The organism is Ruegeria sp. BF7 (assembly GCF_056538605.1).
In genome coordinates this window covers 110,223-165,727 of sequence record NZ_JBQFTM010000003.1, presented here as the reverse complement: position 1 = coordinate 165,727, position 55,505 = coordinate 110,223, and the positions used below count along the sequence as shown (strand labels likewise).

Below are 55,505 nucleotides of genomic sequence, written 5' to 3'. Positions count from 1 at the left end.
GAAGTGGGCAGCCCCGATGAGCGGCGGAAGTGGCAGGAGCTTCTGGTCGAAACCGAGAAAGCCCTGGCTGCGGACGGCATCGATATCGACTGGCTGCTGGACCAGCGACTTGTCGTGGCCCAGCGCCGGGATCGTGCCGGTGCGGCCGGAAACCCTGAATTCGACGGTCAAACGGTGACGATGGCGGGGTTTGCCATTCCGGCGCCGCCCGATGCGGATGGGCACCCCATCGCTTATCTGGTGCCTCAGCCCGGTATGTGCAGCCACTTGCCGCCGCCGCCGCCCAATCAGATGATCCGGGTACGGCTGAACGGCGACTGGGAGCCCGGTTACGTCCACGAGCCGGTTCGTTTGACCGGAAAGCTGACCATCGATCCGTCAGAACAAAACACAATGGTGGTGGATGGGCTGATGCCCATGCGCGCGACGTTCCAGCTGGAGGCCGACAGTGTCGAAACCCTGGAAACACAGGGCGGCGGACTGAAGTGGACGCAGAGCTCGGCCGAACGCTTCCGTTCTGCAGGCAACAGCAAAACCGGCGCGGAGAAGGCGTCTGAGTGACGGGATCACCGGATCGCCCCCCAGGCTGCCTTGCCGATTTCCTCCTGAACAGAACCGATCGTCTTTGGGATTTGAAAAACCTTAATCTCAGGGTGCGCTGAGATTTCTTTTTAGGTGTACAAGTGACGACGATTTGAGCCTCTTCAGAGGTGCTGGATGTATTGATGACACCCATTAACCTTGCAGAGGTTGACCTCGCGGGCGGCGAACAGCGCATGCCGCTGGTGCGCTATTCCCGGCTGTACAGGGCGATTGGCCCATCTATGCGCAGGTATTCGAACGCCGAAACATCGCGATCTTCGCCGAACATCGGGTCAAGTCGAACGCGATGGAATGGCTGGTGGCCTGTGCGATAGTCTATCAGCCCGACCCGGAGCCTTCGCAATATCATGCACTTGCGATGGAAGTCATGAAACGGCAGGGTTGAACGGGCTGTAAATCGCCCTTTATCACAAAGGTGTCGGCAACCCTTTCGAGCCCCAGTGGTCTTAGATATGACGGGTGGAACGCCGCCAAAGTCCTGCCTGCGTAGAACGATCAGGAGCGCATCTATGAAGTATCGCCGTCCGGCCCTTGCCGCCATTCTCTGTGCGCTGCCTGTTGCGGCTCTGGCCGAAACCACGCAAGTCGAGCCGGGCCTGATGGTCGAGCTGAATGCGGTGGAAGAGGTCGAAAGCGCCTGCCGCCTGACCTTTCTGGTCGAAAACCAAACCACAACGTCGATAGACAGTGCCAGTTATCAGGTGGTTATATTCGATGCCGCGGGTGTTTTCGAACGGATCACTCTTTTCGGGTTTCGGGACCTGCCGGCAGAACGCCCGCGGGTGCGTCAGTTTGATATCCGAGGCATCACCTGCGAAAACCTCGGGCGTGTTCTGATCAATGGCGTAAGCAGCTGCACCGTCGGAGGTGCTGACAGCGATATCTGCGACCAGACACCAACCTTGCACAGCCGAACAGAAGTGGAGCTTTTGGGATGAGTTTTCTTGACGCCCTGCGCGAAATCCTGGCCCTTGGCGGGCCGGTTGTCGCCATCCTGATCGCCATGTCCGTGGTGACGCTTGCTGTGACGCTTTACAAGCTCTGGCAATTTGCCGCTTCGGGTGTAGGACGGCACCGTGTGTTGTCGCAGGCGCTGGCAGCGTGGGATGCCGGTGATCACCAGACCGCCCGCGCGCGTCTGGCCAAAAGCCACAGCTATCTTGCGCCGCTGGTCGAAGTTGCGATGGACGCGCCGGATGCGCCCGGCCTGGATCAACGGCTGGATGCCGAGGCCGGGCTGGCGCTGGCCGGGCTGGAACGCGGTTTCCGCTCGCTGGATACGGTGGCGCAACTGGCGCCTTTGCTGGGTCTGTTCGGTACTGTTCTGGGTATGATCGAAGCGTTTCGCAGCCTGCAATCCGCTGGGTCTTCGGTTGACCCGTCGCTGTTGGCGGGCGGCATCTGGGTGGCACTGGTGACAACGGCTGTGGGTCTGGCGGTGGCGATGCCGACCTCGATGGTGCTGTCCTGGTTCGAAAGTCGCACCGCGCGCGAACGGGTGTTCGCCGACAAAGCCCTGCGCACGGTTCTCGTACCGGGGCGGGCGATTCCGCTGGCCGAAGATGCGCAACCCATGGCGGCCACGCCCGGACATGCGTAACCCCGCACCCTTTGTCAGACGACCCATGGCGATGACACCGCTCATCGACGTGATCTTTCTGCTGCTGCTGTTCTTCATGCTGACCTCGACCTTTTCGAAATACGGTGAGATCGAGCTCAGCAACGCCACGACGGGGGGCGCATCGACGGACACGCCACAAGACCGCGCCTTTGTCCAAATAGGGGCTGAGCGACTGGTGCTGAATGGCGCACCCGTGACGCTGGAGGAATTGACGGCGCAGGTAACCACCGGGCAGGTGCTTGTCAGCCTCGATCCTGACACCACGGCGCAACGGCTGGTGGATCTTCTAGTTCTGTTGCGCGGGCGCGAGGGCCTGAGCGTGCTGGTGCTGGAATGATCCGCTATAGCCGCCCCCGCCGCAAACGCGACTCGACCATTGCGCTGATCAATGTCGTGTTTTTGATGCTGATCTTCTTTCTGATCGCGGGCACGGTGGCCACGCCGCTGGACCCCGATCTGGATCTGGTCGACACCTCTGAATTGGACGGGCGCGAGCCGCCGGACGCGTTGGTGCTGCACCAGGACGGCACGCTCAGCTTTCGCGGAGCGCCGATAGAGCCGACAACATATATGGCCGGGCGCGACCCCGGGCCGGTGCGGATCGTGCCGGATCGCGAAGCCTCGGGCGCGCGGCTGATCGAAGTGACCGGAGAGCTGCGCCGTTTGGGTGCGGCATCCGTCTTTGTCGTGACCGAGAAGGCGCTGGAATGATCCGGGGGTCGGTCGTCATCGCGGCCCTTGCCGCGCTGCTCTCTCTGTTTTTGCACCTGATGGGGCTGAGCCTGACCGCACCCAGATTGACGCAACAGTCGGCTGACGATGGTCGAAGGGATTCAGTCGAGCTGAGCAACAGTTTCGAAGACCTTGTGGACACCATCGCCGAACCGGTTGAACCCGAACCGCCCGAGGCCCCCGAGCCCGCTGTGGAGGACCCCCCGGAACCCGCGCCCGAACCTGCTGAGATTCCGACCACCGAGGTGCATGTGGCCTCGGACGACCCGCAGAAAACTTTTTCCCCCGACACTGGCACGTCCGAAATCCTGCAGCCTGTCGCGCCCGAGCCGGTCGAGGCCGAGGCTCCCGAAACTCAGGACACCGCGGATGGCGACAAATCTGCCAGCGATGATGTGGAGGAGACTCCGCCGGTCGAGGAAGCGGAGGTTGCCGAAGCGCCCGAAGGCCGCCCCGAGGCCACGGAACCGGCAGAGGAAACCCCGGCGGCACCTGAACCCACCGAGGCCGAGCAGATCGCGGCCCTGCCGGAGCCAGCAGAAAACCCCGTGCCCTCGGTTGCGCCGGCCGTGCCTTCTGAAAGTGAAACGCTTGAGGCCGATATCCCCGCCACACCGGCCGAGCCAGTGCCCGACGCTGACGAAAGCAACGAGGAACCGGAGCAGGCGCTGACGTCTTCGATCCGACCACGCCTGCCGGACCGGCTTGCGCAGCCAGACCCTCCGGCCACGCTGCGTGGGGCACGGGATTTCAGTGACCTGCGATATCCGACGCAAGAGGTTGAATCGCCCCTGACCACCTATCGGCGCCAGGGCAAGGATTTGTTCACTTCGGGCAGCAGCGGCACTCGTTCGGGTGGGCGGGGTCCCGGAAACTCGGACAGAACCAACTATGCCGGGAAAGTTCTGGTGCATCTGAACCGCGCACCGATCGTCTACACAGCGGCGCGAGGCTTTGCGCGGGTGTTTTTCGTGATCAACCCGGACGGAACCCTGGCCTATGTCGAAGTCGTGGATACCAATGGCTCACCAGATCTTGAACGGGCGGCCAAGGCGCAGGTCCAAGCGGCTTCTCCTTTTCCGAGACCACCCGGGGGCGTTAGCCGATCGCTGTCATTTGTCTATTCCAGCAAATGAGCCGCCGGTGACTTACAGTTTCTCGAAATACAGAATGACCTCACCCAGCCGTACGCCATAGCGCGAAACATAGGCGCGGTTCAGCAGCCGATCATCACTCAGCAACCACATCCAATCGTCGAAATTTACCCGCATAGTGCCGTCTTTCACCGGCAGGTCGATCTTGTATGTCCAGTTAAACGTATCCGCGCGCTCGATCCCGCTGGCGGTCCCCAACACACCCGGAGCGGTGCCGGTCCAGCTATCCTCGCCGGTTTTGGTCAGGGTCCAGATACGTTGTTCGGTCGCGCCATCGTCATAGACGAAATCTTCAACCAGCGTCAGGGTTTCCCCATCCCATGTGCCGTCGATTTGGACCATAAAGCGGCGGGGTACATTGCCTAACACATCCTGAAACTGACCATAGGCGACGGTTTTGCCCTCAAAAAACTCCTCAAGGTTCAGTTGTCGGTCGGACAGGAAGGTCTTGGGCACGCGCGGCTTTGCCGAACAGGCGGCCAGCGCGGCCAGCCCAATGACGGCAAGAGCTGCTATCAGAAACCGGCGCGAGGTCATTGCAACGTCCTCGATTCCGCCTTGGCGTCATAGCCGTTCGATCCGCTGACATGGGCGGACTTTGCCTCGGGCGCTGGGCGCATGGTGGCAACCAACTCGGCGACCTTGATACCGAACTTCCGCATCTCGGACCGGTTCACGATCACGCCGTTTTCGGTCAGATACATCCAATCGGTGACATCCAGCGTGTGCCCGCCTGCATCCTTTGGCAGGGTGATTTTGTAGGTCAGTTTGACGGTGGAACCGGAAATGGTGCCGTGGCCTTCCCCCACGATATCGTCTGCCGTGGCGATAAACGTGTTTCCGGTGCCCAGAGTCAGGTACCACTTACGGGTCATTGTCTTGCCGTTGGAATAGGTGAAATACTCGGCCAGCGTGCCGGTATTGCCATTCCATTCGCCAACCATGCGGGCGACAAAGCTGTTCGACATCTTGCCGTTGGGCCCATAGATCAGCCCTTCGGATAGGATCTCACCATTCAGGTTCTTCTTCATTTCGAAAGCAGGCCCGGTGCCCGTGTAATCCGATGGCGCTTGCGACCGGAAACTCAGAAACCGGCGCTGGGCGATGATCAGGGCGAGGATGGCGAGCAGAAGGATGGCAACGACAGTCATTTGGCTGAGACCTCCGTAGGCAGCGTCAGAACCAGCCCGAACGCGCCGAGTTTCAGGATACAGGGCAGTACGGCATAGGCGAGGGTGAGTGTCCTCAACGCTTCCGTCGAATTCGCCTGCCCGGGCGTGAACCCGCTGCGCTCCAGCAGCGGCAGAGTGAAAAAAGCCGCCAGCGCAAGGCCAAGCTTGCCCGCGAAGGACCAGATGCCGAAAGCGGCCGAGGCGTTCAGCCCCGCGCGTGTCAGCACCACCGAGAACATGGCGGGCAGCACCACCATATCCGCGCCCAACGCCGCGCCCGAGGTCAGGCAGATCAGCGCAAACCCGGTCAGGTTTCCGGTGGACAGCAGGGCGGCGCCGATGAAACCCGCTATCGATAGAGGCATGGCGATCATCAGAGTCTGTTTCGGGCCAATTCGGTTGCTGAGCTTGGCCCAGAGCGGCACGCTTGCCCCGGCGCTGAGGAAGAACAGGATCAGCAACGGCCCGGCTTTTCCGGGCAGTTGCAGCCGGTCTTCGACAAAGAACAGGAACAAAGTCGAGGTGATCGCAACCGGCAGGCTGTTGACCAGCGCCAGTAAGAGAAGCCGCAACGCGCCGGCCTGCCCGAGACCGGCAAAGGACAGGCTTTCACCGGTGATCGGCGCGCGACGCCACATTGGCAGTGTCACGGTCAGCGTCAGGATGGCGAGCAGCCCCAAAAACAGGCCGAACGCCGGATAACCTTGCGCGCTGGCCCCGAAGGCAACGAACAGGGCCGGGGCGCTTGCGGCGAGGATAACGCCGGTCAGTTGCCCACCTTCGCGCCATGCGGCCAGCGTCATCAGCTCTTTGGGGTCAGGGCGCTTGGCCAGCGTCGCGCTGCGACCATAGAGCAGGATGGTGCCAAGGCTATAGGCCGAGAACAAAAGTACCAAAATAGACACTAACAAAGAAACACTGGCCCCCTCGGGCAAGCCAAACAACAAGGGAAACCCGATCGCCAGGCCAATTGCAGCGGCGGCTGCAAACAGCACCTGGGCGTTTGGCCAACGGTCGATAGCCCAGCCAATCAGTGGGTCCTGCACCAGATCGACAAGTCGGATCACCAGCAGAAGGGTACCGACAACTCCCAACCCTATGCCCAGATTGACGACGGCAAAGCGTGGCAGGTGGATATACAGCGGGATACCCGCCGCAGCCAGCATCAGCGCATAGAGACTGACCCTCGGATACAGCATCACTGCCCGCGCAGTTTTTGCGTAAACGCAGCTGATCGGGTGTTCTCGCCCAGGAAGACAGACATGAAGCTGCGTTTGATGCCCGGATAGGTCATCGTGCAGGTCTTGCGCCCGTTCAGCCAAAACGAGACAGCGTCCGGTCCGTCTGAGACCGCTAGGTAACGATCACCCTTGTTGACGGCTTTGAAGCAGGCCTGAAGCTGATCACGCACCGGGGCCGGGCGGCCAATGCGCGCCATTTCGTCCAAGGTTGAATCGATCAACGCCTTTTGGGTCAAGTTTCTGCGGTATTTTAGCTCCAGCCCGAAATCCTCAGTCCAGTTGAACGCGGCACCGCCCGGAGTGAACAGTTGCGCGTCGTACAGCGGGAAGCCCAGGTACCGGAACGTCGCGGTGCCACGCAGCTGGGCGTCGTCCAAAGCGTTCAGCCCGGAAGACGCTTCCAACCCGACCGGGGTCAGCACGGCAAGCGACAGAAATGCCGCGCGAAGAGTATTAAATCCCGGCCGAGGCAGGGATGGCCGGACCTTTTGCAAGAATTCCATTGTCAGCTCCGAGTGTCTGCGGGGTGCCGTTCATGCGCTCGACGACATGCATCGCGCTGGCAATCCCGTCTTCGTGAAAGCCATGCCGGTTATACGCACCGGCAAACCAGGTTCGGTTCTGTCCCTGCATCTCGCGGATTTTCCCTTGTGCTCTGAGGGCGGCTTTGTCGAACACCGGATGGGCAAATTCGACCTGATCATAGATTTTATCCGCGCGAATCTCTGACGACGCGTTCAGCGTTACGAACAGTGGATCGCTGTCCGGAATGTTCTGCAAGCGGTTCATCCAATAGGTAACCCCGACATTCCCTGCTTGCGAGCGGTAGGTCCAACTGGACCAACACGCCCGACGGCGGGGCATCTGGCTTGGATCGCAATGAAGGATGGCAGTGTTGGGTAGATAACGAATAGACCCTAATGCAGCCTTTTCTGCATCGGTTGCCGCCTCACCCAGAATGGCCAGCGACTGGTCGGAATGGGTGGCGAGGATGATCTCATCAAACAGATCGGCCTGGCCCTGGCTGTGCACGGTCACACCGGTTTCATCGCGCTGGATTCGGTCGACAGGAGACGCCAGCCGGATTTCGCTGCCACGGGCGCGCAGGGCGGCGTCGATGCGGCGGACATATTCAATGCTTCCGCCTTTGACCGTGTACCACTGATGCTGTTTGACCCGACCACTGGCCAGCAGGGCGTGGTTTTTGAAAAACTGCACCAGCGAACGCGCCGGGAACTGATCCACGAACTCCACCGGGGTGGACCAGATCGCACCGCACATCGGCATCAGGTAGTTGTGGCGGAACCAATAGCCCAGGCGCAACTGGTCTACCAGCTCTCCGATTGTCGTGTCGTCATCCTGTGCGGCCTCGGGCGCCTCTTTGCTGAAGCGCAGGATGTCAGCGATCATCTTGTAATAAGCCGGGCGCGCGAGGTTGCGTTTCTGCGCCGTCAGCGTGCGCAGGTTGTTCAGCCCGTATTCGATGCGGCCATCGTCGATGGTTGCGCCAAAGCTCATCTCGGATTTCGTGACCGGCACGTTCAACTCGTCGAACAACCGCGTCAGATAGGGGTAGGTGGCATAGTTGAACACGATGAACCCGGTATCAACGGGCTGATCCCCGTTCTTGCCGGCCATCACAGTGCGCGCGTGCCCGCCCAGTCGGGGCTCGGCCTCAAACACTGTCACGTCGTTGGTTTCGGAAAGATAGTAAGCAGCCGACAGACCTGAGATTCCTGCACCTACTACTGCGATTTTCTTGCGCGCGCCGCGGGTTTCGTCGAACATGCCATCCTCTTTGTGCGACATTTTACAATAGGATACGCAGCATATACGGGGGTGGATCAATCAGTTTAGAAGTTTTTCTCAGATGCACTATGTCGTGAGGCTAAGTGAGGTGATCCAGCCGTTTTGCTCAGCCGTAGAACCTGCATTACAACAGATACGGCGAAGGCATGAGCAATTTTGACGGAAAAACCTATTGGATCGTCGGCGCCAGCGAAGGGCTGGGACGGGCGCTGGCCCAAGCTCTGAGCCGCGAGGGTGCACATCTGATCCTGTCCGCGCGCAATGCCGACCGTCTGGCCGAGATTTGCGAAGCGCTTCCCAATGCGCGGGCCGTGCCCTGTGATGTGACTGATCTGGACACCGTGCGCCGTGCGGCGGTTGAGGTCGGAAAGGTGGACGGGCTGGTCTACAATGCCGGGGCCTATGAGCCGATGCGCTCGGGCGATTGGGATACCGAGGCCGTTTTGGCGATGACCGAAGTGAACTATACCGGCGCGCTGCGGGTTCTGGGAGAAACAGTGCCGCGGTTTGTGCGCGAGGGCCGGGGGGATATCACGCTGATCGGGTCTCTGTCCGGCTATCGCGGTCTGCCGGCTGCGGTGGGATATGCTGCCAGCAAGGCGGCTTTGGTCTCGCTGGCGGAAACGATGCGGTTCGATCTGGCGGGCACCGGGGTGACGGTCAGGATCGTCAATCCGGGTTTCATCAAGACGCGCCTCACCGAGAAGAACAGTTTCAAAATGCCGATGCTGATGACCCCCGAAGACGCGGCAGGGCGGGTGGTCAAAGCAATGTCGCGCCGCCGCTTCCGCACCGATTTTCCGGCGCCGTTTTCCTGGGTGATACGGTTGCTGGATTACCTTCCGGACTGGCTGGTCTATCGTGGAAAATAGACCCTAATAAAGGCATTTCTAACCAAACTGCCCTTGGCAGAACCAGCCCGCCGACATGGTGTCGCCATGACCGTAGAACAGCCACAGCCGCTCTCCCTGTTCGGTCACAACAACCCAGTAATCCCGTACACCGCTGCGCCAGTCGGGGTCATCCAGCCACCATTCCGGCGCGATCCGTTCCGGCCCGGTGGCCTGTGCCAGTTGCCAGTCGCGCCCGCGCCAGCGAAAGGCACTGGGCACGTCCGGGGTTTCCGGGGCCATCACCGGTTCGGGCTGCCACATCTGCAAGGGGCGCGGGCGCGGTGGGGCGGGCCAGTCGCGCGCGGGTTCGGACCATGCGGCGGCCAGCGTCTGCGCGGTTTTCTCGGGGATATGCGAGGCTGCCGGGTGGCGTCGGGTGATCGCGTCCAGCCCCACTCGTGCGCCCAGCTTGCCGATCAGGTCGTCCACGGCGGTGTTACCCTCCAAACGTTCGCGGGCCACGCGGCGAGCCTCGGCATGACCAGCCACCGTGCGGGCGTGGATGGGCTCAGACTGGATCGCCTCAAGCCGCAACATGTCGATGCCATAACCTGCATCGATCTTATCGATTTTCATCTCTAACAAAGGGCGAATACGGTGTCTGTCATAGGTCGGACGGGCCAGGCCGACCTCGATGATCTCTGCCGCCTGATCGGCGCGGTGCGCCTCAAGCCGCAGGGTGCGGACGCCGCGCCCTTTCTCTTCCAGCTTGGTGCAGAGCGTTGGTAGGACCCGGTCAATGGCGGCCATCACGTCTTCAACCAGCCCGATCGGGTTGGGCAGGGTTATCCGCACTGCAAAGTGATGCGGCGGACGGGCGGGCGAGACCGGCTCGGGCGCGCTGCCCATGGCCTGATCCAGCCGCAGCACCAGCCCGCGCCCGAACCGTCGCGCCAAACTGGCACGCGGCTGGCCCAGCAGATCGCCGATCCGTCGCAGACCCAGCCGGTTCAACTGCGCGACCGCCTGATCCTCCAGCCGCAGCGCCGCGATGGGCAGAGGGCTGAGTGCGCCATAGGACTGTCCCGGGGCTGCAATCCGTGCGCCGCCGCCCAGGGCCATCACCTGTGGCGCGGCCCCACCTCTGGTCCAGTGCCGCCGTTTGCCTGCCCGGGCACGGGTGGCGCGGGCCTCTTGGCTGATGGCGTCGCCATTGCGGTCGGACGTGGCCTCTTGCCCTGCGTACCGCGCCAGTGCCCAGGCCGCGCCCAGCGTATCAGCGATGCCCATCTGCACGCTCAGGCCCATATCGGCGCAGTCAATCTCAAGAACGCTCAGCAACGCCTCTTCTCCACCGAACAGATGGGCGCAGCCAGACAGGTCGACGATCAGCCCGTCCGGCGATTCCTCGGCCACCCATGGGCTGAACTTGCCCGCCCAGCGGCGTAAGGCGGTCAGAAACGCGGCCTCGGCCGGGGCATTGCGAGGGCGCGTTACAAGGTTTGCGCACATGGCATGAGCGTCGCGCACCGGCTGACCCACGCGCAGACCCGCGGCTTGCGCATCCGCGTTCAGCGAGGTGATGACCTGCATGTTCGACTGCTCGGCCACCACTGCCAAAGGCCCATCCTGCAGGCCCCGCGCGGCGCGGACCAGCCGTTCAGCCCCCAGACGGGGGAACCACAGTGAGAGTATTCGGCGTTTGGGCATTGGCAGACATCAAAATGTTCCCATTTTGTTCTTATCGCAGAATCATGCCCTGAGTCTACGCTTACCCGCAGGTCAGGCGCTGAATGTTTCCGGCTCCGTTCACAAAAACATTAAGGCGGTCGATGCGATAATCCTGCGTGGCGATGTCATCCGGACCCAGAACGCGCGACCGTTCGGGCAGCTGGGCCTGAATGGTCGAAACCGGCTGACCAATAGAATCCGCAAAAGCTTCGCCCTGGCAAAAGGCCAGATCAACCGGTGCGGCTTCGGGGGAAAGGCGGACGTCTTCAGGCGGGGGCGGTGTCTCGGCACAGGCGGCCAGCAGGATCAGAATTGGAATAAAACGGCGCATTGGCGTTCCTCTTTGCGGCAATGTCGTTTCTGCAATATCAAAACATTAGCCAATCTGTCACCAAAGCGCAGTTGAAAACACCCTGCGATTGACGCAGGGTCGGGTCAAATAAGACAGGGAGACAACGATATGCGTACCCGTGCCGCCGTCGCCGTTCAGGCGGGCAAACCTTTGGAAGTGATGGATGTAAACCTCGAAGGCCCCAAGGCGGGTGAGGTCCTGGTGGAAATCAAGGCCACCGGCATCTGCCACACCGATGAATTCACCCTGTCGGGCGCCGACCCCGAAGGTCTGTTTCCTGCCATTCTGGGCCATGAAGGCGCGGGTGTTGTGGTCGAGGTCGGCCCGGGCGTGACCAGTCTGAAGCCGGGCGACCATGTGATCCCGCTCTACACCCCGGAATGCCGCGAGTGTGAATACTGTCTACATCCCAAAACCAACCTGTGTCAGGCGATCCGCGAAACCCAAGGCAAGGGGCTGATGCCCGACGGAACGTCCCGGTTCTCGACGCTGGATGGCGATCCGATCCTGCATTACATGGGCTGCTCGACCTTCTCGAATCACACGGTCCTGCCCGAAATTGCGCTGGCCAAGGTGCGCGAAGACGCGCCGTTCGACAAGATTTGCTATATCGGCTGCGGCGTGACCACCGGTATCGGCGCAGTTATCAACACCGCCAAGGTGGAAATCGGCAGCCGTGCTATCGTGTTCGGTCTGGGCGGTATCGGTCTGAACGTTATTCAGGGCCTGCGTCTGGCCGGGGCGGATCAGATTGTCGGAGTGGATCTCAACCCGTCAAAGGTCGAGATGGCCACCAAGTTCGGCATGACCGATTTCGTGAACCCCAAAGAAGTCGAGGGCGATCTGGTTCCATATCTGGTCAACCTGACCAAGGGCGGCGCGGATTATACCTTTGACGCCACCGGCAATGTCGGCGTGATGCGCGATGCGCTGGAATCGGCGCATAAGGGCTGGGGTGAATCGATTATCATCGGCGTGGCACCTGCAGGGGCCGAAATCTCGACCCGTCCGTTCCAGCTGGTCACCGGTCGCTCGTGGCGCGGGACTGCATTCGGCGGTGCGCGAGGCCGGACCGACGTGCCCAAGATCGTCGATTGGTACATGGACGGCAAGATCGAGATCGATCCAATGATCACCCACACCATGGGCCTGGACGACATCAACCATGGGTTTGACCTGATGCATAAGGGTGAAAGCATCCGATCGGTCGTAGTTTATTGATAGAATAGAGATAAATGCACGGGGCGGGCTTTTGCCTGCCCCTTTGGTTTCTTACATTCCTTATTGCGAATGAATTCTGAGTTGAGGAATTGAAGTGAGAATAGGAACTACGGATCGCCTTGCGGTTCTGATAGACGCAGATAACGTGCCTGCGAAACACGTTGCTGAGATTTTTGAAGAAGTTGCGACTTTAGGTGAAGCCAGCCTTAGACGGATCTACGGAGATTTCTCTATCGGTGGGCCCCAAGGGTGGGCGGCCACCTCGCTGGCCGAGTTCGCTATAGTTCCACATCAGCAATTCGCCAATACATCCAAGAAGAACTCCAGCGACATAGCACTAGTCATTGATGCGATGGATATCCTTCACAGCAATCGGTTCAGCGGGTTTGTGCTGGTATCTTCAGATAGTGACTTTACCCGGCTCGCCAGTCGCATCCGCGAGCAAGGGCTGCACGTTTATGGAATTGGGGAACGTAAGGCGCCAAAAGCGTTTGTCGCTGCCTGTAACAGGTTCATCTATATCGAAAATATCGAAAAGCCTGGAGCAGATACGCCACAATCAAAAGCGCCGGATAGCACAAAGGCGAAGCATGAGTTGAACCACGCATACCAGTTGATCCGAAACGTTGTTTTGAACACGAAGGAAGCGGATGGTTGGGCCAGCCTTTCTTTTGTCGGTAGTCAATTGGGCAAAATCTATCCGGATTTTGATGCCCGTTCGTATGGCCATAAGCGGCTCAGCGACCTGGTGCGTGCCATCGACCGTTTTGACAAAAGCGGCGCAAATGGCGATCTCAAGATCAAATGTAGGGAACCCTGACGGTCAGAGTTTACTCCCCCGGCCGAGACGCCCCGGTGTCCGACCGCGGCGACCGCACCCGCAGAACTGGGGTGTTGGCCGAAGTGGTGTTGGTCCTGCTCTCGCGCCAGACCACATAGACGCCGGATGCGATGATGACGCTTGCGCCCACCGCCACCCAAATGTCCGGGCGTTCGCCAAAGAAAACCATTCCAAAAATCGTGGCCCATATGATCTGGCTGTATTGGCTGGGGGCAATAACGCCGGCGGGTGCGGCACGATAAGCCAGAATGATCAGGTGCTGGGCGATGACCGAGAACACGCCGACCAGCGCCATCATCGCCAGATGCAACAGGGACGGGGGTTGATACACCACCGGTTGGGCCAGGCTCATCACAGCAATGGCCAGCAGCATGGGGTACAGGATCAGCACGGCCGAGCGTTCCTCATTTCCGATCTTGCGCACCAACACGGATGCGAAGGCGCTGCAGAAGGCGGCTGTGAGAGCGGCCAGATGACCCAGCGTGATATCCGTTGCGCCTGGGCGCAGAACAATCAGGACACCGATCAGGCCCACGCCGACCGCCGCCCAACGCTGGGCGCGGACGACCTCGCCCAGAATCGGGATCGACAGCACCGTGACGATCAACGGAAAAGAGAAAAGCAGTGAATAGACCTCGGCCAGCGGCAGGACCGAAAACGCATAGAAGGCGCAGACCATGGATGTTACCATCAGGGCCGAGCGCAGCAGAACCAGCCACGGGTGACGCGGCAGGAAGTTCCCGGTTGTGCGGTCGGTCAGGATTGTCACCGCCATCGGCACAAAGGAAAACAGCGTGGCGAAAAAGATGATTTGCATCACCGAGTAAGTGCCACCCAGCACCTTGATCAGCGCGTCATGGCTGGCAAAGACCGCAAAGCCCGCAAACGCATAGCCAAGGCCCCGGAGGGTGGTGTTCTGAGTGCTCATCGCTGTGGCCTCGGGTGATATGTCGGTGTGGTGGCACTATGCCGTCGCAGCGCAAAGGGGCTGTCTTGCCCCTGAGTAAACGCATTTCACCAGCCCGCATAGCCCCTAATTTATCGCTAACATCGCAAAGCTGCCATGTTGTGAGATCAACGCAGAACCGGCGGCGCGTCCTTGGGTTGGCGCGCCGATTGCACGCCCGCCTTCATTCCCACTCCGATGCGCCGAGCCAGTGCGACCCACGGGGTTGTCGTTTCCGGCGGCAGTGTCCGGGTGGCGACCTCTTCGAACAGGTCCAGCCAATGGGCGAAGAGTTCGGGTTTCACGTCGGGCCGTTCGATATGAACACGCTGCGGATTGCCGTCATAGCCGCGTTCATACAGGATGGCGTTGCGCCAGAAAGCGGCGATCTTTTCCTCATGCGCGGGCCAGTCGGTGACGTGGTTGTTGAAGACCGGTCCCAGCACGGCGTCCGCGCGCACACGAGCGTAAAAGGCGCGGACCTGTGCGTTGATCTGGTCCGGCGTGGCCGGAAAGCGTGGAGGCAGGATGGGTCTGGTCATGTAGGTACCGAATTCGACTCTGTTCTGAGCCAATATCTGGTTGAGGGGTCAAGCGACAGGCGTGGTTTTGTCGCGCGGGTCCGGCGTCAGCAGATGTCGCAGCAGGGCCACCGGATGCGCCTTCAGGCTGAGGCGGGTGGCGACGTAATCCTCGACCACCTGTTCGCCCAAGGTCATCTGCGGCAGGTAGGCTTCGGGCTCGTCCAGCGCCTCGCCCTCCAGATCTTGCGAAAACAGCGGCAGCGGTTTGGCGGTGGCAATCGCCTTGGCCTGCCATAACGCCTCGCGCCGGGTCAGGTCACAGGCGGCAAAGGCGTCGGCCTCAGCCAGCCGTTCGATCACCGAAGGGCCAAGGCCCGCACGGCGCCAGACATCGTCGACCTGATGGTAGCCGTTACCCCGCGCGGCGGTCAGCCAACTGGCGTCGTCTTCGCTCAGCCCCTTGATCTGACGAAAGCCCAGCCGCAGGGCCAGCCCGCCTTGGCCGTCGGGTTCCATCACATTGTCCCAGAAACTGGCATTGATGCAGACCGGGCGCACCTGAACCCCATGTTCGCGCGCATCGCGCACGATCTGGGCGGGCGCATAGAACCCCATCGGCTGTGAGTTCAGCAGGGCGCAGGCGAAGATGCCCGGATGGTGGCATTTGATCCAGGCGCTGGCATAGACCAGCAGCGCAAAGCTGGCCGCGTGGCTTTCGGGGAAGCCGTACGACCCGAACCCTTCGATCTGCGAGAAACAACGTTCGGCAAAGTCATCCTCATACCCGTTGCGCTTCATGCCGCGCAGGAACAGGGCGCGGAACTCGCTGACATTGCCGTGCTTCTTGAACGTCGCCAGTGACCGTCGCAACCGGTCCGCCTGTTCCGGGGTAAATCCCGCGCCGACGATGGCGATCTGCATCGCCTGTTCCTGAAACAGCGGCACGCCCAGCGTTTTGCCCAGCACCTCGCCCAGCTCGTCCGAGGGGAAGCTGACCTCCTCCTCCCCATTCCGGCGGCGGATATAGGGGTGGACCATGTCGCCCTGAATGGGGCCGGGGCGGATGATGGCGACCTCGATCACCAGATCATAGAAATTGCGCGGTCGCATCCGTGGCAGGAAGTTCATTTGCGCCCGGCTTTCCACCTGAAACACACCCACCGAGTCCGCCTTGCAGAGCATGTCATAGACCACCGGGTCCTCGGGCGGCAGAGTGGCCAGCGTATAGCTGGTCTGGTGGTGCTGACCGATCAGGTCAAACGCCTTGCGGATACAAGTCAACATCCCAAGGCTGAGCACATCAACCTTGAGAATGCCCAGACTGTCGATGTCATCCTTGTCCCAGCAGATGACCGTACGGTCCTCCATCGTGGCGTTTTCGATGGGGACGAGTTCGTCCAAGCGCCCCTCGGTAATAATGAATCCGCCGACGTGCTGAGACAGATGTCGGGGGAAGCCGTCGATCTCATAGACCAGCATTAGAGTCTGTTTCAGCCGTCGATCCTCGGGGTCGAGGCCGATTTCACGCATGCGCTGCGCTTCAAGCCCAGAGGCGGAAAAGAAGCCCCAGAGCTGCGAGGACAACGCCGAAATCGTGTCCTCGGTCAGGCCCATTGCGCGGCCAACCTCGCGAATGGCGCGCTTGCCGCGATAATGTACGACCGTGGCGCACAGGCCCGCGCGTTCGCGGCCATAGCGGTCATAGATGTGCTGGATGACTTCCTCGCGGCGTTCATGTTCGAAATCGACGTCGATATCGGGTGGTTCATCGCGCGCCTCAGAGACGAAGCGTTCGAAGACCATGGTGCCCATCTCAGGGCTGACCTCGGTGATGCCGAGGCAGAAACAGACGACAGAGTTCGCCGCCGAGCCGCGACCTTGGCAGAGGATGCCGCGCGAGCGGGCGAAATGGACGATGTCGCGGACAGTCAGGAAGTAAGGCTCGTATTTCAGCTTGCCGATCAGGGTGAGCTCATGCGCCAGCATCTTTTTTGCTTTCTCGGACGCCCCGGCGGGATAGCGCCATTTCAGCCCTTCCTGCGCCAGCCGATGCAGGCGTTCGGTCGGGGTTTCCTGCTCGCTGCCCTCGCTGGGATATTCATAGCGCAGTTCATCAAGCGAAAAGGTGAGCTGTTCGCTGAGCTCATGCGCGCGGGCAACGGCGCCCTCATGACCTTTGAAGATGCGCAACATCTCGGCCTCGGATCGCAGGCGTTGCTCGCCATTGGCCAGCGCCTCGCGGCCCAGGTCGTCGACCTTGCGGCGCAGGCGGATGGCGGTCAGGACGTCGGCCAACCTGCGGCGGCTCCCGTGATGCATCATCGGCGTGGCGCTGGCGAGGGTGAGGATGCCGAGTTGATGTGATTCCGTCTCTAATAAAGAGAAATATGCGCTATCTGCGCCATCATACCGAGGGTGCATCAGCAGATGCATCCGCCCGGCAAAGCGGCGCGTCAGCTGTTGCGCCTGTGTCCGCCACACGCTCGCGCCGCCCGGAGACCGGGTCGCTTGTGGCCAGAGCAGCAGGTGAAGGCCGTCGGAGAATTCCAGCAGGTCCGACAGGTGCAGGATGCAGTCGCCTTTCTCGGCGCGCAGGCGACCTTTGGAGAGGATGCGGCACAGGTTGCCCCAGCCCTGCCGGTTCAGGGGCAGGGCGGTGACGGCAGGCGCATCGGTGAAGATCAGCCGCGCCGCCGGGATCAGGCGGGGTACCGCGTGGATGGGGTACGAGGGCGGTTTGGGGATGTGATCGGGGCAGGGTGGGCCGATCGCGGTATTCTGCGCCTCCCACTCCAGCCGCTCGCGGACCTTGCGGGCGATCTCGCGCCCCTGGGTGTGGGCGCGGACGATCCCGGCAACCGAGTTGTCATCGGCAATCGCAATGGCGGGCAGGCCCAGAGTGACGGCACGCTCCATATACTCCTCGGGGTGCGAGGCCCCGGTGAGGAAAGTGAAGTTCGACGTAATCGACAGCTCGGCATACATGGCGATTCCCTATTATATTCACGTTTTGTTCTTTTTCGAGTCCTTTGCTGAAATTGAGGGGAAGTCCCATTCCCCAAATGGTGGCTACCGACCGAAAAACCTTCAATTGCAACGCGTGTACGCTGGCGTTCTTAGGGGCCGCTTAACCCAGACAGCGGCTGCCAGGAAAGAAGGCGAAAACTGTGCTATAATACGCCCCTCAATTTTACAGGACGATTTTGGAAGGAATTCATTATGGCCGTATCTAAGCCACAGCGAATCGTTATGCACTGGACAGCAGGGAAGTATGAAATGTCCGGTAGCGATTATGACAAGTACCACGAAGTTGTTGAGGGTGATGGAACGCGCAGGCTGTGCAAGCGCAGACCGGAAGCCAACAACAATGTGAATGACGGAGATTATGCCGCGCATGTCAGGGCCAAGAACACAGGGTCAATCGGTTTGGCAATGTGTTGTATGCAGGGTGCAAAGGAAAGGCCCTTCAAGAAAGGGAAATACCCGATGACGGAAACCCAGTTGGGTGTGTTCATCGACATGGTAGCCGAGTACGCGGAAACCTACGACATCCCGATAGATCGCCGTCACGTTCTTTCGCATGAAGAGGTTGATGTCACATTGGGTGTGCCACAGGACAAGTGGGATATCATGTGGCTGCCTCACATGGCCAAGCCCGGAGATGTCGTGGAAGTCGGCGATTTCCTGCGCGAAGGTATTTCCAGCGCTCAAAACAGAAAATTCAATGCGACCAAGCCGGTTTTCGCAAGTTTCAACGAGGATGATTTAATCGACAAGATCGTTGCGAGGATCAAGACGGAACTCGCCTGATTGCAATCCGCGCTGATGATCTCAGCAACGGGATGTGAGCGTCATAACTTGACCCTGTGCATTCCCCGGCGCGGCTGGTCCTGATCATCCGCCGGGGCGTCCTCAGCGCGGGCAGAGGTCAACGCAAGGAACACGTCCTCAAGGTCTGCTTCCTCGGTACGGACGTCGCGGATACGGATATTTGCGGTGCGAACGGATTGCAGCACCTGCTCGGCGCTGGTCTGGGCGCTGCGGTATTGCAGCACCAGACTGCCATCATCACGCAGGGTGGCTTCGACGCCCTCGGTTACGGGCAGATCGGTGATCGGGCTGTCCGGGGCGATCACCATGGTGCGGCTGTCCATGCGGCCCAGCAGGTTGGCAGTGCTGTCCTGTGCGATCTTTTCGCCATGGTTGATGATTGCGATCTCGTCACACATCTCCTGCGCTTCCTCCAGATAATGGGTGGTCAGGATGATGGTCATGCCCTGTTCGTTCAGCTTGCGCACATTGGTCCAGAGCATCTGACGCAACTCGATATCCACGCCCGCCGTGGGTTCGTCCAGCACAAGGATCCGCGGGTGATGCACCAGCGCCTTGGCTAGCAGCAATCGCCGTCGCATGCCCCCGGACAGGGTCCGGGCATAAGCCTCGGCCTTGTCGCTGAGGCCGACCAGTGCGAGAATCTCATCGCTGCGGCGCTGAGCCTTGGGAACGCCATACAGGCCAGCCTGAACCTCTAACGCGCCACGAGGAGTGAAGAACGGGTCAAGGTTCAGCTCTTGTGGCATGACGCCGATTGCAGCGCGGGACTGGCGCGGGTTCTGATCCTGATCGAAACCCCAGATTGACACCTTGCCCGCAGATTTCACCACCAGCCCGGCCAGAATATTGATCAGAGTCGACTTCCCGGCCCCGTTCGGCCCCAGCAGGCCAAACACCGAGCCACGCGGAACGGTCAGGTCAATGCCTTTCAGCGCGTGTTTCTCGGGCTGGCCTTTGCCGCCCCGATAGGTCTTGCGCAGCCCGTCGATCCTGATTGCCGCATCACGCATGTGACCCTTGCCCCCGGTTTGCTCATCGCTCATAAACGCACCTATTACATGCCCGCGAGGCCGACAACCGAAGAAGGATCGCAAGCCGTGACAATCGAAGCGCCGGAAACAAAGATCGTCGAAACCGCCCGTGTTGCCTGTGATGGCGGCGAAGGCGCATTGGGCCATCCGCGCGTCTGGTTGCAGATCCCCGAGGATACCGGCTGGGTCGAGTGCCCCTATTGCGATTGCAAATACGTGCTGGCTGGGACCGAGGCCGAAGTCTGATACAGTGACATGTTGCCTGCTGGATTGTGATCCGTCAAAGCCCGCAGGTGTTTTGTGATTCAGGACAGCGCGGAGGCTGGATGCTCTTTTCACTGCAGCTCTTGCAGCTATCCGATCAGGACCTTCTGGCAAAAGGCGGCCACAGAAACGTGTATGCCTGCCCGGGCCAGCCAGAGCTTTTGATCAAGGTGACACGGCCGCGCACGCGCCCGAATCGTTCCTTCTCCAAGCGGTTGATACGGCGCATCCTGCCGGATTCGGCCTTTCGAAACGCGCTGAAAGAGCTTGAATGCGAAATGAAGGCGGCACTTAAAAGCGGTGGTGATATCGCCCATCTGCCCTTGGCGCGGTCTTTTGGCGTGGTGCAGACGGATGTCGGGCCGGGGGTTGTGGTTGAACGGATACAATCCGAGGACGGGGAACTTGCGCATCACCTGTTGTGGATGAGCAAGCATCACTTGCTGAACGACGAGACCCTGGCCGACCTCAACAGTTTTGTGCAGAAGCTGTTCGAGTTTCAGATCGTGGGCCGGGACATTCACGAACAGAACATTGTCTACGGTGTTCGCAACGGGGCCCGGATGTTCCTCCTGATCGACGGGTACGGAGAGCGCAACCTCATCCCGCTGCGATCGCTGAGCCGCCGGTTGAACGACCGTTCGCTGAACAAGCAGATGCAACAGATCGCCGAGCGCACCGATTTGCATTGGGACAAGACGCTGCAGGTATTCAGCAAGGCCTGAACTGCGCGCGCCCCGAGACTGCGCGGCGCCGAGCGTAAGATCCGAAAGGCGCAAGTGCCCCGAACCGTTTCATAGACGGATGACGGGGCTTGGGTTAGAGTTTTACGACTATTTTTTGACAGTCAAGTTGGAGTTTATTGAGATGAGGCGTTTTTTGAGCGCAGCGTTTTGCGTGTTATTTTCGACAACAGCCTATTCGCAACAGATTGTGCAACCAACCGGGCCAGCCATCACTGATACCGGGTGCCTGGTCAAAGGTCTAAACCCGAATGGAGACGGATTTCTGGCACTGAGGACCGGGCCAGGTACGTCATACCAACAGATCGGTAGCCTCAGGAATGGTGACGCGGCCTATGTTCGTGCCTGCGACGGGAAATGGTGTTACGTTGAAAACGGTGCGATCAACAACGTCGAATCTCAATTTCGGGGCTGGATACATACCGGGTGGTGCGAGTTCTATCCCTGAGCCCGGATCAAGGCCGACTGAGGCCTGACCCGCAAGATCTCCTACTGGTATCCGCCTGCGTTCCATGGCAGGACGGACATACCTAAAAGACAGGAGCACGGGCATGAGTGGGTTTGGAAAAGGCTGTCACCTGCATCTTATCGACGGATCGGCCTTTATTTTCAGAGCTTATCATGCGCTGCCGCCTCTGACGCGGAAATCCGACGGGTTGCCGATCGGAGCCGTGTCCGGGTTCTGTAACATGCTGCAGAAATATGTCGAAGGGAATGCGGGGCCGGATGCGCCGACCCATGTGGCGGTGATCTTTGACAAAGGCTCGCACACGTTCCGAAATGATCTCTATGACCTCTACAAGGCAAACCGCGAGGCGATGCCCGAGGACCTGCGCCCGCAGATGCCGCTGACCCGCGAGGCGACGCGCGCCTTCAACATCGCCTGCAAAGAGCTTGAGGGCTATGAGGCCGACGACATTATCGCCACTCTGGCCGTGCAGGCGCGTGAGGCGGGGGGCCGGGTGACCATTGTCAGTTCCGACAAGGATTTGATGCAGCTGGTCGGCGATGGCGTGGAAATGCTGGACGCGATGAAGAACAAGCGCATTGACCGGGACGGCGTGTTCGAGAAATTCGGTGTCGGGCCGGAACGGGTGGTCGACGTGCAGGCCCTGGCCGGGGACTCGGTCGACAATGTGCCAGGGGCTCCGGGGATCGGAGTCAAGACGGCGGCCCTGCTGATCAACGAGTATGGCGACTTGGAAACGCTGCTGGATCGCGCCGAAGAGATCAAGCAACCCAAGCGGCGCCAGACCCTGATCGAAAAACGCGACCAGATCGAGCTGTCGAAGAAGCTGGTGCAGTTGGATGAGCAGACGCCGCTGGATTTCACCCTGGACGATCTGGAGGTAAAAGACCCCGAGCCAGACACCCTGCTGGGTTTTCTGGCCGAGATGGAGTTCCGCACCCTGACCAAGCGCATCGCTGACAAGCTTGGGGCCGAGGCTCCGGTGATTGCTGATGCACCCGCCCCTGTTGCCGAGGTCGAAGAGGCCGAAGCGCTGCCATTCGATGCGTCGAAATACGAATGTGTCCGCGATGCTGGCGCGCTGCAGAAATGGATCGATCAGACCTATGAGCGCGGCTGGGTGGCCGTGGACACTGAAACCACTGGCCTGAACGAGATGATCGCCGATCTGGTGGGGATTTCGTTGTGTGTTGAGGCCGGGGAAGCCTGTTACATCCCGCTGACCCACCGCGATGGAGCGGTGGATGACCTGTTCGGCTCGGATGCGCTGGCCGAGGGGCAGATGCCGCTGGATGAGGCTCTAACCTTGCTGAAACCGATGCTTGAGGACCCGTCGATCCTGAAGATCGGGCAGAACATGAAATACGATGCCAAGATCTTTAAGCGATATGGCGTTGATGTGGCCCCGATCGATGACACGATGCTGATGTCCTACGCCATGCATGGCGGTGAGCACGGGCACGGCATGGATACGTTGTCCGAACGTTATCTGAGCCACACGCCGATCCCGATCAAACCGCTGCTGGGCTCGGGCAAGTCGGCCATCACCTTTGACAAGGTGCCGATTGATGAGGCGACCGCATATGCCGCCGAAGATGCGGATATCACCCTGCGCCTGTGGAAACTGTTCAAGCCGCAACTTCATCAGGTGCAGGTGACGACGGTGTATGAAACACTTGAACGCCCCTTGGTGCCGGTTCTGGCCGAGATGGAGATGCACGGCATCAAAGTCGACCGCGATGTACTCAACCGGATGTCGAACGCCTTTGCGCAGAAAATGGCCGGATTAGAGGTTGAAATTCACGAACTGGCCGGTGAGAGTTTCAACGTCGGCTCGCCTGCACAGCTGGGTGAGATCCTTTTCGACAAGATGGGGCTGGAGGGCGGCAAGAAGGGCAAGACCGGGAAATACTCGACCGGCGCGGATATTCTGGAAGATCTCGCGACCGAGCACGAGTTGCCGCGCCGGGTGTTGGATTGGCGGCAGCTGTCCAAACTGAAATCGACCTACACCGACGCTCTGCAGACCCATATCAACCCGGATACGGGCCGGGTGCATACGTCTTATTCGATTACGGGGGCGAACACGGGGCGTCTGGCCTCGACCGATCCGAACCTGCAGAACATTCCGGTGCGCACCGAAGAGGGCCGCCGCATTCGCGAGGCCTTCATTGCCGAGCCGGGTAATGTGCTGGTCAGTCTCGACTACAGCCAGATCGAGCTGCGTATTCTGGCGCATATCGCCGATATTCCGGCGCTGAAACAGGCTTTTGCGGATGGACTGGACATTCACGCAATGACCGCGTCCGAGATGTTCGATGTGCCGCTGGACGAGATGACGCCGGATATCCGGCGTCAGGCCAAGGCAATCAATTTTGGCGTGATCTACGGCATCTCGGGCTTCGGTCTGGCGCGCAACCTGCGTATTCCACGGGCCGAGGCACAAGGCTTCATCGACCGATATTTCGAACGCTTCCCAGGCATCCGGAAATACATGGATGACACTGTCGCCTTCGCCAAAGAGCATGGCTATGTGCAGACCCTGTTCGGGCGGAAAATCCACACGCCCGAGATCAATGCCAAGGGGCCCCATGCTGGCTTCTCGCGCCGGGCGGCTATCAATGCTCCGATCCAGGGCACAGCGGCGGACGTGATCCGGCGCGCGATGGTGCGGATGCCGGACGCGATCAACGGGCTTCCGGCGAAGATGCTGCTGCAGGTGCATGACGAATTGCTGTTCGAAGTGGCCGAAGGCGCGGTGGATCAGGTGATTGACGTAGCGCGCGACGTCATGGAAGGCGCGTCTGATCCCGCGGTGAAGCTAGATGTGAAGCTGAGCGTCGATGCCGGGAAGGGCGCGAACTGGGCTGAGGCGCACTAGGGGGCGCTGCTCATCAGGCCCGACGGGCCCTCTTCGCAGCGGGTCAGTCCTGTGGACTGACCATGCGGTTCACCAGCCGTTGTACTGAAGGGCCAAACAGCAGGATGACGGTGAAGGCGATGGGCCAGCTGAAGGCCCAGGACGCCATCCAGTCGCTGACGGTGTTGGGGCCAAGTCCAATGGCTTTCACGGTCGCGATGCCGGTCACGATGCAGGACATCAGGCCGGACATGATCAGGCTGAACAAGGCGCGGGAATAGCGGGCAGAAATCATTTAGGACATCCTGAGGGTCGTGATGTTCCTGATGTGCTGTATTTTCCGTCAAAAGGCCAGAGCTAGACCTGCATCCAGCCAAGACTGTCGGGGGTTCGGGGTGTTGAGGGTGTGTATTCGGCACTTACCCAGCCGGAATAGCCCGCGGCATCCATAGCGGTAAACAGACGGCCAAAATCCGTTGGCCCGCGCCCCGGTTCACATCGGTCCGGGGCAGCTCCGATCTGGGCATGGACGACCCGAGGGTGAAAGCGATCCCAAATCGCCTGCGCATCGCCGTGGATCATATGGGCGTGGAAACTGTCAAATTGCAGCCCGACATTCGGGCGGTTTACGGAGTCCAGCACCTGCGCTGCCAGATCGTAGTCGTTCAGGAAATAGCCGGGCTGCGTCACCGGATTCAGTGGCTCGATCGAGAATTGCTGCTGCGGGGCGAAATCGGCGGCCCATTGCAGGTTGCGCACGAAGCTTTCCTGCGCATCCGGCCCGGATGCATAGCCCGCCATGATGTGGATCAGCCCCGGCTTCAGCGCATCGGCATAGCGCAGCACGCGGCGGATATCAGACTGGAACCGCGCCTCGCCGCCCGGAACGGCGGCATAGCCGGGCTCGCCGCCAGTGTAGTTGGGCGGCGGGGCATTGATCAGCACCAGTTCGAGCCCATTGGCCAGCAGGGCGCGGCGGGTTTCCTTGGCGGCCAGTTCGTAGGGAAACAGGATTTCGACCGCATTGAACCCGGCCTCGGCTGCCGCCTGAAAGCGCTCAAGATAGGGAAGCTCGGCAAAGAGCAGGGAAATATTGGCGGCAAATCTGGGCATGGGCGGTCTCGGGTTGTTGCTGTCCAGAACTTAGCCGGGGGGTGATTTGGGCGAAAGAGGATCAAAAACGACAGATTGTCGAAAATCGACCAGAACGCCCAGCGCAAATCAGAGACGTTCCGAATTATACGGCGAATCATTTCAACGACGCCGTGCCAATAGAAGGTAAGAACCCCATGGCAATGAGTCCTGACCCCGTGCGCGGGAACACTCTCCCTGTGTCTGCTGGAGGCAATTCCGTTCTGTCCGGCAATGGTTTGGCCGTTGCCTCGATGTTGACATGGGCAGCAGGGTTCCCGGCGGCAGAGGTGCTGCTGCAGAGCTGGCCTCCGATCGCGTTGTTTGCCGCACGGCTGGCGCTGGCGGTGGCGGTCATGCTGCCGATCTGGTTCATTATCGACGGGTCGGACCGTGTCTTGCGGGCGCGCTGGGGACATGCGTTATTTGTTGGCGGAATGCTGGGCGCGGGCATGTTCCTGATCATTCTGGCGCAAAAGATGACCGATCCGGTGACCGTGGCCATCATTGCCTCGTGCGCGCCGCTGTTTGCGACGCTCATCGAGCTGGCGACGGGAACACGGCGGTTGAAGTGGAGCTTTGCCTTCGGCGTGATCGTTTCGATTGTTGGCGGTCTGATCGCTACCAGTGCAGTGGCACCGGCGCAATTGGGGTTAGGAGCGGCCTGTGCCATCGTGTCCACCGGGTTGTTCTGTTGGGCCTGTATGGCGACCGCGCGGGACTTTCCCGAACTCAGTCAGACAGGGCGCAGCACCATTACCTTTGCGGGTGGACTGGTGGTTGCGTTGCTGCTGTTTTTCGGGGCCGGTCAATTGGGGCTGGAGGTCATGCCGAGCGCTCCGATTGACGTCCAGCAGATCGGTATGTTGGGGATCTACGCGCTCGTGGCGATGGGCGTGAGCCAGGTTCTGTTCATCTCATCGGTCGGACGGTTGGGGGTGGCGCTGGCCTCGTTCCATATCAACATCGCGCCGTTTTACGTGATGGTGATCATGCTGGTGCTGGGCGAAGATTGGAACTGGACCCGCGCGCTGGGCGCCGGGATCGTTGCGGTGGCGGTTGTGCTGGCGCAGGATCGCAAGGTTGCAAACCCCGCTTAATCCGGCAGGTCATCGGACTTGATGAGGGGATAAAACTGCCCGCCGGACCGCACGCCGAACCAATCGCCACTGTGTTCGGCGATGTCCACGAGACGATAGAAACTCTTGCGGTCGATCCGCGCCTCCAGGTTTGCGCGAACCAATATGTAGGGTGAAGGCTCATCTGTTTCAGGGTCGATGACAATACGGATTGGATGATCCGGTCCGGCCACCGCCGTGTCACCGACATGGGTGGAAAAGCGCAGGTTTTGGGCCTCACCTTCGCCCTCGATGTCGAAATCAACGGCCACAAAGGGGGCATCCTCGACCGTGATTCCCACCTTTTCAACCGGAGTCACCAGATAGTATTTCCCATCTTCTTTCTTAAGAATTGAAGAAAAAAGCTTCACAAGCTCGAACCGGTTGATGGGCGAGCCTAGATAACTCCAAGTACCATCTTTTGCGATCCGGATGTCCAGATCGCCGCAAAACGGAGGATTCCACAGGTGAACGGGGGGCAATCCCCTAGTTTTGGCCGCTTTGACTGATGCGGCAAGGCCATCAGGTGAAGGTGTCACAGGTTTTTGTCCGCTCATTGCTTTTGCCATTTCCTCTCAGCGCGATACACTTCAATCATAATAGTCCACGGAAGGGAAAGTCATGACCGAACCTGCCGACCTCGTGTCCGAGATCGAAGCGCTGGAAAACAAGTTGCAAGAGGCCAAGTCCTCGATCACCCGACGCTTTATCGGGCAGGAAAGGGTCGTGGATCTGACCCTGGCCGCATTACTTTGTGGTGGTCACGCTTTGTTGATCGGTCTGCCGGGTCTGGGCAAGACGCGGCTGGTCGAAACCCTGTCAACTGTGATGGGGCTGCACGGAAATCGCATTCAGTTCACGCCCGACCTGATGCCTGCCGATATTCTGGGGTCCGAGGTTTTGGACACCGCCGAAGACGGCAGTCGCCATTTCCGGTTCATCTCCGGCCCGATCTTCTGTCAACTGCTGATGGCGGACGAGATCAACCGTGCCAGCCCCCGTACCCAGTCGGCGCTTCTGCAGGCGATGCAGGAACGCACCGTGACCGTAGCGGGTGAAGATCGCTCGCTGGGTGAACCTTTCCACGTGCTGGCCACGCAGAACCCGATCGAACAGGAGGGCACCTATCCGCTGCCCGAGGCGCAGCTGGACCGGTTTCTGGTGCAAATCGATGTGGACTACCCGGATCGCCAGACCGAACGCGATATCCTGTTGGCGACCACGGGCGTCGAAGAGGAAGAAGCGCACGAGATTTTCACCAAAGAGGAACTGTTGGCCGCACAGGTGTTGTTGCGCCGGATGCCGGTGGGAGAGTCGGTTGTGGAGCTGATCCTTGATCTGGTCCGCGCCTTCCGCCCCGAAGAGGCGGGCGCGTCCGAACGTGTGGCCGAGACTGTTGCCTGGGGCCCTGGCCCCCGTGCGGCGCAGGCGCTGATGATGACGGTGCGAGCGCGGGCAATGTTGCAGGGGCGACTGGCCCCGAATGCCGAGGATGTGCTGGACATGGCGCGTCCGGTGCTCAGCCACCGGATGGCGCTCAACTTCGCGGCGCGCGCGCGCGGTGACAGCCTGGCCGATCTGATCGATTCTACCGCTACCGGGCTGATCCGCACCGAGGCCGCGGCGTGAATGCCGCGCTGACCCTTCGCGAAAGATCCGAGGCCGAGGCGTCCCGGCTGCCGCCCCTGTTGGCGCGGGCTGAACATCTGGCCGGAACGGTGTTGCTGGGCGACCACGGGCGTAGACGTTCGGGGCTTGGTGATGATTTCTGGCAATACCGCCCGGCACAGATCGGTGACAGCCGCCGGATGATCGATCACAGGCGTTCGGCCCGCGGGGATCAGCAATTTGTGCGCGAACGGGAATGGCAGATTGCGCAATCAGTGATGCTGTGGGTCGATCAGGGCGCGTCGATGCGGTTTGCCTCTGATAAGTCACTGCCCACCAAGGCTGACCGCGCGCGGCTACTGGGCCTGTCCACGGCCATCCTGCTGGTGCGTGGCGGCGAGCGGGTCGGCCTGACCGGCACCACCCTGCCGCCCCGGCGCGGCAATGCGCAGGTCATCCGACTGGCGCAGGCCTGGTCCGAGGATTCCGACACCGACTATACCCCACCCGAACACCGCGCCATGATCCCGCATGCCCGCGCCGTGTTCATATCCGATTTCCTCGGCCCCTTGGATGAAGTCGAACTGGCCCTGACCAAAGCCGCCGACCGGGGTGTCCGGGGCGTGCTGCTGCAGGTTCTCGATCCGGGCGAAGAGACCTTTCCCTATCGTGGCCGGACGATCTTTGAAAGCGTTGGCGGTTCGGTTCGGCATGAAACCCTCAAGGCCGGAGACCTGCGCGTCCGCTATCTGGAGCGCCTCGCCAAACGCAAGGATGCGCTGACGCAGCTATGCCGCGCAACCGGTTGGCAGCTGGGACTGCACCATACCGGCGACAGCGCGCAAGCGGCATTGTTGTGGCTCTATCGGGCCTTGGACGGGGGCACGCGATGACGGTTCTGGCGGGCATCGGCTTTACCGCCCCATGGGTGCTGTTGGGTTTACTGACCCTGCCGATCCTGTGGCTGATCCTGCGCGCCGTGCCGCCCGCACCGATCCGCCGCCTTTTCCCGGCGGTGACGCTGCTGCTGGGGCTTAAGGATGACGAAAGCGTTTCGGACCGCACCCCGTGGTGGCTGATGCTGCTGCGGATGCTGGCGGCGGCGGCGATCATCATCGGGCTGGCCGGACCGGTCCTGAACCCCTCGCGGGATGAAACCGGGACGGGGCCTTTGCTGCTGGTGCTGGACGCCAGCTGGGCGGGGGCAACGCGGTGGTCGTCAACGCTGGATCAGGTTGACGTGCAACTGACCGAGGCCGGGCGGTCGGGGCGTACCGTAGCCATCCTGCGCCTGACCGAACCCGAAACGCCGGTGTTTCAGGCGGCTGAGGCATGGCGCGGGCGTCTGCCGGGCCTGACACCGACCCCGTGGCAACCCACCGAAACACAGATCGATCAGGCTCTGGCCGTGCTGGATCAGCTGGACGTAGGGTTTGATACCCATTGGTTCAGCGACCGTGTGGCTTATGAGGGCCACGGCCGGATTTTGGCGGCGTTGCAGGAGCGGGGCGCGGTGACCGTGTATCAATCCGCAGCACCGGTGGTTGCGATATTGCCTGCCGCTTATCAGGATGGAGTGATTCAACTGACCGCACAACGTGCGGCGCCGGGGCCGGCCGACCGTATTACCGTTCTGGCGCAGGGCCGTGATCCGGCGGGTGCGATGCGTGTTCTGCAGTCGGCCGAGATGGAATTCCCCGGCGGAGAAACACTGGCGCGGGTGGATCTGGCCCTGCCATCCGAACTGCGTGCCCGGATCACCCGGTTCGAGATCCAAGGCCAGCGTTCGGCCGGAGCGGTGACGCTGACTGATGACAGCTTGCGTCGGCGCGAGGTCGCCCTGATCGCCGGAGCCCTGAACCGCGAGGGGCTGGAGCTTCTCTCGCCATTGCATTACCTGACGCAGGTTCTGAAACCCACGGCGGATTTCGTCGAAGGCGGGTTGCTCGAGGTGCTGCCCGCCAACCCGGATGTGATCGTTCTGGCCGATGTGGCGAAACTGTCCGATGGTGAACAGGCCGCCCTGGTCGAATGGGTGGAACAGGGCGGGTTGCTGCTGCGCTTTGCCGGGCCGCGCATGGCCGCCAGCGATATGGGCCGAGACGCCGAGGATACCTTGCTGCCTGTCCGCCTGCGCAGCGGTGGCCGCTCGGTCGGCGGCGCGATGAGTTGGGGCGAGGCCAAGGGGCTGGCACCTTTCCCGGAAAACTCGCCTTTCTACGGTTTGCAGGTGCCCGACGATGTCACGGTCACCACGCAGGTCATGGCACAACCAGACCCTAATCTGGCGGATCGTGTCATTGCGTCGCTGTCGGACGGCACGCCTCTGGTCACACGCAAGGCGCTGGGTCTGGGTCAGGTGGTGCTGTTCCACGTGACCGCAGATGCGGAATGGTCCAGCCTGCCGCTGTCTGGCCTGTTCGTTGAAATGTTGGATCGTCTGGCCGTGGCTTCGGCGGCCAAATCCCGGCAGGAGGCCCAACTGCAGGGCACCACGTGGGAGCCGATACAAGTCATGGACGGGTTCGGCACCTTGTCGGATGCAGGTAACCTTGCCGGGGTGGAAGGGACCGAATTGCTCGCGGGCGCAATCGGCCCGGATTTGCAGCCCGGCTTGTACGAAAGCGGCAAACAGAAGCTGGCGTTGAATGTCCTGTCAGAGGATGCGGTGCTGAACCCGCTGACCTGGCCCTCGGATGTGCCGATCAAGGGGCAGGAGGTGACCAATGAGACACCCATCGGGGGTATGCTGCTTAGCCTTGCGCTGCTGCTGCTGACCGTGGACGTGATTGCCTCGCTGGCCTTGTCGGGCCGCCTTGGTCTGGCCAAAGCGGCGGCTGTTGCTCTGGGAGCGGTACTTCTGGTGCCCGAGGCGCAGGCGCAGACGCCGGAAGAGACCGAGTTTGCCCTGAACGCTACGCAGGAACTGGTGCTGGCCCATGTGCGGACGGGCAATGCGCAGGTCGACGACGTGGCACGCGCAGGGATGCGAGGCCTGTCGCAAACGCTTTTCTATCGTACTTCGGTGGAGCCAATCGAACCCATCGGGGTCGATCTGGAACGCGATGAGCTGGCGTTTTTCCCGCTGCTTTACTGGCCGATTACACCGGACCAGCCGCAGCCCTCTGTCGAGGCCTATGCCAAACTCAATGCCTATCTGCGCTCGGGCGGTATGATTCTGTTCGACACGCGGGATGCGGATGTGGCGCGGTTCGGCGCCGCCAGCCCCAATGGGCGCAAGCTGCAACAACTGGCCGGACCGTTGAATATTCCTTCTCTAGAACCCATCCCGCGCGACCATGTGCTAACCCGCGCATTCTATCTGCTGCAAGATTTTCCGGGACGTTATGCAGGCACCGACGTGTGGGTCGAAGCTGCGCCGATGGGTGCGGAACAGATCGAAGGGATGCCCTTCCGCAACCTCAATGACAACGTGACCCCGGTGGTGATCGGCGGCAACGACTGGGCCTCGGCCTGGGCGGTGGACCGCAACGGGCAGGCTCTGCTGCCGGTGGGGCGCGGCTATGCTGGCGAGCGTCAGCGCGAGCTGGCCAATCGCTTTGGCGTCAATCTGGTGATGCATGTGCTGACCGGGAACTACAAATCCGATCAGGTCCACGTGCCTGCGCTTTTGGACAGGTTGGGACAATGACCGGAACCGTCATATTCGATCCGCTGATCCCTTGGCCAGTTCTGGTCACCGTTGCCGCGATTGCGATCGCTGGCGTTCTGTTGGCACTGTGGCGCGGCCTGTCCGGCTGGGCCTTGCGCGGGCTGGCGGCGTTGATTGTTATCGCAGCGCTGGCGGGGCCGGTTTATCAGGTCGAAGACCGCGCACCGCTGACCGACATCGTGCTGATGATCGAGGATGAAAGCGCCAGCCAGACGCTCTCGGACCGGGCCGAGCAGACGGCGCAGGCAGCCGAGGATCTGGCTGCCGAGATCGACTCCCGCGACAACACCGAATTGCGCCGGATCAAGTTGGGTGACGGCAACGGCGACGAAGGTACGCAGGTCATGGCCGCGCTGAACGAGGCGCTGGCCGAGGAGCCGCGCGCCCGGATCGCGGGTATTCTGGTGGTGTCAGACGGCATCGTGCATGACGTCGATCAGGCGCCTGAGTTGCCCGCGCCGCTGCACTTGCTGCAAACCGGGCGCGACAGCGACTGGGACCGCCGCCTGATCGTTCGCAACGCACCTGCCTTTGCCATCATCGGCGAACCTGTGACCCTGACCCTGCGTGTCGAGGACAGCGGGGCCGCGCCTGCGGGTGCAGTGACCGCGCCGCTTGAGCTGTCGGTCGACGGGGCCGAGCCCGAGCAGTTGAATATCCCCATCGGCATTGATGTCGAACTGCCCATCACGCTGCCCCATGGCGGCCGCAACGTCATCCAGTTCACCGTGCCGCAGGCCGAGGGGGAACTGACCGACCGCAACAACACCGCGCTGATCCAGATGAACGGCGTGCGCGACCGGCTGCGGGTGCTGCTGGTCTCGGGTGAGCCGCATCCCGGCGGGCGAACATGGCGCAACCTGCTGAAATCCGACAGCTCCGTCGATCTGGTGCATTTCACCATCCTGCGCCCGCCCGAGAAACAGGACGGTGTGCCGGTGGACGAACTCTCGCTGATCGCCTTCCCGACGCGTGAGCTGTTTCTGGAAAAGATCAACGATTTCGACCTGATCATCTTTGACCGCTACAAGCGCCGCGGCATCCTGCCTGCGATCTACCTGGACAATGTCACAAACTATATCAACGAAGGCGGCGCGGTGCTGATTGCCGCCGGGCCGGATTTCGCCAGCGCTGACAGTATCTTCCGCTCACCTCTGGCGCCCATCCTGCCGGCGCAGCCCACGGCGCGGGTGATCGAGGAACGCTTTGTGCCCATGGTCACTGATCTGGGGCACCGCCATCCGGTGACAACCAATCTGGGCGATTCCGAGGATTGGGGCGCATGGCTGCGTCAGATCGACGTGAACCACCGGACCGGTGAGCTGTTGATGACCGGCGTGGACGAACGCCCCTTGCTGGTGTTGGACCGTGTGGGCGAAGGGCGCGTAGCGCTGCTGGCTTCGGACCATGCCTGGCTATGGAGCCGGGGGTTCGAAGGTGGCGGGCCGCAGTTGGAATTGCTGCGTCGTCTGGCCCACTGGATGATGAAAGAGCCCGAGCTGGAGGAAGAAGCCCTGTGGGCCGAGGCCAATGGTCAGGTCATGCGCATCATCCGCCAGACGTTGGAAGACGAGGTCGGGCCAGTGACCATCACTCGCCCCAACGGTGAAACGCTTGAGGTCATACTGGACGAAGTGTCTCCGGGCCGGTTCGAGGCGCTATATTATGGGCCCGAGATAGGCCTTTACCGTCTGCAGGAGGGCGAACAGATGGCGGTAATCGGGTTGGGCCCCGCCGCGCCGAAGGAATTTGAACGCACCATTGCCACTGCAGAGATACTGGAGCCCGTGCTGGATGAGCTGCGCGGCGGTGCGATGCGGTTGGAGGACGGGTTGCCCGCGATCCGCAATGCGCGCGCCGGGCGTCCGGCCTCGGGTCGCGGTTGGATCGGCCTGACCCCGCGCAACGCCTATGAGACGCGTGACGTCACGCAGGCCGGGCTGCTGCCGCCGTGGCTGGTCCTGGTCCTGGCCGGAGGGTTCCTGCTGGCTGGCTGGCTGCGCGAGGGGCGGCGCTGATTACTCAAACACCACGCTGATTGTGGGGTTGCCGGGCAATCCGGTATAGGTGGCCGATGCCCCGCCCTTGCCCTTTGCCGGGGGCACAAGCGGCCCGAAAGACCCGACCGATATAAGATCTCCGGGCTGAAACTCGATACCTTTCGACATCAGCCACAGAGCGGCATTCGCCGGATGGCCCAGAACTGCTGCGCCGGAGGCTTGTGCCAGAACCTCTCCATCCGCAGCGCTGAGCGTGACGGCCATGTCCGCCAGCGCCTGCGTCATCGCTGCAGGGTCAGAAACCGGGATTTCAGACCCTACCACGCCCAGTTTTGGCGCAACCGCGATGGCGGTCAGGGTCACCGGGGTGATCGGTTCGCCCTCGGCCAGCGTCAGGTCAGGCAGCTCGATGAAGGGGCGGATCGCCGAGATGTTCTGCATGACCTCGGCGGGTGTGGTGGCCTGATTGATGCCCGCGTCCCCGACGACCAGAATCAGATCGGCCTCGAACACCGGACGGGCGCCCCATGTGATCGGTACCGTTGCCCCGTCCTCCAGCATCATATCGCGGAACAGGACGCCCTGAACCGGTTCGGCGGCGCCGAACCGTTCTTGTGCCGGGGCGCTGGTCAGGCCTGCCTTGTAGCCGATGACTGGACCCATATGTGGCTCTAACGCGGACACAAGTTTGATCTGGGTGCACAGCGCGTCCTCCATACTGCCACCGACGGACAGGGCAGACGTGGGCGTATTGGCCAGATAGTCCTGCACATACTGATCCACCTGAGCATCCGTGGCGCAATTACCCGCTGCTGACGATGCAAAACAGGTAAGTGCGCAAGCTGCTGCAGTAGAAAGAACAAAACGCATAGGAACCTCCGGTTTTCAAAACTCTGACATGGCGCGCGCGGATCGGGCAACTGCTTAAACACTTTTTCACGCTCTGCCCGGATGCTGGTCGCGCAATGGTCCGGGATCACCAAAGATGAGTCTTGCAAACAAACTGGCACAGGAACGGCGCGCGCGATTGGCGGCCGAACGTCTGCTGGCGATGAAACAGGCCGAGCTTTCGGCAGCCAATCGCCAACTGGGCCTGCACGCAATGGCGCTGACCAAACGCATCGACGAAACCCAGGCCGAGGTTGAAACTGTCCGGGATGAGAATGAAAAGGTCAAATCCGACCTGACAGAAGCCAACGCCAAGATCGAGGTAGCCGAGCGCCGCCTGTGGCATTCGATGCAGACCATTCAGGACGGTTTTGCCTTCTTTGACCATGAAAACCGCCTGATCGGGGCCAACGCGACATACTTCAGCCTGTTTGACGGGCTGGATGAAGTGGAGCCGGGGATATCCTATGGGCGCATTCTTGAGATACTGACCGATGAAGGGTTGATCGACACCGGCGCTGAGACGGCGGCGGATTGGCAGGCCAGAATGCTGGACCGTTGGGCGCAGCCGCAACCGGATTCGGTGGTGGTCAAGCTGTGGAATGGTGAGTATTTCAAGATGATCGACCAGCGCGGCAACGGCGGCGATGTGGTCAGCCTGGGCCTGAACATCACCGCCTCGGTCCGGCACGAGGCTGAACTGAACGCCGCGCGCAAACGGGCCGAGGCCGCAAACCGGGCCAAATCCGCCTTTCTGGCCAATATGAGCCACGAAATCAGAACGCCGATGAACGGCATTGTCGGAATGACCGAGCTGATGTCGGAAACCCCGCTGGACGAGGAGCAGCGCCAGTATCTCAACACCATCCGCAACTCGGGCGAGGCGCTGCTGGTGATCATCAACGACGTGCTGGATTACTCGAAGATCGAGGCAGATAAGCTGATCCTGCACCCCGAGCAGTTCGATTTCGAACGCTGCATTCTTGAAGTCGTGATGCTGTTGCAACCCAGCGTGCGCGACAAGGGGATGTCGCTGCTGGTCGACTATGACCTGTTCTTGCCGACCCTGTTTGTGGGCGATCCAGGCCGCGTTCGGCAGGTGCTGACCAATCTGGTGGGCAACGCGGTCAAGTTCACCTCCGAGGGGCACGTGTTGATCCGTGTGACCGGGGTGCCGAATGCAGACATGAATACCTGCGATATCCACGTGGCGATCGAAGATACCGGTATCGGTATCGAGGCCGACAAGATCGGGCACATCTTTGGTGAATTCAATCAGGTCGAAGACGCGAAAAACCGCGAATTTGAGGGCACCGGGCTGGGGCTGGCCATCACCAAACGTCTGGTCGCGCTGATGGGGGGCACGGTCTGGGTCGAAAGCGACCCGGGGCAGGGATCGTGTTTCGGCTTCCGTATCTCCTTGCCCACAGTCGAGGGGCCTCAGCCCACACCACCCGACCTTGCGGGCCGTTTGCGCCATGTGATCGTGGTCGAGGATCTGGCGGTGAACCGGGCCATTCTGTCAAAGCAGCTGGGGCGGTTGGGGTCGCGGGTCACCGTCTGCGCTTCAGGCAGTGAAGCGCTGGCCGCCGTCGATGGCAGTGTGGATCTGCTGCTGTGCGATCACGATCTGCCGGATATGGACGGGCTGGAACTGGCGGCCACGCTCAAGGACAGGGGCTGGGGCGATTTGCCGGTGGTGGTGATGTCGGCCAATCCGGGGGTCATCCACGCAAACCCGGCGCGCCATTTGATCGAGGGGGTGTTGCAGAAACCCATCCCCCGGGCCGAACTGTATTCGCGCCTGGCCATGCTGGGACGGGCCTCTGCTTTGCCGGACTTGGGGCCGGAGGTACCTAAGACCCCGCCTGCGCAGCCCGGCGAACGTCAACGGCAGATGCGCGTGCTGGCGGCAGAGGACAACCGGACCAATCAGCTGATCTTGCAAAAGATGGTCAAGGATCTGAACATCAACCTGCAATTCGCGGGCAACGGGGTCGAGGCGTTGGACAGGCATCAGGATTTCGATCCGGACCTGATATTCATGGATATCTCGATGCCCAGGATGGATGGCAAACAGGCCACGGCAGAAATCCGGCGGCGTGAGATCGCAACAGGGCGGCATGTGCCGATAGTGGCTCTGACCGCTCATGCCATGGCCGGGGATGATCAGGGTATCCTGGCGGCGGGGCTGGATCATTATCTGACCAAACCGTTGCAGAAACTGAAAATCCATCGGATGATCCTGGATCATCAGCCCGAGGAAGCCTTACCCATCATTGCCGAAGACGCAACGGCCAGCTAGCCTGATGCCATGTCAGACCGTGGATTTCACCCCCGTGCTTTGGGCGAGATTGCCATTCGTTGCGCGGATATGGGCGCAATGGTTGAGTTTTATGAAAACGTGATCGGGTTGGAACGCCTGACCGGTGACCACAACAGCGCCATCACCTTTTTTCGCATCGCCGAAGGGTTTGACGGGCACACGCAAGTGCTGGCCCTATTCCATCACATGGCCGCCCCGCGGCCCGGGCTGCACCCCACCGGTGCAGACAAGCCCACGACCGGTGCCGGATCGTCGCTGCATCACATCGCGCTCTCCCTGCCTTTCGATGAGCAAGCGGCTGTGATGCGCTGGTATGACAAGATCGGCCAGCCTTACCGCGTCGAACAGTTTGGCTGGATCGGATGGCGCGGCATTTTCACTGAAGACCCCGAGGGCAATACGGTCGAATTGGTCGCCTTTGACCCGTCGATGCTGGATCAGGCCTGATAGGGGCGTACGAAGACGGGTTTGTCGTCTTCCGACAGCTCGGGGCGGTATTCATATCCTCCGGTGTCGAAATCCAGCAGGCTCTTGGGATCGGTCAGGCGGTGTTGGATGATGTGGCGCGCCATGGCACCGCGCGCCTTCTTGGCAAAGAAGCTGACGATCTTGGGGGTGCCTGCCTTGTCTTCCATGAAGACCGGCGTGATCACCCGCAGTTTCAGTGCCTTCGCATCGACCGCGCCGAAATACTCCTGACTGGCGCAGTTCACCAGAACATCCGAGTTGACCACGGCCCCTTGCGCGTTCAGCGCCTTGCTCAGTTGATCGCGCCAGTATTCGTACAGGTTCTTGCCGCGCCGGGTTTTCAGCCTGCTGCCCATTTCAAGCCGATACGCCTGTATCGCGTCCAGCGGGCGCAGTACGCCGTATAGGCCGGACAGAATACGAAGGTGATCCTGTGCCCAGGCCATTTCATCCGCGTCCAGTGACGCCGCTTCCAACCCCTGATAGGTATCGCCCGCAAAGGCCAGCGCGGCGGGACGGGTCACATACGCTTCAGGGGTATCGGAAAAAGCGCGGTACCGGTCGCGGTTCAGGCGCGCCAAATCATCGCTCAGGTCCATCAGTTTCTTCAGATCAGCCAGCGTCAGGTTGCGGGCGGTTTTGGACAGCCGGATCGCGTCGTCCTGAAAGTCGGGCTGCGTGACCTCGACGTCCTGCTCTGCCCAGTCCAGCCGTTTGGCCGGGGAAATCACTACCAGCATATCCGCCCTCGTTTCTTGCCTGTCCCGCGGTATCTAGCTCGCCTGTTGCAACACGTCCAGAAACGCGGCGCCAAACCTTTCGTGACGGCGGTCGCCCAGAACCTGTTCCAACCCGCGTGGATCGTCGGGCCGCAACTGCGCGACCTTGGCCAGTTGCGAAGCCGAGCAGGTCAGCGGTTTGTCGATCCCGTCGGGGCCGCGCGACAGTTGCGATTGAACCTCAAGCAGCCGGTCGTAAATCTCGCCCTGATCGCGCCCGGCCAGCTTGCGGCGGGCGGGGTGCACGGCCTCGACGGCACCGGCGACCACTTCAAGGAAGGTATCGCCATAGCGTTCCAGCTTTTTCGCGCCGACGCCACCGATGCGGGCCATATCATCCAGCGTTACGGGCCGGTTTTCTGCCATTTCGATCAGGGTGCGGTCAGGGAAAATGACATAGGCCGGCACGCGCGCGCTTTCTGCCAACGCGCGGCGTTTGGCCTTGAGCGCGCTCAGCAGCGGCGCGTCTTCTTCGGACACCATCATTTTAACGGCAGGTCGGCGGGTGGCCTTTCGGATTGTGTCCTTGCGCAGGTTGATCTGGGCTTCGCCTTTCAGGATCGGCTTGGCGGCCTCGGTCATGCGCAGGGCACCGTGGCGTTCGGGGTCCGGGCGCACCAGATCGTGACCCATCATCTGCCGGAAGATCGCCTGCCATTGCGGGCGCGACCAGTCCTTGCCGATGCCCCAGGTGGACAGGCTGTCATGACGGCGCGCGCGGATCTTGTCGGTTTCATTACCCGACAGAATGTCGATCAGATGGCCTGCGCCGAACCATTCCTCGGTCCGCAGGATCGCGGACAGGGCCATGCGGACCGGGGTGGTGCCGTCGAACACTTCAGGAGGGGTGTCACACAGATCGCATTTTCCGCAGGGTTCGGCCTGTTCACCGAAATAGCCCAACAGAGTCTGACGGCGGCATTCCAACGCCTCAGCCAATCCCAGCAGAGCGTTCAGCCTTGCGTGGTCGGCCATGCGGCGTTCGGGCGGGGCGAGCCCCTCGTCGATTTGCGACCGGCGCAGGCGGATGTCATCGGGGCCGAACAGGGTGAGGGTTTCGGCGGGTCCGCCGTCGCGCCCAGCACGGCCGATTTCCTGATAGTAAGCCTCGATGGATTTGGGCAGGTCCGCGTGGGCAACCCAACGGATATCGGGTTTGTCGATGCCCATGCCGAACGCCACAGTGGCTACGACGATCAACCCGTCCTCGCGAGCGAAACGGGCCTCAACGATACGGCGGTCTTCGGGATCCATCCCACCGTGATAGTGACATGTCACGTGGCCTTCGGCGCGCAGGGCCTGGGCCAGCACCTCGGTCTTGTTGCGGGTGCCGCAATAGACGATGCCCGATTGCCCTTTGCGGGCGGCGGCGAAGTCGAGAATCTGCTTGCGTGGACCATCCTTTGCGGCAAAGGCCAGATGGATGTTTGGCCGGTCGAATCCGCGCAGAAACTTGCGTGGCGCGGTGCCGTCGAACAGCTTTTCGACGATCTCATCCTGCGTTTCCGCATCCGCCGTGGCAGTGAAGGCGGCCAGAGGCACGTTCAGCGCCCGCCGCAACTCTCCGATGCGCAGATAATCGGGGCGGAAATCGTGGCCCCATTGGCTGACGCAATGGGCCTCGTCCACAGCAATAAGGCTGACATTGATCCGACGCAGCATCCCCAAGGCTGACCCGGCGGCCAGACGTTCGGGGGCCATGTAGAGGAGTTTCAGCCGCCCGGCCTCCAACGCCTCCCACACCGCATCGGTCTCTTCGGGAGTATTGCCCGAGGTCAGCGCCCCGGCCTCAACGCCAGCTTCCTGCAACCCTCGCACCTGATCGCGCATCAAGGCGATCAGCGGTGAGATCACTACGGTCACCCCGTCGCGCAACAGGGCAGGTAACTGATAACACAGGGATTTACCACCGCCGGTCGGCATGATCGCCAGCACGTTTTCGCCTGCGGTCACGGCGTCGACAATCTCTTCCTGACCGGGGCGGAAGTCGTCGAATCCAAAGACATCTCGCAGCATAGGCGCGGCGTCGAACATGTGCGGGGTGGCCCTGTTTTAAGGTTTATCTGCTCTTAAGACAGGACAATCACACACTAAGATTCGGTGAACAAGAGGGTTCGCGTCAGCTCAGCGCCATAAACAGTTCCGGCAGGACGTAGCTGCGAAGCGAAATGATGATGACCAGAACGACCAGAGGTGTCAGGTCGATGCCGCCGAGATCGGGCATGACTCGGCGAATTGGGCGATAGATAGGCTCAAGGATGCGGTTCAAACCATACCAGATCTGAGCAACGAACTGCTGGTGCAGATTCAGAACCTGAAAGTTGATCAGCCAGCTCATAATCACCTGAATTAAGACGAACCAATAGGCGATGCTCAATATCAAGTCGATGGGGCCGAAAATAGCCATCATGTCCGAATACTCCAGTTACGTTTGACGAGACCTAAGCGCCCCCGCCTTAAAGAGCAAGCCCGCGCCAACAGAACGCTTGCGAAACGGGACAAAGGCCCGTCTTATGAACCCAACAATAATCAGGGGCGGTTATGGCAGAGATTTCCAAGCGCAAGCGCATTTGGGGCTGGTGGTTTTTTGACTGGGCAAGTCAGCCCTACCACACCCTTCTGGTCACATTTGTCTTTGGTCCCTATTTCGCCGGGGTTGCGGCGGGGTATTTCTCGGGCACAGGGCTAGAGCCGCAGGCTGCAGCGGCGCGGGCGCAGACGGTTTGGGCCAACTGCCTGACGATCACCGGGCTGATCATCGCTTTCGGGGCGCCTTTGCTGGGCGCGATGGCGGATGTGTCGGGGCGGCGCATCCCGTGGATATTCGCCTTTTCGGTGATGTATGCGGTCGGCTCGGCCGCCCTGTGGTTCACGATGCCCGATGGATCAAACATGTGGCTGATGCTGTCGGCCTTTGGGTTGGGCTTTGTGGGCGCGGAATATGCGCTGATCTTCATCAACTCGCAACTGCCCGATCTGGGTGATGACAACGAGGTCGGCGAGATCTCGGGCTCGGGCTTTGCCTTTGGTTATTTCGGCGGGTTGATCTCGCTGGCGATCATGCTGGCCCTTTTTGTCGAACAGCCCAACGGCAAGACACTGATCGGGATGAACCCGATGTTCGGGCTGGATGCCGCCTTGCAAGAGGGCACTCGGTTCGTCGGTCCTTTCACTGCCGGTTGGTTCGCCTTGTTCATGGTGCCGTATTTCCTGTGGGTGCGCGACGACCCGGACAGCAATAAGATGGGCAGCTTTGGTGAGGCGTTACGCCTGCTTGGCAAATCCATCTCGGACCTGCGCCATCGGGTCAGTCTGGCGACCTATTTGGGCTCGTCCATGTTCTATCGCGATGCGCTGAACGGACTTTACAGCTTTGGCGGCGTTTATGCGCGGCTGGTTCTGGAATGGGGCCTGATCAAGATCGGTGTGTTCGGGATCGTCAGCGTTCTGGCCTCGGCCATCTTTGCCTGGATTGGCGGCAAGATGGATAAGAAATACGGCCCTAAACCGGTCATTCTTGTGGCAATCTGGGTGTTGATCTTCGTCTGCATCACCGTCGTGTCGATGGATCGGACACAGATTTACGGCATTGCGCTGCCCGAAGGATCGGGCCTGCCGGATATGGTGTTTTTCGGCTGTGGGGTGCTGATCGGCGGTATGGGCGGTATTCTGCAATCGGCCAGCCGCTCCCTGATGGTGCGTCATACCGATCCGAAGGCCCCGGTCGAGAGCTTTGGCCTGTATGGCTTGTCGGGCCGCGCCACCGCCTTTGCCGCGCCCTTGCTGATCGGGATTGCCACAACTGCCACCGGCAGTGCACGCTTGGGGGTGTCACCGATCATTCTGTTGTTTATTCTGGGTTTATTCCTGATGCGCTGGGTCAAGCCGGAAGGGGATCAGAGCAGATGATATTACTACGTTTTTTGGCGATATTCGCCGCGATCACTTGGGCAGGAATGGCGGGGGCGCAACCCTTGGCCAAGCAATTGTTCGGGGCGCAAAAACAAAGTTCACAGCAAAAACCGGCCGCGTTCGGCAGTTATTCGCGCGGATGTGCCGCCGGGTCAGTGCAACTGCCCGAAACCGGGCCGACATGGCAGGCCATGCGCCTGTCGCGCAACCGCAACTGGGGGCACCCGCAAGCGATCGATTATGTGCAGGACCTGAGTAAGTTCGCAGCCCGGCAACCGGGGTGGAATGGTCTCTATGTCGGGGATATCAGCCAGCCACGCGGCGGGCCGATGACATCCGGCCACCGTTCTCATCAATTGGGATTGGACATCGATATCTGGATGCTGCCCGGCGACAACATGCGGCTTTCTCGCAAGGCGCGCGAGAACATCTCGTCGATTTCCCTGCGCCGCGCCAACGGGGCTTTTGTGAACGGTAACTGGACAAAGCAGCACCATGCCGTGCTGCGCGAAGCCGCCCAGGACAAGCGCGTGGCGCGGATTTTCGTATTTCCCGGTGCCAAAGTGCAGATGTGCAAAGATGAGAAAGGCAATCGAGCCTATCTGCGCAAGATCCGCCCATGGTGGGGGCATCACTACCACTTCCATGTGCGCTTGAAATGCCCCAAGGGTTCGCGCGGCTGTGTCAACCAGGACCCGCCGCCCAAGGGAGATGGCTGCGCGCAGGCCCAGGAATGGGTGAACAATATCCTCAACCCGCCGCCGCCTGATCCGAACGCTCCGCCGCCCAAGAAACGCCGGGAATATGTTCTGGCTGATTTGCCCCAGCAATGTGCAGCCGTCTTGCAATCCAACTGATTGCGGTTCTGCTGGCCGGTTCGGTCTGGGCGGTCGAGGTCAAAACGGCCACGCACCTGAACAGCTTTGCCTGGCGGCACACTGCGGACTGGTTCGGCGGGTTTTCGGCGGTCCATATTTCCGATGACGGACACCGCATGATCGCTCTTAGTGACCGGGCTACGTTGGTGTCTGCTCGGATCAAGCGTGACGCTGGCCAAATCATGGATGTCGAGATTCTGGGTCATTGGCCAGTTCTTTCCAGCAAGGGTCGACGCATGACTGGCACCGCCGGAGATTCCGAGGGATTCGCCATTGCGCCGGATGGTGGTTTCTACATCTCGTTTGAAGGCATTCATCGCGTTGCCTACTATCCTGCGCCCGGAACCAAAGCACAGGTTCTGCCGATACCAAGGGACTTTAGGGCTTTACAACCTAATGGATCGTTCGAAGCGCTGGCGATTGACACCAATGGGCAGCTTTACACCCTGACCGAAAAGAGCCGTACAGTTCGTGGCGATATCCCCGTCTATCGTTGGGATGGCCGCGGATGGTCTTTGCCATTTGTGCTGCCGCCGCGTGGTAAGTTCCTGCCTGTCGCCGCTGATTTCGGACCAGGTGGCAGGCTCTATGTTCTGGAACGTGCCGTGTCTGCGATTGGGTTTCGATCGCGCCTCAGACGATGGCAGATCACCGAGGATATGCTTCAAGCCGAAGAAATCCTGTTCGAAACCGGGACCGGAGCGCATGACAACCTCGAGGGGCTTTCGATCTGGCGGGATGATCAGGGGCGGCTGCGCGCCACGATGATCTCGGATGACAACTTTCTGGCCCTGCAACGGACAGAACTGGTGGAATACCTGCTGCCCGATTGACTCGAGGCGGACAAAGGTCTAAACGCACGGCTTGCTTCGGGATGAGCCCGAAGCCAAGTCGCCGCTACCTTGTTAAAACGGGCATCTGTACATGCAACGCAGCTTTATTCCCGGCATCATTGCCATGGCCTCTATCGTTGTGGCCTCGAACATCCTGGTCCAGTTCCTGATCTTTGACGGGCTGCTGACATGGGGTGCCTTTACATATCCGCTGGCCTTCCTCGTCACAGACATCATGAACCGCGTCTACGGCGTGGCCACCGCCCGTAAGGTGGTGTTCGCCGGGTTCATCACTGGCGTCATCTGCTCGTTGATCGGCAGCCAGATCATGCTGCAGGGAGACGGGTTTACCTATGCCGCGGTACCGCAGCGGATTGCCGTGGCCTCGGGTACTGCTTTCCTGATCGCACAGCTGACCGATGTAACCGTGTTCAACGCGATGCGCGGCGGTCGCTGGTGGCGCGCGCCGCTGGTCTCGACCCTGATCGGCTCGGCGCTGGACACCGCGCTGTTTTTCACCATCGCGTTTTCGGCCTCGGTCACGGTCTTCGGCGCCAATGCAGACGCCGCGATCAACTGGGCGTGGGAGCCCGTGCCCTTCATGCTGTCCGGCCCGATGGCGCCGCTTTGGGTGACGCTGGCATTCGCTGACTGGCTGGTGAAATTGTCGCTGGCGCTGATCGCGCTGATCCCGTTCAAAGTTATCGTTGCGCGGTTGAGCGCTCAGCCTGCATAAAAAAGTGCTTTGAGAATGGCGCATCTTGTGTCAGGCTTAAAGTTAACCGCAACAGATAGAAAAGGAGGTGATCCAGTGTCGAGAAAGAGATTGGAGAGAGGTGTCGGAACAACCGGGGGGATCGCCCGTTAGGGCAGCCCTTGGCGGAGCGTTCGCTTCGGCTGGTCGATTGATCTAACCGACCCAACCTCCTGTACTTTCGAAGGGCCGTCCCGCCGGGGCGGCCCTTTTTGTTTTTGCATGCGGGTTGTAAAGTCCGGCCTATGTTGCACATTACCGACGATATTACCCTGCAAGACTGGGAGATGACCGAGAGCTTTGTGCGATCCTCCGGTCCCGGTGGGCAGAACGTGAACAAGGTCTCGACGGCAGTAGAACTGCGATTCGAGGCGGCGCGTTCTCCGTCGTTGCCCGATCCCGTCAAATCGCGGCTGAAACGGCTGGCAGGGCGGCGCTGGACCAAGGATGGTGCGATTATCATTCAATGCGAGGAAACCCGCAGTCAGGCCCGCAACCGCGAGATTGCCCGCACCCGTTTGGCCGAGCTGATCACCCGCGCGCTGGTCAAACCCAAGAGGCGGATTGCAACCAAACCCACGTACGGCTCGGTCAAGCGGCGGCTGGCAGCGAAAAAGGCGCGCTCGGACGTGAAGGCGCTGCGCGGCAAGATCGCGGAAGATTGATCTGGTAGTTTCGCCGCGCCTTGCTAGTCTGGCCCCGCAAGGGAGAGCAAGATCATGAGGTTAGAGGGAAAAACCGCGATTGTGACCGGCGGCGCGTCGGGTTTTGGTGCCGGGATTGCGCAGAAATTCCTGTCCGAAGGCGCCCGGGTCATGATTGCAGATATCAATGGCGACGCTGCCGAGGTTCAGGCCAGGCAACTCGGCCCGAATGCGATTGCCCAGTTGGTGGATGTTGCCGATGCAGCCTCGGTGCAGGCGATGGCGGACATTGTGCGGGATCGGTTCGGGCATCTGGACATTCTGGTGAACAATGCAGGGGTCACGCACCTGCCGATGCCGCTGGAAGAGGTTACCGAGGACGACTTCGACCGCGTCTTCAATGTGAATATGAAGTCCGTCTACCTGACCGCGCGGGCCTTGGTGCCTGCGATGAAGGCGCGCGGGGTTGGGGCGATCCTGAATGTGGCTTCGACCGCCGGCCTGTCGCCGCGCCCCAACCTGAACTGGTACAACGCCTCCAAAGGCTGGATGATCACCGCAACCAAGACCATGGCTGTGGAACTGGCCCCCTCGGGCGTGCGTGTAAACGCGATCTGCCCAGTGGCCGGGGAAACACCGCTATTGACATCCTTCATGGGCGAAGACACCCCCGAGATGCGCGCCAAATTCCTGGCGACCATCCCGCTGGGCCGGTTTTCCACCCCCGAAGACATGGCCAACGCCGCCTGTTTCCTGTGCTCGGACGAGGCCAGCATGATCACCGGCGCGGCATTGGAGGTCGACGGTGGCCGCTGTATCTGAGGTACGCCCATGACCCCCGGATCCCGGAACCTGATCACCGACGTCCCTGGTCTTTTGGTCGGGAATGCCCAGGACGATGTGTTGAAATCCGGGACAACCGTCCTGACGTCAGATCAGGCCTTTGTCGCCTCGGTTCATGTCATGGGCGGCGCACCCGGGACGCGGGAAACCGATCTGCTGGCACCGGACAAGACGGTCGCACGAGTTGACGCGATAACCTTGTCCGGCGGGTCGGCCTTTGGGCTGGATGCCTGTTCCGGAGTGTCGGATGCATTGCGCGCGCAAGGCCGGGGGTATCCGGTTGGCGACACCGTGGTGCCAATCGTACCCGGTGCGATTCTGTTCGATCTGCTGAATGGCGGTGACAAGGATTGGACCGAAAACCCTTATCGTGCCCTTGGCCGGACCGCTGTTGAAACCGCCGCTGCCGACTTTGCGCTCGGCACGGCAGGCGCGGGTACCGGAGCTTTGGCCTCCAGGCACAAGGGCGGTCTGGGCTCTGCCTCGTTGGTGCTGGACAGTGGGATCACCGTTGGCGCATTGGTCGCCGCCAACCCGCTGGGCAGCGTCACCACGCCCGGCGACCGCCATTTCTGGGCTGCGCCCTTTGAATTTGGCGAGGAGTTTGGCGGATTAGGGCCAGATCCCGGCGCAGGTCTGGGCCTGCCTGCTCCCAGTCGCAAGGCACAAGCCATGGGACTGGCCGACCCAGACAAGGCGAACACGACCATCGCAATTGTGGCGACCGATGCGGCACTGTCGAAACCGCAATGCCAGCGGCTGGCGGTGGCGGCGCATGATGGTATTGCCCGGGCGATCCTGCCCGCCCACACGCCGGGCGATGGTGATCTGGTGTTCGGGGTCAGCACAGGCGCGCACCCGGTCGCGGTTGAATCGGATTTGGGGCTGATCGGCCATGCGGCCTCGGTCTGCCTTGCGCGGGCCATCGCGCGGGCGATCTACCTGGCGACCCGGGAGATCGGCGATATTTTGCCCTGTTGGTCCGCGCCACATGACATAAGTTAAGGACTGCCACTATGCCGCAGTGGCACAGTGCACTCGCGCGGCAATCTGCGCGTTGACTCTTTTCCGCACCGAAGGTCCATTCGGCGCAGCCAATTTGTATCGGAGCAAAAGCTATGAATCGCATCCTCGCTACCGCAATCGTCGGCCTGTTGGCCGTACCCGTATATGCTGAAGGTGACGCCGAAGCCGGCAAGAAAACCTTCAACAAATGCAAGTCCTGTCACCAAATCGCCAGCCCCGATGGCGAGGCAATCGTCAAAGGCGGCAAGACCGGCCCGAATCTTTACGGTATCGCAGGCCGTACCGCAGGCACGGTCGAAGGCTTCAAATATGGTGACAGCATCGTTGCGGCCGGTGAAAACGGTCTGGTTTGGGACGAAGCCACCTTTGTCGAATATGCGCAGGACCCCAAGACGTTCCTGAAAACCTATCTGGATGACACTGCCGCCAAGTCCAAGATGACCTTCAAGCTGAAGTCCGGCGGCGAAGACGTCTATGCCTATATCGTCAGCGTTTCAGGCGAATAACGCCTGACGACACGCATCGCTTAAAGTTACAAAAGGCCGCAGCCCCTGCGGCCTTTCGTGCGCTTGATAACAGGAAAGATCAGCGTCACCTTGGGTATGCGCGACCCGTCATGCCTTGCCCGCATGATCGCGCAAAGCCAAGCCGATCCGGCCTTAGTTACTTTCGAACGTTTGGCCCTTCAGACAGATCGGCAGCAGGAGACGACAGATGGGAATCATGATCCCGGCCTGGGTTGATGGCGAATTGACCCCCGTGGACAAGCTTGAGGCGCATGAAAAGGGCCTCAGACACAAGGCTGTGTCTGTCTTCGTTGTCCGCGGCACCGAGATTCTGTTGCAGCGCCGGGCGATGGGCAAATATCACACGCCGGGCCTGTGGGCGAATACCTGCTGCACCCATCCCGATTGGGGCGAGACGCCCTCGGAATGCGCAGTGCGTCGCTTGCGTGAGGAACTGGGCATCACCGGGCTTTATCCCGAGTATCGTCACCGGCTGGAATATCACGCCGATGTTGGCAACAACATGGTCGAGCATGAGGTGGTCGATGTATTCCTTGCCCATGTGCGTGGCCCGCTGGAAATCGAGCCTAATCCGGACGAAGTGATGGATATCCGCTGGATCGACTATCACGATCTGCTGGCCGAAGTGCAGCGTCATCCGACGCGGTTTACGCCGTGGCTGAAGATCTATTTGCACAACCATGCGGACACGATTTTCGGTCCCGATCTGATCATCTCGGCCAAGACCTGACGGCAACGGCTTGCAAGGGGCGCCCAAGCCGCCTAAATCAACGCGTCATGGCCAAGCAAAAGCAGAACTCAGACCCGAATTACAAAGTCATCGCCGAAAACCGGCGAGCGCGCTTCGATTACGCGATCGAGGACGATATCGAGTGCGGTATTGTGCTGGAAGGGTCCGAGGTCAAATCCCTGCGCGCCGGCGGGTCGAACATTGCCGAAAGCTATGCCTCGGTCGATGACGGTGAGCTGTGGCTGATCAACAGCTATATTGCGCCGTATGAGCAGGCGAAGGTGTTCAAGCATGAAGAACGCCGCCGCCGCAAGCTGCTGGTGTCGCGCAAGGAACTGGCCAACCTGTGGAACGCGACCCAGCGCAAGGGCATGACGCTGGTGCCGCTGGTTCTGTATTTCAATCACAAGGGCCGGGCAAAGCTAAAGATCGGCATCGCCAAGGGTAAGAAGCTGCACGACAAGCGTGAGACGCAGGCCAAACGCGACTGGTCACGTCAGAAACAGCGGCTTATGAAGGATCACAGCTGATCCTTCGCCGGTTTCAGAACGCCATCGCCGCCGAAACGGCGCGTTTCCAGCGGTCATAGGCGGCATCACGTTGCTCGGCAGATAGTTCCGGTTCAAACCGACGATCCAGCGCCCAGGTTTCTGCAAATCCCTTTTGATCCGGGTAAACGCCTGCGCGCATCCCTGCCAGCCACGCCGCGCCCAATGCAGTGGTTTCCTGCATAACGGGGCGGTCGACCTCGGCGCCGAGATAGTCCGACAAACCTTGCATTGCCCAGTCCGAAGCGCTGGCGCCGCCATCGACGCGTAGGGTCACGCCGGTTTCGGCGCCCCAGTCGCCCTGCATGGCGTGCCACAGGTCGCGGGTCTGGTAGGCGATGCTCTCTAACGTGGCCTTGGCGAATTCCGCACGACCCGAATTGCGGGTCAGGCCAAACACCGCACCCCGGCAGTCAGGCTTCCAATAAGGCGCACCGAGGCCGGTAAAGGCGGGCACCAGCACCACATGCTGGTTCGGATCGGCCTGTTGCGCCAGTTCACCGCTTTCGGGAGCCGAATCGATGATCTGCAACGCATCGCGCAGCCACTGCACGGCAGCCCCGGCCACAAAGATTGATCCTTCCAGCGCATAGGTGCGCTTGCCGTCCAACTGATAGGCAATTGTGGTCAGCAGGCGGTTTTTCGATTCAACCGGCTCGTCCCCGGTGTTCAGCAGGGCAAAACAGCCAGTGCCATAGGTGGATTTCATCATTCCCGGTTGGAAACAGGCCTGGCCGATGGTGGCGGCCTGTTGGTCCCCGGCCACGCCCAGAATAGGGATGTTGCCTCCTATTAGGGTCGTATTTCCGAAATCCGATGCGCAATCGTGCACCTCAGGCAGCATGTTCATCGGTACGTCCAACAGGTCACAGATCTCGGCGCTCCATTCACCCTTGTGAATGTCGAACAGCAGGGTGCGGGCGGCGTTGGTGGCGTCGGTGGCGTGGCTGCGCCCCTCGGTCAGGCGCCAGATCAGGAAACAGTCGATGGTGCCGAACATCAGCTCTCCGGCCTCGGCGCGATCGCGGGCGCCCGGCACATTGTCCAGCAGCCATTTCACCTTGGTGCCCGAGAAATAGGGGTCCAGCAGCAGGCCGGTCTGGGCGGTCACGTCATCCTCACACCCCGCCTGCTTGTAGCGCGCGCATATCTCGGCGGTGCGGCGGTCCTGCCAGACGATAGCGTTGTAGATCGGCGTGCCGGTGGCGCGGTCCCAGACGACGGTGGTTTCACGCTGGTTGGTGATGCCAATGCCCGCGATCTGATCGGGGGTGACGCCGGTACTCTCGATCACCTCGCGGCAGACGCGCAGGACACTTTCCCAGATTTCCTCGGCATCGTGCTCGACCCAGCCCTCCTGCGGGAAATACTGGGTAAACTCGTGCTGTGCGGTGCTTGCGCGCTGCATGTCAGCGTCGAACAAAATGGCCCGTGATGATGTGGTGCCCTGATCAATGGCGAGAATATAGGTCATCCCTCGCGCCCCTCCCGTTTGGTTTTGCGGGACTTTAGCGCAAACATCGGCGCTGGGGCCAGAGCGTTCAGACAGGAATGTTGTCAATCAGCCGGACCCCATCCGCCCAAGCCGCCGCGAACAGTCGCGCGGGACGATCGGCATGGGTCAAAGGCTCTAGCGTTTCCGCGCAGCGCAGGTTGATATACTCAACCTGTGCGAAACCTGCAGCCAGCAAATCGGTCTCGGCCCGCGCGGCCAATGCGTCAAATGCAGCACCGGCTTTCAACGACTGAACCAGACCTTGCATGATCCGGTGCTTATTGGCGGCAATCGCCAGCCCTTCGGGCGACAGAAGCAGGTTGCGCGACGACATCGCCAGACCCGAGGGCTCGCGAACGGTGGGGCAGCCGATCACCTCGACGGGAATATCCAAGTCGCGCGCCATACGGCGGACGATCATCAATTGCTGAAAGTCTTTTTCCCCGAAATAGGCTCTGTCCGCTTGCGTTTGCAGAAACAGTTTGGCGACCACGGTGGCGACGCCGTCAAAGTGACCGGGGCGGAATTCACCCTCCATCACATCGGTCAGGCCTGCGACGGACACATTGGTGGCAAAACCCCGCGGATAAATCTCTTCGGGCTCGGGTACATAGATCGCGTCGACACCGAAAGGGGCCAGTTTCTGCGCGTCTTCATTCTCGGTACGTGGGTATTTGGCCAGATCTTCAGGGTTGTTGAACTGTTTGGGGTTCACAAAGATCGTCACGATGACACGGCCAGTACCGGCCTTTGCGGCCTTGACCAGAGACAGGTGCCCCTGATGCAGAGCGCCCATAGTGGGGACAACGCCGATGGTTTCACCGTCGCGGTGCCATTCAGTTGTCAGCGCGCGCAGGTCGGCAAGGCGACGCAAGATAGGGGCAGTCATGTCTTGGGCCCTTTGGAGGGCGCCTGATCCGCGAACACATGTTCGTCGGCCGGAAAGGCGCGGGCGCGCACTTCGGCGGCGTATTCGGCGATGGCGGCCTCGGCCTGCGGGCCCAGCTCGGCATAGCGTTTGACGAATTTCGGTTTGAAGGCGGTGAAAAAGCCCACCATGTCGTCAACCACCAGAATCTGCCCGTCGCAGCCAGCAGAGGCCCCGATGCCGATGGTCGGAATCGCGACCTCTGACGTGATCCGGTCGGCCAGACCCTGCGGCACCTTCTCAAGCACAACGGAAAACGCGCCAGCCTCGGCCACGGCGCGGGCGTCGGACAGCACGGTCTGTGCCTGTTCGTCCCGGCCCTGCACCTTGTAGCCGCCCAGCGTGTTGATCGACTGCGGTGTCAGGCCGATATGCGCCATGACCGGGATGCCGCGCTTGACCAGAAAGCGGATGGTCTCGGCCATCTCAACGCCGCCCTCCAGCTTGACCGCGCCCGCGCCGGTTTCCGCCATCAGGCGCGCGGCATTGCGGAATGCGTCCGCCGGAGAGTGTTCATAACTGCCAAAGGGCATGTCGATGACCATCATCGCCTTGTCCAAGCCACGCGAAACGGCCTGGCCGTGCATCACCATCATCTCCATCGTCACGCCAAGCGTCGACTCCAGCCCGTGCAAAACCATGCCCACACTGTCACCCACCAGAACAAAGTCGCAATGCGTATCCATCAGCCGCGCCATCGGCGTGGTATAGGCGGTCAGGCTGACCAGAGGCGTGCCCCCTTTTCGGGCACGGATGTCCTCGGCGTTTGGGGCCTTTTTATGGGCGGTCGCGCTCATGCTCGCTCCTCCGGGGTTCATGTTGCAGCGCGGCATAGCAGATTGAACAAGGTTATAGAAACCCCGGTTGCGCGAACATTTCCTTGAATGACCTTAGGTTTAAAGGGACATTACCCGTAGAACGGCCCGAAAAAACGCCGGGTCACCCATTTGAAACGGGGAGATATTTTTATGACAAAGCAGACGTTTCGGACCTTTGTCTCGGCGCTGGCAGTGGGCGCCAGCCTGATTGCTGGCCAGGCTTGGGCCAAATCGGATATCACAATTGCGCTGCAGTTGGAGCCGCCGCATCTGGACCCGACCAGCGCCGCGGCACAGGCCATCGATTCGGTGGTGTACACTAATATCTTCGAAGGGCTGACCCGGTTCATGGGCGATGGCTCGGTCGTTCCCGGGCTGGCCGAAAGCTGGGAGATTTCCGAGGGCGGAACAGTTTATACCTTCAAGCTGCGCGACGGCGTGACCTTCCATGATGGCGCCGCCATGGATGCCGAGGATGTCAAGTTCAGCCTCGATCGCGCCAGTGCCGAAGACAGCGCCAACGCGCAAAAGGCGCTGTTTGCCGGAATCGAAAGCGTCGAGGTGGTCGATCCGCTGACCGTCAAGGTCACCCTGTCCGAGCCGAACGGTAATTTCCTGTTCAATATGGCTTGGGGCGATGCGGTGATCGTGTCCCCCGAAAGCATCGAGAACATCAAGACCAACCCCGTGGGGACCGGTGCCTTCACCTTTGGCAACTGGGTGCAGGGCGACAGTATCACGCTGATCCAAAACCCGGATTATTGGGGTGAACAGCCTGCATTAGAGACTGCGACGTTCAAATTCATCTCAGACCCGACCGCCGCCTTCGCCGCCATGATGGCCGAGGATGTGGACGTATTCGACAACTTCCCGGCGCCGGAAAACCTGCCTCAGTTCGAGGCTGATCCGCGCTTTCAGGTGCTGGTTGGTTCGACCGAGGGTGAAACAATCCTGTCGACCAACAACAAGCAGCCTCCTTTTGATGACATCCGGGTGCGGCAGGCGCTGGCTCATGCCATCGACCGGCAGGCGATCATTGACGGTGCGATGTTTGGATACGGCACCCCGATCGGTACTCATTTCGCACCGCACAATCCGGCTTATGTCGATATGACCGGAACCTCGGCCCATGACCCGAAAAAGGCGGCCGAACTGCTGGCTGACGCGGGATATGCAGAGGGGTTCGAGACCACGTTGCACTTGCCGCCGCCCTCTTATGCCCGCCGCGGTGGCGAAGTCATCGCCGCTCAACTGGCCGAGGTCGGCATCAAGGCCGAGATCATCAACGTGGAATGGGCGCAGTGGCTGGAATCGGTGTTCAAAGGCAAGGATTACGGCCTGACCGTCATCAGCCATACCGAGCCGATGGATATCGGTATCTATGCGCGTCCGGATTATTACTTCCAGTATGACAGCCTTGATGCTCAGACGTTGATGGAGACGCTGAACGCCACCACCGACCCGGAGGAGCGCAAGAAGCTGCTGGGTGACATGCAGCGGCTGATCTCGACTGATTTCGTCAACGGTTATCTGTTCCAACTGCCCAAGCTGGGGATCGCCAAGGCAGGTGTTCAGGGCTTGTGGGAGAACGCGCCGACCGCCGCGATCGATCTGACCCAGATCAGCTGGTCAGAATAAACCGTGCCGGGGCCGCGATCGGCCCTGGCGTTCCGATCTAGAATAAGTTTGACGATGAACCTGGTCCGTATCCTGAGTGTTGTTGCTGTTGCCTGCCTCCTTGCATCGGGTGGTAAGGTGCAGGCGCAATACGGGCTGGAAGGAGGGGTGGGACCGCTGGTCGGTACGCCGGAAAACCCGCTGCAGGTGGGGATCGGCATTCGCATCGATCAGGTCACAAGCGTCGATCAGAAGGCCGAGAACTATGGCGCCGTCGTTGTTCTGCGGGCTGAATGGACTGACCCCGCTTTGGCTTTTGATCGCGATGAGGTCGGGCGCGAGATTCAGGTCTTCAACCCACCGGCCTTGGCTGACCATGCGCGGGGTCTTGGCGCGGTTGTGCCTGCGTTTGTCATCCACAACCAGCAATCCAACAAATGGATCCACGAATCCGCGGCCTCACTGCGCCATGATGGGCATGTGGTCTATGTCGAGAAATCCTCGTTGACCTTGCAAGCGCCGCATTTCGATTTCCGCAAATACCCGTTTGACACGCAGGACTTCTATTTCGAGATTGTTTCGGTCTTTCCGTCCGAATACGTGACCTTTTACCCACTCGAGGAGTACTCGGGCCTTGGCGATTTGCTGGGCGAGGAAGAGTGGATACTGGACAACGCCCGGGTCGAACATTCGACAGTGATCGGCCTGTCTGGTCGGGACAGTGATCAGGTCGCGCTGGCCTTCGAGGGCAAGCGGCATCTGACCTACTACGTGATCCGGGTCTTCCTGCCGATGCTGGTTCTGATCACCGTCGGCTGGGCGCTGTTTTTCCTTGACGAATACCGCCGCCGGATCGAGATCGCCGGGGGCAATCTGCTGGTCTTCGTGGCCTTCAACTGGGCGATCTCTGCCGATCTGCCCAAGCTGGGCTACCTGACCTTTCTGGATTTCATCCTGCAATGCATGTTCCTGATGACCGGGGCGCTGATCGTGTTCAACGTGGCCTTGCGTAAACTGAAGGTATCCGGGCGCGAGGACGGGGCCAGAAAGCTGGACAATTACGCGATCAAGTGGATTTACCCGCTGGGCTACGCCGCCATCGTCGCATACGCGGTTTTCATCTATCTGCTGGTGCCATAGGCGCTGGACCCGCGCGGAATGTGTGCCTAACGTTGCCTCGATGTTGCGCTATGCCCTCAAACGCCTGATTTCACTGCTGATCAGCCTTATCGTCGCTTCGGTCGTCATCTTTACGGTGATCGAGGTTGCGCCGGGTGATCCGGCCTCTTTCATGTTAGGGGTGAATGCTCAGGAAGATACTCTGGCCGCGTTGCGGTCTGAACTTGGGTTGGACGTCTCAAAGGCGCAGCGGTATTTCAACTGGGTCGGCGGGATGCTGGTCGGAGATTTTGGCACCTCGTATACCTATCGCTCGCCGGTGTCGCAGATGATCGCGGATCGGCTGTGGGTGTCTTTGCCGCTGGCGCTGTATGCGCTGACAATGTCCACCCTGATCGCCTTTCCCGCCGGGATTTACGCCGCCGCGCGCCGGGGCAAGCCCGGCGACCTGACGGTGATGGGGGCGACTCAGCTGGGCATTGCCGTGCCGAATTTCTGGTTTGCGATGATGCTGGTGCTGGTTTTTGCCATCAACCTGCGTTGGTTCAATGCAGGGGGGTTCGCGGGCTGGAATCAGGGCGTCTGGCGCGGTCTGCACTCGCTGACCCTGCCCGCCATCGCTTTGGCCTTGCCGCAAGCGGCGATACTGGCACGGGTCATGCGGTCTTCGCTGTTGGACATTCTGGGTGAGGATTTCATGCGCACCGCCCGCGCCAAGGGGCTGTCGCGCCGTCAGGCGCTGTGGCGTCACGGCGTGCGCAACGCTCTGATCCCGGTGCTGACCATTATTGGACTGCAGTTTTCGTTCCTGCTGGCGGGTTCGATTATCATCGAGCAGGTGTTCTACCTGCCCGGCCTCGG

At 60.8% G+C, this 55,505-nt stretch carries 55 protein-coding genes (2 of these 55 cut by a window edge); 34 read left to right on the top strand and 21 right to left on the bottom strand.

Going from position 1 to position 55,505, the window contains the following annotated elements:
• The 6 genes from ACR0IK_RS09315 to ACR0IK_RS09290 all read left to right on the top strand — a co-directional run.
• Positions 1-561 carry the 3' portion of a DUF3299 domain-containing protein gene (locus ACR0IK_RS09315; protein ID WP_480641269.1) on the top strand. 204 nt of this gene lie to the left of the window's left edge, so 561 of the gene's 765 nt are visible here — the last part of the coding sequence; its start codon lies beyond the left edge, outside the window; it ends in the stop codon at positions 559-561.
• A gap of 551 nt (positions 562-1,112) precedes the next feature.
• On the top strand, positions 1,113-1,541 hold the full coding sequence (locus tag ACR0IK_RS09310; protein ID WP_480592256.1) for a hypothetical protein: 429 nt from the start codon (positions 1,113-1,115) through the stop codon (positions 1,539-1,541).
• Entirely contained in the window at positions 1,538-2,203 is a 666-nt protein-coding gene (locus ACR0IK_RS09305) for a MotA/TolQ/ExbB proton channel family protein (protein WP_480641268.1), read from the top strand. The genes ACR0IK_RS09310 and ACR0IK_RS09305 overlap by 4 nt, the downstream gene beginning before the upstream one ends.
• 31 nt (positions 2,204-2,234) lie before the next feature.
• On the top strand, positions 2,235-2,561 hold the full coding sequence (locus ACR0IK_RS09300; RefSeq protein WP_480641267.1) for a biopolymer transporter ExbD: 327 nt from the start codon (positions 2,235-2,237) through the stop codon (positions 2,559-2,561).
• Positions 2,558-2,935 (top strand): ExbD/TolR family protein, encoded by a 378-nt coding sequence (locus ACR0IK_RS09295; protein WP_480641266.1) that lies wholly within the window; start codon positions 2,558-2,560, stop codon positions 2,933-2,935. The genes ACR0IK_RS09300 and ACR0IK_RS09295 overlap by 4 nt, the downstream gene beginning before the upstream one ends.
• The gene (locus ACR0IK_RS09290) at positions 2,932-4,092 is read left to right on the top strand and encodes an energy transducer TonB family protein (RefSeq protein WP_480641265.1); all 1,161 of its coding nucleotides are present in this window, start codon (positions 2,932-2,934) and stop codon (positions 4,090-4,092) included. Before ACR0IK_RS09295 ends, ACR0IK_RS09290 begins: the two co-directional genes overlap by 4 nt.
• Before the next feature lie 12 nt (positions 4,093-4,104).
• Here ACR0IK_RS09290 and ACR0IK_RS09285 read toward each other — a convergent pair whose 3' ends face one another.
• Genes ACR0IK_RS09285 through ACR0IK_RS09265 form a run of 5 tightly spaced genes read right to left on the bottom strand, consistent with a single transcriptional unit; the run spans position 4,105 to position 8,311 of the window.
• Positions 4,105-4,647 (bottom strand): DUF3833 domain-containing protein, encoded by a 543-nt coding sequence (locus tag ACR0IK_RS09285; RefSeq protein WP_480641264.1) that lies wholly within the window; start codon positions 4,645-4,647, stop codon positions 4,105-4,107.
• Complete coding sequence (locus ACR0IK_RS09280; RefSeq protein ID WP_480641263.1) at positions 4,644-5,261, bottom strand: DUF3833 domain-containing protein; 618 nt, start codon at positions 5,259-5,261, stop codon at positions 4,644-4,646. Before ACR0IK_RS09280 ends, ACR0IK_RS09285 begins: the two co-directional genes overlap by 4 nt.
• Positions 5,258-6,481 (bottom strand): MFS transporter, encoded by a 1,224-nt coding sequence (locus ACR0IK_RS09275; protein WP_480641262.1) that lies wholly within the window; start codon positions 6,479-6,481, stop codon positions 5,258-5,260. Before ACR0IK_RS09275 ends, ACR0IK_RS09280 begins: the two co-directional genes overlap by 4 nt.
• Positions 6,481-7,026 carry a hypothetical protein gene (locus tag ACR0IK_RS09270; protein ID WP_480641261.1) on the bottom strand — a complete coding sequence of 182 codons (546 nt, stop codon included), beginning with the start codon at positions 7,024-7,026 and terminating at the stop codon, positions 6,481-6,483. Before ACR0IK_RS09270 ends, ACR0IK_RS09275 begins: the two co-directional genes overlap by 1 nt.
• Complete coding sequence (locus tag ACR0IK_RS09265; RefSeq protein WP_480641260.1) at positions 6,977-8,311, bottom strand: NAD(P)/FAD-dependent oxidoreductase; 1,335 nt, start codon at positions 8,309-8,311, stop codon at positions 6,977-6,979. Before ACR0IK_RS09265 ends, ACR0IK_RS09270 begins: the two co-directional genes overlap by 50 nt.
• 167 nt (positions 8,312-8,478) lie before the next feature.
• On the opposite strand from ACR0IK_RS09265, the gene ACR0IK_RS09260 reads away from it, so the two are divergent.
• Positions 8,479-9,204: an SDR family NAD(P)-dependent oxidoreductase gene (locus ACR0IK_RS09260; RefSeq protein ID WP_480641259.1), complete on the top strand. Its 726-nt coding sequence runs from the start codon at positions 8,479-8,481 to the stop codon at positions 9,202-9,204.
• 18 nt (positions 9,205-9,222) lie between these two features.
• Here ACR0IK_RS09260 and ACR0IK_RS09255 read toward each other — a convergent pair whose 3' ends face one another.
• Both ACR0IK_RS09255 and ACR0IK_RS09250 read right to left on the bottom strand, forming a co-directional pair.
• Complete coding sequence (locus tag ACR0IK_RS09255; RefSeq protein WP_480641258.1) at positions 9,223-10,875, bottom strand: DUF6504 family protein; 1,653 nt, start codon at positions 10,873-10,875, stop codon at positions 9,223-9,225.
• Positions 10,876-10,936: 61 nt separating this feature from the next.
• Positions 10,937-11,227 (bottom strand): I78 family peptidase inhibitor, encoded by a 291-nt coding sequence (locus ACR0IK_RS09250; protein ID WP_480592285.1) that lies wholly within the window; start codon positions 11,225-11,227, stop codon positions 10,937-10,939.
• Between the two features lie 129 nt (positions 11,228-11,356).
• Between ACR0IK_RS09250 and ACR0IK_RS09245 the strand changes: the two genes are divergently transcribed.
• Entirely contained in the window at positions 11,357-12,469 is a 1,113-nt protein-coding gene (locus ACR0IK_RS09245; RefSeq protein ID WP_480592287.1) for an S-(hydroxymethyl)glutathione dehydrogenase/class III alcohol dehydrogenase, read from the top strand.
• A 100-nt stretch (positions 12,470-12,569) separates the two neighbouring features.
• On the top strand, positions 12,570-13,289 hold the full coding sequence (locus ACR0IK_RS09240) for an NYN domain-containing protein (protein ID WP_480641483.1): 720 nt from the start codon (positions 12,570-12,572) through the stop codon (positions 13,287-13,289).
• 10 nt (positions 13,290-13,299) lie between these two features.
• Here ACR0IK_RS09240 and ACR0IK_RS09235 read toward each other — a convergent pair whose 3' ends face one another.
• The 3 genes from ACR0IK_RS09235 to ACR0IK_RS09225 all read right to left on the bottom strand — a co-directional run bounded on the left by ACR0IK_RS09235 (position 13,300) and on the right by ACR0IK_RS09225 (position 17,765).
• Positions 13,300-14,238 carry a DMT family transporter gene (locus ACR0IK_RS09235; RefSeq protein WP_480592289.1) on the bottom strand — a complete coding sequence of 313 codons (939 nt, stop codon included), beginning with the start codon at positions 14,236-14,238 and terminating at the stop codon, positions 13,300-13,302.
• Positions 14,239-14,384: 146 nt separating this feature from the next.
• Positions 14,385-14,798, bottom strand: a complete 414-nt coding sequence (locus tag ACR0IK_RS09230) for a group III truncated hemoglobin (RefSeq protein WP_480641256.1) — start codon at positions 14,796-14,798, stop codon at positions 14,385-14,387.
• 48 nt (positions 14,799-14,846) lie between these two features.
• Complete coding sequence (locus ACR0IK_RS09225; protein WP_480641255.1) at positions 14,847-17,765, bottom strand: error-prone DNA polymerase; 2,919 nt, start codon at positions 17,763-17,765, stop codon at positions 14,847-14,849.
• Between the two features lie 234 nt (positions 17,766-17,999).
• On the opposite strand from ACR0IK_RS09225, the gene ACR0IK_RS09220 reads away from it, so the two are divergent.
• A complete protein-coding gene (locus ACR0IK_RS09220) occupies positions 18,000-18,590 on the top strand; it encodes a peptidoglycan recognition protein family protein (RefSeq protein ID WP_480641254.1) in 591 nt (196 codons plus the stop codon).
• A gap of 41 nt (positions 18,591-18,631) precedes the next feature.
• On the opposite strand, the gene ACR0IK_RS09215 is transcribed toward ACR0IK_RS09220, so the two are convergent.
• Positions 18,632-19,624, bottom strand: a complete 993-nt coding sequence (locus ACR0IK_RS09215) for an ABC transporter ATP-binding protein (protein WP_480592566.1) — start codon at positions 19,622-19,624, stop codon at positions 18,632-18,634.
• A gap of 87 nt (positions 19,625-19,711) precedes the next feature.
• Between ACR0IK_RS09215 and ACR0IK_RS09210 the strand changes: the two genes are divergently transcribed.
• From ACR0IK_RS09210 to polA, 4 genes are all read left to right on the top strand, one after another.
• On the top strand, positions 19,712-19,891 hold the full coding sequence (locus ACR0IK_RS09210; RefSeq protein ID WP_480592295.1) for a zinc-finger domain-containing protein: 180 nt from the start codon (positions 19,712-19,714) through the stop codon (positions 19,889-19,891).
• A gap of 80 nt (positions 19,892-19,971) precedes the next feature.
• Positions 19,972-20,634: a YrbL family protein gene (locus ACR0IK_RS09205; RefSeq protein WP_480592297.1), complete on the top strand. Its 663-nt coding sequence runs from the start codon at positions 19,972-19,974 to the stop codon at positions 20,632-20,634.
• A gap of 79 nt (positions 20,635-20,713) precedes the next feature.
• A complete protein-coding gene (locus tag ACR0IK_RS09200; protein ID WP_480641253.1) occupies positions 20,714-21,100 on the top strand; it encodes an SH3 domain-containing protein in 387 nt (128 codons plus the stop codon).
• Positions 21,101-21,203: 103 nt separating this feature from the next.
• Entirely contained in the window at positions 21,204-24,002 is a 2,799-nt protein-coding gene (polA, locus tag ACR0IK_RS09195) for a DNA polymerase I (RefSeq protein ID WP_480641252.1), read from the top strand.
• A 43-nt stretch (positions 24,003-24,045) separates the two neighbouring features.
• Here the strand turns inward: polA and ACR0IK_RS09190 are convergent, their stop codons facing one another.
• Positions 24,046-24,276: a DUF2798 domain-containing protein gene (locus ACR0IK_RS09190; RefSeq protein WP_480641251.1), complete on the bottom strand. Its 231-nt coding sequence runs from the start codon at positions 24,274-24,276 to the stop codon at positions 24,046-24,048.
• A 62-nt stretch (positions 24,277-24,338) separates the two neighbouring features.
• Positions 24,339-25,094 (bottom strand): hydroxypyruvate isomerase family protein, encoded by a 756-nt coding sequence (locus ACR0IK_RS09185; RefSeq protein ID WP_480641250.1) that lies wholly within the window; start codon positions 25,092-25,094, stop codon positions 24,339-24,341.
• A gap of 176 nt (positions 25,095-25,270) precedes the next feature.
• Between ACR0IK_RS09185 and ACR0IK_RS09180 the strand changes: the two genes are divergently transcribed.
• Positions 25,271-26,212 carry a DMT family transporter gene (locus ACR0IK_RS09180; RefSeq protein ID WP_480641249.1) on the top strand — a complete coding sequence of 314 codons (942 nt, stop codon included), beginning with the start codon at positions 25,271-25,273 and terminating at the stop codon, positions 26,210-26,212.
• On the opposite strand, the gene ACR0IK_RS09175 is transcribed toward ACR0IK_RS09180, so the two are convergent.
• On the bottom strand, positions 26,209-26,787 hold the full coding sequence (locus ACR0IK_RS09175) for a DUF1285 domain-containing protein (protein WP_480592310.1): 579 nt from the start codon (positions 26,785-26,787) through the stop codon (positions 26,209-26,211). The genes ACR0IK_RS09180 and ACR0IK_RS09175 overlap by 4 nt on opposite strands.
• Before the next feature lie 64 nt (positions 26,788-26,851).
• Here ACR0IK_RS09175 and ACR0IK_RS09170 point away from each other — a divergent pair, with 64 nt between their 5' ends.
• From ACR0IK_RS09170 to ACR0IK_RS09155, 4 genes are read left to right on the top strand one after another with little or no spacing between them, the layout of a single operon-like run.
• Positions 26,852-27,859 (top strand): AAA family ATPase, encoded by a 1,008-nt coding sequence (locus ACR0IK_RS09170; protein ID WP_480641247.1) that lies wholly within the window; start codon positions 26,852-26,854, stop codon positions 27,857-27,859.
• Positions 27,856-28,731, top strand: coding sequence for a DUF58 domain-containing protein (locus ACR0IK_RS09165; protein ID WP_480641246.1), 876 nt, complete (start codon positions 27,856-27,858; stop codon positions 28,729-28,731). Before ACR0IK_RS09170 ends, ACR0IK_RS09165 begins: the two co-directional genes overlap by 4 nt.
• On the top strand, positions 28,728-31,490 hold the full coding sequence (locus ACR0IK_RS09160; RefSeq protein WP_480641245.1) for a DUF4159 domain-containing protein: 2,763 nt from the start codon (positions 28,728-28,730) through the stop codon (positions 31,488-31,490). The genes ACR0IK_RS09165 and ACR0IK_RS09160 overlap by 4 nt, the downstream gene beginning before the upstream one ends.
• On the top strand, positions 31,487-33,529 hold the full coding sequence (locus ACR0IK_RS09155; RefSeq protein ID WP_480641244.1) for a hypothetical protein: 2,043 nt from the start codon (positions 31,487-31,489) through the stop codon (positions 33,527-33,529). Before ACR0IK_RS09160 ends, ACR0IK_RS09155 begins: the two co-directional genes overlap by 4 nt.
• On the opposite strand, the gene ACR0IK_RS09150 is transcribed toward ACR0IK_RS09155, so the two are convergent.
• Entirely contained in the window at positions 33,530-34,381 is an 852-nt protein-coding gene (locus ACR0IK_RS09150; protein WP_480641243.1) for a 2-keto-4-pentenoate hydratase, read from the bottom strand. It abuts the gene before it with no gap.
• A gap of 115 nt (positions 34,382-34,496) precedes the next feature.
• On the opposite strand from ACR0IK_RS09150, the gene ACR0IK_RS09145 reads away from it, so the two are divergent.
• Both ACR0IK_RS09145 and ACR0IK_RS09140 read left to right on the top strand, forming a co-directional pair.
• Positions 34,497-36,704: a response regulator gene (locus ACR0IK_RS09145; protein ID WP_480641242.1), complete on the top strand. Its 2,208-nt coding sequence runs from the start codon at positions 34,497-34,499 to the stop codon at positions 36,702-36,704.
• Positions 36,705-36,713: 9 nt separating this feature from the next.
• Complete coding sequence (locus ACR0IK_RS09140) at positions 36,714-37,172, top strand: VOC family protein (RefSeq protein WP_480641241.1); 459 nt, start codon at positions 36,714-36,716, stop codon at positions 37,170-37,172.
• Here ACR0IK_RS09140 and yaaA read toward each other — a convergent pair.
• From yaaA to ACR0IK_RS09125, 3 genes are all read right to left on the bottom strand, one after another.
• On the bottom strand, positions 37,163-37,933 hold the full coding sequence (gene yaaA / locus ACR0IK_RS09135; protein ID WP_480641240.1) for a peroxide stress protein YaaA: 771 nt from the start codon (positions 37,931-37,933) through the stop codon (positions 37,163-37,165). The genes ACR0IK_RS09140 and yaaA overlap by 10 nt on opposite strands.
• Before the next feature lie 33 nt (positions 37,934-37,966).
• A complete protein-coding gene (gene recQ, locus ACR0IK_RS09130; protein WP_480641239.1) occupies positions 37,967-40,006 on the bottom strand; it encodes a DNA helicase RecQ in 2,040 nt (679 codons plus the stop codon).
• An 85-nt stretch (positions 40,007-40,091) separates the two neighbouring features.
• On the bottom strand, positions 40,092-40,382 hold the full coding sequence (locus tag ACR0IK_RS09125) for a YggT family protein (RefSeq protein WP_480641237.1): 291 nt from the start codon (positions 40,380-40,382) through the stop codon (positions 40,092-40,094).
• A gap of 131 nt (positions 40,383-40,513) precedes the next feature.
• Between ACR0IK_RS09125 and ACR0IK_RS09120 the strand changes: the two genes are divergently transcribed.
• From ACR0IK_RS09120 to smpB, 10 genes are all read left to right on the top strand, one after another.
• Complete coding sequence (locus ACR0IK_RS09120; RefSeq protein ID WP_480641236.1) at positions 40,514-41,881, top strand: MFS transporter; 1,368 nt, start codon at positions 40,514-40,516, stop codon at positions 41,879-41,881.
• On the top strand, positions 41,878-42,741 hold the full coding sequence (gene mepA / locus ACR0IK_RS09115) for a penicillin-insensitive murein endopeptidase (RefSeq protein ID WP_480592332.1): 864 nt from the start codon (positions 41,878-41,880) through the stop codon (positions 42,739-42,741). The genes ACR0IK_RS09120 and mepA overlap by 4 nt, the downstream gene beginning before the upstream one ends.
• Positions 42,714-43,595, top strand: a complete 882-nt coding sequence (locus tag ACR0IK_RS09110) for an esterase-like activity of phytase family protein (RefSeq protein WP_480641235.1) — start codon at positions 42,714-42,716, stop codon at positions 43,593-43,595. Before mepA ends, ACR0IK_RS09110 begins: the two co-directional genes overlap by 28 nt.
• 91 nt (positions 43,596-43,686) lie before the next feature.
• On the top strand, positions 43,687-44,331 hold the full coding sequence (locus tag ACR0IK_RS09105; protein ID WP_480641234.1) for a queuosine precursor transporter: 645 nt from the start codon (positions 43,687-43,689) through the stop codon (positions 44,329-44,331).
• Positions 44,332-44,594: 263 nt separating this feature from the next.
• Positions 44,595-45,014 (top strand): alternative ribosome rescue aminoacyl-tRNA hydrolase ArfB, encoded by a 420-nt coding sequence (gene arfB / locus ACR0IK_RS09100; protein ID WP_480641232.1) that lies wholly within the window; start codon positions 44,595-44,597, stop codon positions 45,012-45,014.
• Between the two features lie 54 nt (positions 45,015-45,068).
• Entirely contained in the window at positions 45,069-45,815 is a 747-nt protein-coding gene (locus tag ACR0IK_RS09095) for an SDR family oxidoreductase (protein WP_480641231.1), read from the top strand.
• Between the two features lie 9 nt (positions 45,816-45,824).
• A complete protein-coding gene (locus ACR0IK_RS09090; protein ID WP_480641230.1) occupies positions 45,825-46,841 on the top strand; it encodes a P1 family peptidase in 1,017 nt (338 codons plus the stop codon).
• Positions 46,842-46,954: 113 nt separating this feature from the next.
• Positions 46,955-47,368 carry a c-type cytochrome gene (locus ACR0IK_RS09085; RefSeq protein WP_480641229.1) on the top strand — a complete coding sequence of 138 codons (414 nt, stop codon included), beginning with the start codon at positions 46,955-46,957 and terminating at the stop codon, positions 47,366-47,368.
• Positions 47,369-47,576: 208 nt separating this feature from the next.
• The gene (gene idi / locus ACR0IK_RS09080; RefSeq protein ID WP_480641228.1) at positions 47,577-48,119 is read left to right on the top strand and encodes an isopentenyl-diphosphate Delta-isomerase; all 543 of its coding nucleotides are present in this window, start codon (positions 47,577-47,579) and stop codon (positions 48,117-48,119) included.
• 47 nt (positions 48,120-48,166) lie between these two features.
• Positions 48,167-48,649 carry an SsrA-binding protein SmpB gene (gene smpB / locus ACR0IK_RS09075; protein WP_170326303.1) on the top strand — a complete coding sequence of 161 codons (483 nt, stop codon included), beginning with the start codon at positions 48,167-48,169 and terminating at the stop codon, positions 48,647-48,649.
• A 13-nt stretch (positions 48,650-48,662) separates the two neighbouring features.
• Here smpB and glpK read toward each other — a convergent pair whose 3' ends face one another.
• From glpK to panB, 3 genes are all read right to left on the bottom strand, one after another.
• Positions 48,663-50,141 carry a glycerol kinase GlpK gene (gene glpK / locus ACR0IK_RS09070; protein ID WP_480641226.1) on the bottom strand — a complete coding sequence of 493 codons (1,479 nt, stop codon included), beginning with the start codon at positions 50,139-50,141 and terminating at the stop codon, positions 48,663-48,665.
• A 67-nt stretch (positions 50,142-50,208) separates the two neighbouring features.
• Entirely contained in the window at positions 50,209-51,051 is an 843-nt protein-coding gene (gene panC / locus ACR0IK_RS09065) for a pantoate--beta-alanine ligase (RefSeq protein WP_480592350.1), read from the bottom strand.
• Complete coding sequence (gene panB, locus ACR0IK_RS09060; protein ID WP_480641225.1) at positions 51,048-51,887, bottom strand: 3-methyl-2-oxobutanoate hydroxymethyltransferase; 840 nt, start codon at positions 51,885-51,887, stop codon at positions 51,048-51,050. The genes panC and panB overlap by 4 nt, the downstream gene beginning before the upstream one ends.
• 171 nt (positions 51,888-52,058) lie before the next feature.
• Between panB and ACR0IK_RS09055 the strand changes: the two genes are divergently transcribed.
• The 3 genes in view from ACR0IK_RS09055 to ACR0IK_RS09045 are tightly spaced (at most 54 nt apart) and all read left to right on the top strand, a layout consistent with a single transcriptional unit that may run on beyond the window.
• The gene (locus tag ACR0IK_RS09055; protein WP_480592354.1) at positions 52,059-53,546 is read left to right on the top strand and encodes an ABC transporter substrate-binding protein; all 1,488 of its coding nucleotides are present in this window, start codon (positions 52,059-52,061) and stop codon (positions 53,544-53,546) included.
• Between the two features lie 54 nt (positions 53,547-53,600).
• Positions 53,601-54,665 (top strand): ligand-gated ion channel, encoded by a 1,065-nt coding sequence (locus ACR0IK_RS09050; RefSeq protein WP_480641224.1) that lies wholly within the window; start codon positions 53,601-53,603, stop codon positions 54,663-54,665.
• 40 nt (positions 54,666-54,705) lie between these two features.
• Positions 54,706-55,505 carry the 5' portion of an ABC transporter permease gene (locus tag ACR0IK_RS09045; protein WP_480641223.1) on the top strand. 148 nt of this gene lie beyond the right edge of the window, so the window shows 800 of its 948 coding nt (coding positions 1-800); its start codon is at positions 54,706-54,708; the stop codon falls past the right edge of the window.

Excerpts from the sequence above, each read along its gene's own strand:
- ACR0IK_RS09055 (WP_480592354.1), top strand. The coding sequence starts at position 52,059 with ATGACAAAGCAGACGTTTCGGACCTTTGTCTCGGCGCTGGCAGTGGGC.
- ACR0IK_RS09095 (WP_480641231.1), top strand. The coding sequence starts at position 45,069 with ATGAGGTTAGAGGGAAAAACCGCGATTGTGACCGGCGGCGCGTCGGGT.
- ACR0IK_RS09050 (WP_480641224.1), top strand. The coding sequence starts at position 53,601 with ATGAACCTGGTCCGTATCCTGAGTGTTGTTGCTGTTGCCTGCCTCCTT.
- yaaA (WP_480641240.1), bottom strand. The coding sequence starts at position 37,933 with ATGCTGGTAGTGATTTCCCCGGCCAAACGGCTGGACTGGGCAGAGCAG.
- panB (WP_480641225.1), bottom strand. The coding sequence starts at position 51,887 with ATGAGCGCGACCGCCCATAAAAAGGCCCCAAACGCCGAGGACATCCGT.
- ACR0IK_RS09110 (WP_480641235.1), top strand. The coding sequence starts at position 42,714 with ATGTGCAGCCGTCTTGCAATCCAACTGATTGCGGTTCTGCTGGCCGGT.
- mepA (WP_480592332.1), top strand. The coding sequence starts at position 41,878 with ATGATATTACTACGTTTTTTGGCGATATTCGCCGCGATCACTTGGGCA.
- ACR0IK_RS09145 (WP_480641242.1), top strand. The coding sequence starts at position 34,497 with ATGAGTCTTGCAAACAAACTGGCACAGGAACGGCGCGCGCGATTGGCG.
- ACR0IK_RS09140 (WP_480641241.1), top strand. The coding sequence starts at position 36,714 with ATGTCAGACCGTGGATTTCACCCCCGTGCTTTGGGCGAGATTGCCATT.
- ACR0IK_RS09230 (WP_480641256.1), bottom strand. The coding sequence starts at position 14,798 with ATGACCAGACCCATCCTGCCTCCACGCTTTCCGGCCACGCCGGACCAG.
- idi (WP_480641228.1), top strand. The coding sequence starts at position 47,577 with ATGGGAATCATGATCCCGGCCTGGGTTGATGGCGAATTGACCCCCGTG.
- ACR0IK_RS09155 (WP_480641244.1), top strand. The coding sequence starts at position 31,487 with ATGACCGGAACCGTCATATTCGATCCGCTGATCCCTTGGCCAGTTCTG.
- smpB (WP_170326303.1), top strand. The coding sequence starts at position 48,167 with ATGGCCAAGCAAAAGCAGAACTCAGACCCGAATTACAAAGTCATCGCC.
- ACR0IK_RS09260 (WP_480641259.1), top strand. The coding sequence starts at position 8,479 with ATGAGCAATTTTGACGGAAAAACCTATTGGATCGTCGGCGCCAGCGAA.
- ACR0IK_RS09300 (WP_480641267.1), top strand. The coding sequence starts at position 2,235 with ATGACACCGCTCATCGACGTGATCTTTCTGCTGCTGCTGTTCTTCATG.
- ACR0IK_RS09120 (WP_480641236.1), top strand. The coding sequence starts at position 40,514 with ATGGCAGAGATTTCCAAGCGCAAGCGCATTTGGGGCTGGTGGTTTTTT.
- ACR0IK_RS09150 (WP_480641243.1), bottom strand. The coding sequence starts at position 34,381 with ATGCGTTTTGTTCTTTCTACTGCAGCAGCTTGCGCACTTACCTGTTTT.
- ACR0IK_RS09310 (WP_480592256.1), top strand. The coding sequence starts at position 1,113 with ATGAAGTATCGCCGTCCGGCCCTTGCCGCCATTCTCTGTGCGCTGCCT.
- ACR0IK_RS09245 (WP_480592287.1), top strand. The coding sequence starts at position 11,357 with ATGCGTACCCGTGCCGCCGTCGCCGTTCAGGCGGGCAAACCTTTGGAA.
- ACR0IK_RS09305 (WP_480641268.1), top strand. The coding sequence starts at position 1,538 with ATGAGTTTTCTTGACGCCCTGCGCGAAATCCTGGCCCTTGGCGGGCCG.
- ACR0IK_RS09090 (WP_480641230.1), top strand. The coding sequence starts at position 45,825 with ATGACCCCCGGATCCCGGAACCTGATCACCGACGTCCCTGGTCTTTTG.
- ACR0IK_RS09180 (WP_480641249.1), top strand. The coding sequence starts at position 25,271 with ATGGCAATGAGTCCTGACCCCGTGCGCGGGAACACTCTCCCTGTGTCT.
- ACR0IK_RS09125 (WP_480641237.1), bottom strand. The coding sequence starts at position 40,382 with ATGATGGCTATTTTCGGCCCCATCGACTTGATATTGAGCATCGCCTAT.
- ACR0IK_RS09255 (WP_480641258.1), bottom strand. The coding sequence starts at position 10,875 with ATGCCCAAACGCCGAATACTCTCACTGTGGTTCCCCCGTCTGGGGGCT.
- ACR0IK_RS09105 (WP_480641234.1), top strand. The coding sequence starts at position 43,687 with ATGCAACGCAGCTTTATTCCCGGCATCATTGCCATGGCCTCTATCGTT.
- ACR0IK_RS09200 (WP_480641253.1), top strand. The coding sequence starts at position 20,714 with ATGACGGGGCTTGGGTTAGAGTTTTACGACTATTTTTTGACAGTCAAG.
- ACR0IK_RS09270 (WP_480641261.1), bottom strand. The coding sequence starts at position 7,026 with ATGGAATTCTTGCAAAAGGTCCGGCCATCCCTGCCTCGGCCGGGATTT.
- ACR0IK_RS09085 (WP_480641229.1), top strand. The coding sequence starts at position 46,955 with ATGAATCGCATCCTCGCTACCGCAATCGTCGGCCTGTTGGCCGTACCC.
- ACR0IK_RS09170 (WP_480641247.1), top strand. The coding sequence starts at position 26,852 with ATGACCGAACCTGCCGACCTCGTGTCCGAGATCGAAGCGCTGGAAAAC.
- ACR0IK_RS09275 (WP_480641262.1), bottom strand. The coding sequence starts at position 6,481 with ATGCTGTATCCGAGGGTCAGTCTCTATGCGCTGATGCTGGCTGCGGCG.
- ACR0IK_RS09265 (WP_480641260.1), bottom strand. The coding sequence starts at position 8,311 with ATGTTCGACGAAACCCGCGGCGCGCGCAAGAAAATCGCAGTAGTAGGT.
- arfB (WP_480641232.1), top strand. The coding sequence starts at position 44,595 with ATGTTGCACATTACCGACGATATTACCCTGCAAGACTGGGAGATGACC.
- recQ (WP_480641239.1), bottom strand. The coding sequence starts at position 40,006 with ATGTTCGACGCCGCGCCTATGCTGCGAGATGTCTTTGGATTCGACGAC.
- ACR0IK_RS09225 (WP_480641255.1), bottom strand. The coding sequence starts at position 17,765 with ATGTATGCCGAGCTGTCGATTACGTCGAACTTCACTTTCCTCACCGGG.
- ACR0IK_RS09295 (WP_480641266.1), top strand. The coding sequence starts at position 2,558 with ATGATCCGCTATAGCCGCCCCCGCCGCAAACGCGACTCGACCATTGCG.
- ACR0IK_RS09205 (WP_480592297.1), top strand. The coding sequence starts at position 19,972 with ATGCTCTTTTCACTGCAGCTCTTGCAGCTATCCGATCAGGACCTTCTG.
- polA (WP_480641252.1), top strand. The coding sequence starts at position 21,204 with ATGAGTGGGTTTGGAAAAGGCTGTCACCTGCATCTTATCGACGGATCG.
- ACR0IK_RS09215 (WP_480592566.1), bottom strand. The coding sequence starts at position 19,624 with ATGCGTGATGCGGCAATCAGGATCGACGGGCTGCGCAAGACCTATCGG.
- glpK (WP_480641226.1), bottom strand. The coding sequence starts at position 50,141 with ATGACCTATATTCTCGCCATTGATCAGGGCACCACATCATCACGGGCC.
- ACR0IK_RS09160 (WP_480641245.1), top strand. The coding sequence starts at position 28,728 with ATGACGGTTCTGGCGGGCATCGGCTTTACCGCCCCATGGGTGCTGTTG.
- ACR0IK_RS09250 (WP_480592285.1), bottom strand. The coding sequence starts at position 11,227 with ATGCGCCGTTTTATTCCAATTCTGATCCTGCTGGCCGCCTGTGCCGAG.
- ACR0IK_RS09280 (WP_480641263.1), bottom strand. The coding sequence starts at position 5,261 with ATGACTGTCGTTGCCATCCTTCTGCTCGCCATCCTCGCCCTGATCATC.
- ACR0IK_RS09220 (WP_480641254.1), top strand. The coding sequence starts at position 18,000 with ATGGCCGTATCTAAGCCACAGCGAATCGTTATGCACTGGACAGCAGGG.
- ACR0IK_RS09190 (WP_480641251.1), bottom strand. The coding sequence starts at position 24,276 with ATGATTTCTGCCCGCTATTCCCGCGCCTTGTTCAGCCTGATCATGTCC.
- ACR0IK_RS09290 (WP_480641265.1), top strand. The coding sequence starts at position 2,932 with ATGATCCGGGGGTCGGTCGTCATCGCGGCCCTTGCCGCGCTGCTCTCT.
- panC (WP_480592350.1), bottom strand. The coding sequence starts at position 51,051 with ATGACTGCCCCTATCTTGCGTCGCCTTGCCGACCTGCGCGCGCTGACA.
- ACR0IK_RS09185 (WP_480641250.1), bottom strand. The coding sequence starts at position 25,094 with ATGCCCAGATTTGCCGCCAATATTTCCCTGCTCTTTGCCGAGCTTCCC.
- ACR0IK_RS09175 (WP_480592310.1), bottom strand. The coding sequence starts at position 26,787 with ATGAGCGGACAAAAACCTGTGACACCTTCACCTGATGGCCTTGCCGCA.
- ACR0IK_RS09235 (WP_480592289.1), bottom strand. The coding sequence starts at position 14,238 with ATGAGCACTCAGAACACCACCCTCCGGGGCCTTGGCTATGCGTTTGCG.
- ACR0IK_RS09285 (WP_480641264.1), bottom strand. The coding sequence starts at position 4,647 with ATGACCTCGCGCCGGTTTCTGATAGCAGCTCTTGCCGTCATTGGGCTG.